The 51,272-nt window shown below is 62.8% G+C and carries 43 protein-coding genes and 2 pseudogenes (1 of these 45 only partly in view); 29 read left to right on the top strand and 16 right to left on the bottom strand.

Annotation, left to right across the window (positions count from 1 at the left end; genetic code table 11):
* Positions 1-226 (bottom strand): annotated as a pseudogene (locus tag GSQ88_RS35135) (hypothetical protein); the annotation flags it as partial.
* A 203-nt stretch (positions 227-429) separates the two neighbouring features.
* On the opposite strand from GSQ88_RS35135, the pseudogene GSQ88_RS02525 reads away from it, so the two are divergent.
* The 4 genes and pseudogenes from GSQ88_RS02525 to GSQ88_RS02510 all read left to right on the top strand — a co-directional run.
* Positions 430-561: pseudogene (locus tag GSQ88_RS02525) on the top strand (DNA-binding response regulator); the annotation flags it as partial.
* 205 nt (positions 562-766) lie between these two features.
* Complete coding sequence (locus GSQ88_RS02520; protein WP_159005803.1) at positions 767-1,378, top strand: sigma-70 family RNA polymerase sigma factor; 612 nt, start codon at positions 767-769, stop codon at positions 1,376-1,378.
* A 330-nt stretch (positions 1,379-1,708) separates the two neighbouring features.
* Positions 1,709-2,302, top strand: a complete 594-nt coding sequence (locus GSQ88_RS02515) for a L,D-transpeptidase (RefSeq protein WP_159005802.1) — start codon at positions 1,709-1,711, stop codon at positions 2,300-2,302.
* A 66-nt stretch (positions 2,303-2,368) separates the two neighbouring features.
* Positions 2,369-3,406, top strand: a complete 1,038-nt coding sequence (locus GSQ88_RS02510; RefSeq protein ID WP_159005801.1) for an amino acid ABC transporter substrate-binding protein — start codon at positions 2,369-2,371, stop codon at positions 3,404-3,406.
* Between the two features lie 83 nt (positions 3,407-3,489).
* Here GSQ88_RS02510 and GSQ88_RS02505 read toward each other — a convergent pair whose 3' ends face one another.
* Positions 3,490-4,629 (bottom strand): acyl-CoA dehydrogenase family protein, encoded by a 1,140-nt coding sequence (locus GSQ88_RS02505; protein WP_159005800.1) that lies wholly within the window; start codon positions 4,627-4,629, stop codon positions 3,490-3,492.
* 158 nt (positions 4,630-4,787) lie between these two features.
* Entirely contained in the window at positions 4,788-5,972 is a 1,185-nt protein-coding gene (locus GSQ88_RS02500) for an acyl-CoA dehydrogenase family protein (protein WP_159005799.1), read from the bottom strand.
* Between the two features lie 221 nt (positions 5,973-6,193).
* Here GSQ88_RS02500 and GSQ88_RS02495 point away from each other — a divergent pair, with 221 nt between their 5' ends.
* Both GSQ88_RS02495 and GSQ88_RS02490 read left to right on the top strand, forming a co-directional pair.
* Positions 6,194-6,739 carry a carboxymuconolactone decarboxylase family protein gene (locus GSQ88_RS02495; protein ID WP_159005798.1) on the top strand — a complete coding sequence of 182 codons (546 nt, stop codon included), beginning with the start codon at positions 6,194-6,196 and terminating at the stop codon, positions 6,737-6,739.
* A gap of 54 nt (positions 6,740-6,793) precedes the next feature.
* Positions 6,794-7,288, top strand: coding sequence for a VOC family protein (locus GSQ88_RS02490; RefSeq protein ID WP_159005797.1), 495 nt, complete (start codon positions 6,794-6,796; stop codon positions 7,286-7,288).
* Between the two features lie 118 nt (positions 7,289-7,406).
* Here the strand turns inward: GSQ88_RS02490 and GSQ88_RS02485 are convergent, their stop codons facing one another.
* The 4 genes from GSQ88_RS02485 to GSQ88_RS02470 all read right to left on the bottom strand — a co-directional run bounded on the left by GSQ88_RS02485 (position 7,407) and on the right by GSQ88_RS02470 (position 11,293).
* Positions 7,407-8,699: an MFS transporter gene (locus GSQ88_RS02485; protein ID WP_174247898.1), complete on the bottom strand. Its 1,293-nt coding sequence runs from the start codon at positions 8,697-8,699 to the stop codon at positions 7,407-7,409.
* A 139-nt stretch (positions 8,700-8,838) separates the two neighbouring features.
* A complete protein-coding gene (locus GSQ88_RS02480) occupies positions 8,839-9,198 on the bottom strand; it encodes a nuclear transport factor 2 family protein (RefSeq protein ID WP_159005795.1) in 360 nt (119 codons plus the stop codon).
* A gap of 53 nt (positions 9,199-9,251) precedes the next feature.
* Positions 9,252-10,496, bottom strand: a complete 1,245-nt coding sequence (locus GSQ88_RS02475; RefSeq protein WP_159005794.1) for an MFS transporter — start codon at positions 10,494-10,496, stop codon at positions 9,252-9,254.
* 113 nt (positions 10,497-10,609) lie between these two features.
* Complete coding sequence (locus tag GSQ88_RS02470) at positions 10,610-11,293, bottom strand: DUF938 domain-containing protein (protein ID WP_159005793.1); 684 nt, start codon at positions 11,291-11,293, stop codon at positions 10,610-10,612.
* Between the two features lie 222 nt (positions 11,294-11,515).
* Between GSQ88_RS02470 and soxX the strand changes: the two genes are divergently transcribed.
* From soxX to GSQ88_RS02410, 12 genes are all read left to right on the top strand, one after another.
* Positions 11,516-11,848: a sulfur oxidation c-type cytochrome SoxX gene (gene soxX / locus GSQ88_RS02465; protein ID WP_502706682.1), complete on the top strand. Its 333-nt coding sequence runs from the start codon at positions 11,516-11,518 to the stop codon at positions 11,846-11,848.
* Between the two features lie 47 nt (positions 11,849-11,895).
* Positions 11,896-12,399 (top strand): thiosulfate oxidation carrier protein SoxY, encoded by a 504-nt coding sequence (gene soxY / locus GSQ88_RS02460; RefSeq protein ID WP_159005792.1) that lies wholly within the window; start codon positions 11,896-11,898, stop codon positions 12,397-12,399.
* Positions 12,400-12,484: 85 nt separating this feature from the next.
* The gene (gene soxZ / locus GSQ88_RS02455) at positions 12,485-12,796 is read left to right on the top strand and encodes a thiosulfate oxidation carrier complex protein SoxZ (RefSeq protein WP_159005791.1); all 312 of its coding nucleotides are present in this window, start codon (positions 12,485-12,487) and stop codon (positions 12,794-12,796) included.
* A gap of 32 nt (positions 12,797-12,828) precedes the next feature.
* Positions 12,829-13,695, top strand: a complete 867-nt coding sequence (gene soxA / locus GSQ88_RS02450; protein ID WP_159005790.1) for a sulfur oxidation c-type cytochrome SoxA — start codon at positions 12,829-12,831, stop codon at positions 13,693-13,695.
* 74 nt (positions 13,696-13,769) lie between these two features.
* Positions 13,770-14,051 carry a hypothetical protein gene (locus GSQ88_RS02445; protein ID WP_159005928.1) on the top strand — a complete coding sequence of 94 codons (282 nt, stop codon included), beginning with the start codon at positions 13,770-13,772 and terminating at the stop codon, positions 14,049-14,051.
* 28 nt (positions 14,052-14,079) lie between these two features.
* Positions 14,080-15,831 (top strand): thiosulfohydrolase SoxB, encoded by a 1,752-nt coding sequence (gene soxB / locus GSQ88_RS02440; RefSeq protein WP_159005789.1) that lies wholly within the window; start codon positions 14,080-14,082, stop codon positions 15,829-15,831.
* 50 nt (positions 15,832-15,881) lie between these two features.
* Positions 15,882-16,313, top strand: a complete 432-nt coding sequence (locus GSQ88_RS02435; protein WP_246735045.1) for a DsrE family protein — start codon at positions 15,882-15,884, stop codon at positions 16,311-16,313.
* Between the two features lie 12 nt (positions 16,314-16,325).
* Positions 16,326-16,781, top strand: a complete 456-nt coding sequence (locus GSQ88_RS02430) for a DsrE family protein (RefSeq protein ID WP_159005787.1) — start codon at positions 16,326-16,328, stop codon at positions 16,779-16,781.
* A 29-nt stretch (positions 16,782-16,810) separates the two neighbouring features.
* Positions 16,811-17,296, top strand: a complete 486-nt coding sequence (locus tag GSQ88_RS02425; protein WP_502706681.1) for a GlcG/HbpS family heme-binding protein — start codon at positions 16,811-16,813, stop codon at positions 17,294-17,296.
* A gap of 84 nt (positions 17,297-17,380) precedes the next feature.
* Positions 17,381-18,421, top strand: coding sequence for an MBL fold metallo-hydrolase (locus GSQ88_RS02420; protein ID WP_159005786.1), 1,041 nt, complete (start codon positions 17,381-17,383; stop codon positions 18,419-18,421).
* Between the two features lie 200 nt (positions 18,422-18,621).
* Positions 18,622-18,852 carry a hypothetical protein gene (locus tag GSQ88_RS02415; protein ID WP_246735033.1) on the top strand — a complete coding sequence of 77 codons (231 nt, stop codon included), beginning with the start codon at positions 18,622-18,624 and terminating at the stop codon, positions 18,850-18,852.
* On the top strand, positions 18,849-19,115 hold the full coding sequence (locus GSQ88_RS02410; protein WP_246735032.1) for a hypothetical protein: 267 nt from the start codon (positions 18,849-18,851) through the stop codon (positions 19,113-19,115). The genes GSQ88_RS02415 and GSQ88_RS02410 overlap by 4 nt, the downstream gene beginning before the upstream one ends.
* 306 nt (positions 19,116-19,421) lie before the next feature.
* On the opposite strand, the gene GSQ88_RS02405 is transcribed toward GSQ88_RS02410, so the two are convergent.
* Positions 19,422-19,664, bottom strand: coding sequence for a hypothetical protein (locus GSQ88_RS02405; protein ID WP_159005785.1), 243 nt, complete (start codon positions 19,662-19,664; stop codon positions 19,422-19,424).
* 168 nt (positions 19,665-19,832) lie between these two features.
* Here GSQ88_RS02405 and GSQ88_RS34875 point away from each other — a divergent pair, with 168 nt between their 5' ends.
* Entirely contained in the window at positions 19,833-20,000 is a 168-nt protein-coding gene (locus GSQ88_RS34875; protein WP_174247897.1) for a hypothetical protein, read from the top strand.
* Positions 20,001-20,104: 104 nt separating this feature from the next.
* Here GSQ88_RS34875 and GSQ88_RS02400 read toward each other — a convergent pair whose 3' ends face one another.
* Positions 20,105-21,421: an ATP-grasp domain-containing protein gene (locus tag GSQ88_RS02400; RefSeq protein WP_159005784.1), complete on the bottom strand. Its 1,317-nt coding sequence runs from the start codon at positions 21,419-21,421 to the stop codon at positions 20,105-20,107.
* 211 nt (positions 21,422-21,632) lie between these two features.
* Here GSQ88_RS02400 and GSQ88_RS02395 point away from each other — a divergent pair, with 211 nt between their 5' ends.
* The 4 genes from GSQ88_RS02395 (at position 21,633) to GSQ88_RS02380 (ending at position 32,840) form a co-directional block, all read left to right on the top strand.
* Positions 21,633-22,886, top strand: coding sequence for an MFS transporter (locus tag GSQ88_RS02395; protein ID WP_159005783.1), 1,254 nt, complete (start codon positions 21,633-21,635; stop codon positions 22,884-22,886).
* 113 nt (positions 22,887-22,999) lie between these two features.
* A complete protein-coding gene (locus GSQ88_RS02390; RefSeq protein WP_159005782.1) occupies positions 23,000-24,736 on the top strand; it encodes an N-acyl-D-amino-acid deacylase family protein in 1,737 nt (578 codons plus the stop codon).
* Between the two features lie 300 nt (positions 24,737-25,036).
* Positions 25,037-31,315 (top strand): HAMP domain-containing protein, encoded by a 6,279-nt coding sequence (locus tag GSQ88_RS02385; RefSeq protein WP_159005781.1) that lies wholly within the window; start codon positions 25,037-25,039, stop codon positions 31,313-31,315.
* 16 nt (positions 31,316-31,331) lie between these two features.
* Entirely contained in the window at positions 31,332-32,840 is a 1,509-nt protein-coding gene (locus GSQ88_RS02380) for an HWE histidine kinase domain-containing protein (RefSeq protein WP_159005924.1), read from the top strand.
* Here the strand turns inward: GSQ88_RS02380 and GSQ88_RS02375 are convergent.
* Both GSQ88_RS02375 and GSQ88_RS02370 read right to left on the bottom strand, forming a co-directional pair.
* On the bottom strand, positions 32,832-34,232 hold the full coding sequence (locus GSQ88_RS02375) for an MFS transporter (RefSeq protein ID WP_159005780.1): 1,401 nt from the start codon (positions 34,230-34,232) through the stop codon (positions 32,832-32,834). The genes GSQ88_RS02380 and GSQ88_RS02375 overlap by 9 nt on opposite strands.
* A 159-nt stretch (positions 34,233-34,391) precedes the next feature.
* Positions 34,392-35,678 carry an MFS transporter gene (locus GSQ88_RS02370; protein ID WP_159005779.1) on the bottom strand — a complete coding sequence of 429 codons (1,287 nt, stop codon included), beginning with the start codon at positions 35,676-35,678 and terminating at the stop codon, positions 34,392-34,394.
* A 284-nt stretch (positions 35,679-35,962) separates the two neighbouring features.
* On the opposite strand from GSQ88_RS02370, the gene GSQ88_RS02365 reads away from it, so the two are divergent.
* Genes GSQ88_RS02365 through GSQ88_RS02345 form a run of 5 tightly spaced genes read left to right on the top strand, consistent with a single transcriptional unit; the run spans position 35,963 to position 41,382 of the window.
* Positions 35,963-36,727, top strand: a complete 765-nt coding sequence (locus GSQ88_RS02365) for a class I SAM-dependent methyltransferase (protein ID WP_159005778.1) — start codon at positions 35,963-35,965, stop codon at positions 36,725-36,727.
* Between the two features lie 19 nt (positions 36,728-36,746).
* Entirely contained in the window at positions 36,747-37,421 is a 675-nt protein-coding gene (locus tag GSQ88_RS02360) for an ABC transporter ATP-binding protein (RefSeq protein ID WP_246735031.1), read from the top strand.
* Positions 37,418-39,877: an ABC transporter permease gene (locus tag GSQ88_RS02355; protein ID WP_159005777.1), complete on the top strand. Its 2,460-nt coding sequence runs from the start codon at positions 37,418-37,420 to the stop codon at positions 39,875-39,877. The genes GSQ88_RS02360 and GSQ88_RS02355 overlap by 4 nt, the downstream gene beginning before the upstream one ends.
* Entirely contained in the window at positions 39,867-40,955 is a 1,089-nt protein-coding gene (locus GSQ88_RS02350; RefSeq protein ID WP_159005776.1) for a lipocalin-like domain-containing protein, read from the top strand. Before GSQ88_RS02355 ends, GSQ88_RS02350 begins: the two co-directional genes overlap by 11 nt.
* Positions 40,956-40,989: 34 nt before the next feature.
* Complete coding sequence (locus GSQ88_RS02345; RefSeq protein WP_159005775.1) at positions 40,990-41,382, top strand: MAPEG family protein; 393 nt, start codon at positions 40,990-40,992, stop codon at positions 41,380-41,382.
* A 238-nt stretch (positions 41,383-41,620) separates the two neighbouring features.
* Here the strand turns inward: GSQ88_RS02345 and GSQ88_RS02340 are convergent, their stop codons facing one another.
* The 3 genes from GSQ88_RS02340 to GSQ88_RS02330 form a co-directional block, all read right to left on the bottom strand.
* The gene (locus GSQ88_RS02340; RefSeq protein ID WP_159005774.1) at positions 41,621-42,811 is read right to left on the bottom strand and encodes an ABC transporter substrate-binding protein; all 1,191 of its coding nucleotides are present in this window, start codon (positions 42,809-42,811) and stop codon (positions 41,621-41,623) included.
* An 85-nt stretch (positions 42,812-42,896) separates the two neighbouring features.
* Complete coding sequence (locus GSQ88_RS02335) at positions 42,897-46,061, bottom strand: efflux RND transporter permease subunit (protein WP_159005773.1); 3,165 nt, start codon at positions 46,059-46,061, stop codon at positions 42,897-42,899.
* Positions 46,058-47,221, bottom strand: a complete 1,164-nt coding sequence (locus GSQ88_RS02330) for an efflux RND transporter periplasmic adaptor subunit (protein ID WP_502706680.1) — start codon at positions 47,219-47,221, stop codon at positions 46,058-46,060. Before GSQ88_RS02330 ends, GSQ88_RS02335 begins: the two co-directional genes overlap by 4 nt.
* Positions 47,222-47,672: 451 nt before the next feature.
* On the opposite strand from GSQ88_RS02330, the gene GSQ88_RS02325 reads away from it, so the two are divergent.
* Positions 47,673-49,448: an acyl-CoA dehydrogenase family protein gene (locus GSQ88_RS02325; RefSeq protein WP_159005772.1), complete on the top strand. Its 1,776-nt coding sequence runs from the start codon at positions 47,673-47,675 to the stop codon at positions 49,446-49,448.
* Between the two features lie 41 nt (positions 49,449-49,489).
* Here the strand turns inward: GSQ88_RS02325 and GSQ88_RS02320 are convergent, their stop codons facing one another.
* Entirely contained in the window at positions 49,490-51,160 is a 1,671-nt protein-coding gene (locus GSQ88_RS02320) for a sulfatase-like hydrolase/transferase (RefSeq protein ID WP_159005771.1), read from the bottom strand.
* Positions 51,161-51,265: 105 nt separating this feature from the next.
* On the bottom strand, positions 51,266-51,272 hold the final stretch of the coding sequence (locus tag GSQ88_RS02315; RefSeq protein WP_159005770.1) for a LacI family DNA-binding transcriptional regulator. 944 nt of this gene lie beyond the right edge of the window; only the last 7 of its 951 coding nucleotides appear in the window; its start codon lies beyond the right edge, outside the window; the stop codon is at positions 51,266-51,268.

Raw genomic sequence — 51,272 nt, 5'->3', positions numbered from 1 at the left:
CGGGGAGCGGTGGACGCGGATGCGCTTTTGACGAACGGCGCGTGAGGCGGACGGTTAAGTCGTGTGGTCCTGATGCCCCGATGCCGGCATCAAGTTCGCGAGAAGCAAGCTTCTTGCGGGCAACGGTGACAACAAAGCATGGTCTCGCCGGGGAGAGCACGAAATAGACCGTTAAAACCATTGCGCAGGGAAGGCCGGACTGCTTCCGCTGAACCTGTATGCTCATGTGCGTTTTCTACTCTGCTCTTGCACATGAGACCGCGGGTGCAGCGCGCACCCGGTCTTCCCTGCGCCCTCTCTTGAGGGTCGCCTGCGCCTTCCGTTTGGAAGGCGGGACGTTGTTGGCAAAACTCGTGCGCAAGGCGCGGCGAGATCGCGAAGTCGTACGTGCTGTTTGACATGTAAATCCGGGCGTCGTGCGTTGAGGGTGATCGCGCCGTCGATCTGCGAATCATGCGAATCCGCCGGGAGATCGAGCCCGACCCCGCCAAGCCCGCCGTGATCCCCGCGCGCCGAAAGCGCATACGCGGCAGAACGGCATTCGTTCCGCAATCCGAATGAGCCAAATTTCGCCACCCCCGTGGCTTTACGATCATTGAAATCATTCACTTTTTTGTTCGAATTGTTTCATAGACCCCGCCGCGACGAAACAATTCTCCTGCCCACGAAACCATTTTCCGGTTTTGGCGCAGACATCCCGAAACGTTGGCTGACTATCAATTTTACCAACGAGGCGCCGTTAAGCGGCGATCACTGGGAGCCTGTCATGCCAAACGTTGTTGCCATCAACGCCGCTGCCCGCCAGGGCATCATCGCCGCCCAGGCCACCTCCGACGAAATGCTGCTCGAAAGCATTGCCGGTGGCGGCCGTACCGCCATGCACATCCTGTATTGCCGGCACAATGTGCGGGTCTATCGCTTCATCCTGCGCATCGTGCGCGACACCACGATGGCGGAAGATCTGGTCAGCCAGGTTTTCCTCGACGTCTGGCGTACCGCGCGCCGCTTCGAAGGCCGTTCCCAGGTCTCCACCTGGCTGTTGTCGATCGCCCGCTTCAAGGCCTTGACCGCGCTGCGCCAGCGCCGCCACGAGGACATCGACCAGGACGACGTGCTCGAAATCGCCGATCAGGCCGATACGCCGGAAGCCTCGCTGGACCGCACCAACACCAGCGCCATCCTGCGCGCCTGCGTCGCCAAGCTGTCGCCGGCGCATCGCGAGATCATCAACCTGGTTTATTACCACGAGAAATCGGTCGAAGAGGCCGGTGAGATCATTGGAATTCCCCAGAGCACGGTCAAGACCCGGATGTTCTATGCCCGCAAGCAACTCGCCGAACTGCTCAAGGGAGCCGGCGTCGACAGCCTCGCGGCATGACATCAATTTCTGGATGCCACGAAACACATGAAACAATTCGCGACATCACCCGGAAAAACATCGCCTCTATACCGGTAACATCGAATTTGCCTCTCTAACCGACCACGCTTCGACCGATCGTCTTCTTCCGACCATTCTCTTCCGACCATTCTCTTCCTCCCAAGACTTCCACGACCCGGACGGGATGCCCCCTTCCGGGTCGCTCTGTATTTGCGGGGCTGTTTGATCGCCCGCTTTGCTTGCCATCGCGCCGGTGGTGCGATTTGATGGCTTTAGTGATTTGGCAAAACGATGGTACATAGCCGACCGGGGCGAACAGGAGAGCTTTGCATGATCAAATTCAGGCAACTGATCTGGATCACGATCGCCAGTATCGGCCTCGCGCTTTCGGTCGCGCCGGGTTTCGCCCAGCAGCCGGATCGCGGCGATGAGCCGGGGATGATCCCGGATGATTCGGTGGAACTGGCGCCCGAATACCAGAAGCAGATGGTCTATTACCGCTCCACCGAACCGGCAGGCACCATCATCATCTCGACCGCGGAGCGGCATCTGTATCTGATCCAGGGCAACGGCCGCGCCTTGCGCTACGGCATCGGCGTCGGCCGCGACGGCTTTCAATGGCAGGGAATGGTGAGCATTACCAAAAAAGCGGAATGGCCGGACTGGACGCCGCCGCCGGAGATGATCGCGCGCCAGCCCTATCTGCCGCGGTTCATGGCGGGCGGTCCCGGTAACCCGCTCGGCGCCCGCGCGATGTATCTCGGCGCCACGGTCTATCGCATCCACGGCACCAACCAGCCGGACACCATCGGCACAGCGATCTCCTCCGGCTGCTTCCGGCTGGTCAATGCCGACGTCGCCGACCTCTATGGCCGCGTGCCGGTCGGCACCAAGGTCATCATTCGCCAGAAGCCCGAGCTGTAATCGCCGCGCTGCTTGGACACCCCTGCACACCCGATCCATTTCCCTCCATCGATTGCGAGATAAATCATGCGGACATTTCGAGGCGGCCTCCTGATCGGGCTGGTGGTCGCAGCCGCCGTCGCGGCCGCCGCGATCACCTACGAGCGATACGATACCAAGACCCTCAAGCGGACGGTCCGGCGCGGTGAAGTGCTGTGCGGCGTCAATACCGGGCTGCCCGGCTTCTCGATTCCCGACGACAAGGGCAACTGGAGCGGCTTCGACGTCGATTTCTGCCGCGCGGTCGCAGCGGCCATCTTCGACGATCCGAAGAAGGCCAAATTCATTCCACTCGATGCCAATGAGCGCTTCAAGGAATTGCAGAACCGGAAGGTCGATATTCTCTCCCGCAACTCGACCTGGAGCATGTCGCGCGAGACCAATTACGACCTCTATTTCCCGGCCGTGGCCTATTATGACGGCGAAGGATTCATGCTGCCCCGCGCCAAAAATATCGATTCCGCGCTGGCGCTCGACGGCAGCAAGGTCTGCGTGCAGGACAACACCACGACCAAGCTCAACCTTTCGGATTATTTCCGCGCCAATAACATGAAATACCAGGAGATGAAGTTCGAGAAGCTGGACGATGTCGTCAAGGCCTATGACACCGGCAAATGCGACGTCCTCACCGCCGACGCCTCCCAGCTTTATGCGCTGCGGCTCAATCTTGCGAAGCCCGGCGACCATGTCATCCTGCCCGATATCATCTCCAAGGAACCGCTGGCGCCGGTGGTGCGCGAACGGGACGACGACTGGATGCTGATCGTGAAGTGGACGCTGTACGCGATGATCAACGCCGAAGAGCTCGGCATTACCTCGCAGAATATCGACGAAGCGCTGAAGTCGAAAAAGCCCGACGTGATGCGGCTGGTCGGCACCGAGGGCACCTACGGCGAAGACCTCGGCCTGACCAAGGATTGGGCCGTCCGCATCATTCGCCACGTCGGCAATTACGGCGAGGTCTATGAGCGCAATGTCGGCAGCGGATCGAAACTCGGCATTCCCCGCGGGCTCAACCAGCTCTGGAACGCCGGCGGCATCCAGTACGCGCCGCCGATAAGGTAGGCAAATCAGCTCGGACGTCATCCTGAGGAGCGGCGTCTTCGCCGCGTCTCGAAGGATGTTGTTCCGCGCAGTGGCGCAGCCCCTCAATAACTCTTCATCCGCGCCAACTGATCGGCGTGGAAATTGGCGTCGCCGAACAATTCCTGACAGACCCGCGCGCGCTTCATGAAGAAGCCGATGTCGAACTGGTCGGTCATGCCCATGCCGCCGTGCATCTGCACGCCTTCCTGCACCGCCAGCGTCGCGGTTGAACCGGCGCGCGCTTTTGCAACCGCGACCGCAGCACCCGCCTGCTCGAAATCGCCATCGAGCGTCTGCAACGCCCTCAGCACCGCCGCGCGGGTGATCTCGATCTCGATATAGAGCTGCGCGGCGCGGTGCTGCAGCGCCTGGAATTCGCCGATCAGCTTTCCGAACTGCTTGCGCTCCTTCAGATAGGAGACGGTGCGGCCGAACACTTCTTCGCTGAGCCCGACCATTTCCGACGCCACCGCGCCGCGGCCAATATTAAGCACGCCTTCGAGCAAGCCGACGCCCTGATCGACTTCGCCGAGCACGCCGTCCGCGTCGACCTCGACATTGTCGAACACGATTCGGGCGGCGTTATGCGAATCGACCATCGCGGTGCGCTCGGTCGCCACGCCCTTTGACTTGGGATCGACCAGGAACAGCGTCAGGCCGTCGCGCTCGCCGGCGCCGCCTGCGGTGCGCGCCGCGACGATCACGAGATCCGCGGTGTGGCCGTCGACCACGAAGGCCTTGTTGCCATTCAGTCGAAAACCGTTGCCGGAGCGAACCGCCTGCATGCTGGTTTGCAGCGGACGATGTTTTGCGCCCTCGTCGATCGCGAGCGCGGCCAGCAGCGAGCCGTCGGATATCTTCGGCAGATAGTGCGATTTCTGCACATCGCTGCCGCCGCGCGACAGCGCCGACGCCGCCACGACCGCGGTCGACAGAAACGGCGACGGCATCAAATTGCGGCCGATTTCTTCCATCACCACGCCGGCTTCGACACAGCCGAGCCCACTGCCGCCGAACGCTTCCGGCACCAGCAGTCCGGAAAATCCCATCTCGGCAAAGGCCCGCCACAGCTCGCGGGAAAATCCCGTGGCGTCCTTGCCGTCGCGAAGCTGCCGCAGATGCGACACCGGCGCCTTGTCGCTGATCAGGCCACGCGCGCTGTCGCGCAGCATCGATTGTTCTTCGGTGAGGACGAGAGGCATGGATGAATCCCGGATGTTAGAACCAAAATTTTAATTTCGTCATTCCGGGATACGCCTCTTGGCGTAGGCCCGGAATCCATACTCCCTGTCGTGGTTATGGATTCCGGGCTCGCGCTACGCGCGCCCCGGAATGACGGGTGTTTGCGACCGACGGCCCTTCAAGCCCCCGGCAGATCGAGAATCCGTTTTGCCACGATGCCGAGCATCACCTCGGAAGTGCCGCCTTCGATCGAATTGGCCTTGGTGCGCAGCCAGGCGCGCGGGCGGGCGCCGCCCTTCGAGCGTTCGCTCTCCCACTCCAGGGCATCGATGCCGCCGGCCGACATCAGGATCTCGTAGCGGCGTTTGTTCAACTCAGTGCCGTAATATTTCATCGCCGACGAAAAAGCCGGATGCGACTGGCCTGCCTTGGCCAGATCGACCGCGCGCTCGGCGGCGGCCGACAGCGCCGCCTCGTCGATCTCGAAGCTCGCGATCTGACCGCGCAGCATCGAATCCTCCAGCCGGCCCTGCGCATCGGTGCCGACGGAGTCGGCGGCGATCTGCCCCAGCGGGCGGCCGACGCCGCGTTCGCCCATGCCGGAGATCATCGCGCGTTCGTGTTGCAGCAGATATTTGGCAACATCCCAACCGCGGTTGACGGTGCCGACCACATGGGACTTGGGCACCCGCACATTGTCGAAGAAGGTTTCGCAGAACGGCGATCGTCCCGAGATCAACAGGATCGGCTTGGTCGAGACGCCCTTCGAAGTCATGTCGAACAGGATGAAGCTGATGCCATCATGCTTCTTGGCCGAAGCATCGGTCCGTACCAGGCAGAAGATCCAGTCCGCGTAGTTCGCGTACGACGTCCAGATCTTCTGGCCGGTGATGACGAAGTCGTCGCCGTCGCTTTCGGCGCGGGTCTGCAGTGAGGCGAGATCCGATCCGGCGTTCGGCTCGGAATAGCCCTGGCACCAGCGGATCAGGCCGGCCGCGATCTTCGGCAGATGCTCTTTCTTCTGCGCGTCGGTGCCGTATTTCAGCAATGCCGGCCCGAGCATGGAAATGCCGAACGACGTCAGCGGCTGCCGCGCGCCGATCGCCGCCATTTCCTGACGCATGATTTTTGTCTGCTCGGCATCGAGGCCGCCGCCGCCATATTCCGTGGGCCAGTGCGGCACCGTCCAGCCTTTGTCGCGCATCCGTTCGAACCAGACGCGCTGCGGCTCCGAGGAGAATTTGGTGGTGCGGCCGCCCCAGAAGGTGTCTTCCTCCGAATTCATCGGACGCCGCATCTCCGGCGGGCAATTGGCCTCGAGCCAGGCGCGGGTGTCGCGGCGGAATTGATCGTGATCGGTCATTGGCGCGTTCCATCCAGATTATTTGAAAAGACCTTAGCCGTCGCCTTGCGGAATTCAATATGTCTCTGGCTCGCCCATGCGGTGGCGGATGTGGTCAGGAGGGCCGATCGGGTATATTCGCGTAAGTCTAGAGCTTATTGTTTGAGCATGATCTTTTCGGAAAACCGGTTTCCACTTTTCCGGATCATGCTCTAGCGATTGAAAAACAAGAGGAAACGGACATGCGCCTGAAACTGCTTTCGCCTGGCGAAATGAACGAGGACCAGAAACAAACCTATGACGAATCGATCGCCGGCAAGCGCGGCGCGCCGCCGGCCCCGATGATGGCCTGGCTCAACAGCCCGGAAATGGCGCGTCACGCCACCCGTCTCGGCGGCATGCTGCGGTTCGACACAACTTTTCCGGCCAAGCTGTCCGAGATCGCGATCCTGGTCACCGCGCGGCACTGGACCTCGCATTACGAATGGTTCGCCCATAAGCGGTTGGCGCTGAAGGGCGGCATGGACCCCAAAATCATCGATGCCATCCGCGACCGCCGCACGCCTGAGTTCGATGACCCCAAGGGCAAGATCATTTACGAAGTCAGCAAGTCGCTGCATGAAGGCCACGGCGTGTCGAAGCCGCTTTACGACGAAGCCGTCAGACTGGTCGGCGAGCGCGGCATCACCGAGATCATCGGCCTGTGCGGCTATTACACCATGGTCTCGATGACGCTGAACACGTTCGAATTCGGCCTGCCCGAGGGCGAGGTGTCCGATCTTGCGTGATGAATGAACGCTGCATAGACCGCAGCGAACGCATTCAACCCATTTGGAGAGAGCATGCTCGGAAATCCGCCCATCGTCGCCGGCACCCGCATCGGGCATGTTCACCTCAAGGTCGCCGATCTCGACCGGGCGCTCGGATTTTATTGCGGCGTGCTGGGATTCGAGCTGATGCAGCGCATCGGCTCCAGCGCGGCCTTCATCTCGGCCGGCGGCTATCACCATCATATCGGACTCAATACCTGGGAAAGCAAAGGCGGCCACCCGCCGCCGCCCGGCACCACCGGACTGTTTCACACCGCGATTCTGTATCCGACGCGGCCGGCGCTGGCGGACGCGCTGCATCGCGTGGTTGAGGCCGGCATTCAACTCGACGGCGCCAGCGACCATGGCGTCAGCGAAGCGCTGTATTTGCGCGACCCCGACGAGAACGGCGTCGAGCTCTATTGGGACCGGCCAAGCGAGCAATGGCCGCGCCAACCGGACGGATCGCTGTCGATGTTCACGCGGCGGCTGGATCTTGAGGATTTGTTGCGGCAGCGGGAAAGCTGACCTGCACAACAACTCAACCGTCATCCTGAGGAGCGGCGTCTTCGCCGCGTCTCGAAGGATGGCCGCACGCACGGCGCTGAACACCATCCTTCGAGGCGCGTCGAAGACGACGCGCACCTCAGGATGACGGTGCCGTTGTAGCAGCGGATGAGACTTTACCTGTATGCCCCCGCACCATGATCAGCGCCGCCGCGGTCAGTTCCAGCCCGATGCATCCGTACAGCGGCAGCGAATAGCTTCCGGAGATATCGCGCAGCAGGCCGATCACGCCGGGGCCGAAGGCGTAGGTGACCTGGTTGATCGCGGTGATCAGGCTGACCAACACGCCGAACGAACGGGAATCGAATTCGCGCTGCACGATCAGCGACGGCAGCGTGATCAGATTGCCGACCGAGAAACCAAATAGCCCGCAGGCCACGACCAGCACGATCTCGTTGTGGGAGTTGATGATGATGGCGAGCGCCACGGCCTGGCTCATAAACGAGATCGCCGAGGCCAGCCGTTGATTGAGCCGGTCGATCACGGTCGAAAACAACACGCGCCCGACCACCGCCATCGCGGTCAACAGCGCCACCGCGGTCGCAGCACCACTTCGGCCGATCACCGGATCGAGGAATGCGATCAGGTGCACGATGAATCCGACTTGCGCGAACAGCACCAGTGCGAACGCGATCGAGACCGTCAGGAAAGCGAGGTCGCGGAACGCCTGCGCGCGGATGCGCGTTGCCGACGGCGCATCGGTCGCGGCCGGCCCGGCTGTGACGCTGCCACGGCGCGGCGGTTGTCCGACAAAGATCAGGATGATCGGCACCATCAGCACCAGCATCACGGCCGCCGCCGCGATCAGCGCGCCGGAGAAGCCAAACGCCTCGATCGCGGCGACCAAGAGCGGCACGCCGATGATGCCGCCAAAACTCGCGCCGTTCAGCGCCAGGCTGATCGCCATGCCGCGCTTGTGGTCGAACCAGAGGCCGAGCGTATTGGTGATCATGCCGAGGCTGGTGCCGGCCCAGCCGAGGGATAGCACGGCATCGGCGGCAAAGAGTTGCCAGGGTTCGCGGGCCAGGCCGATCGCGACGGCCGCCGCCGCCATCGCGCAGACGCCCGCCAGCAGGCAATTGCGCGGCCCGAAGCTTCGGATCGCTTCGCTGACAAACACCACCAGCAGCGCGCCGAACAGATAGAAAAAGGTGGTGCCGCTGGCGATCAGCGACGCCGGCCAGCCGTGCAGCCGATGCAGCTCGGCGACATAGACGCTTTGGCCGTAAAAGCCGAGGCCCCAGCCGAAGGTCGCCACCAGGAAGCAGACCGCAACGATCCGCCAGCCCTCATAGCGGATCGAGGTTTCGTCGACGGCGATGTGGTTTGAGGCGTCCAAGGGTATCTCTTCGTTGGTCTCTTTGTCCGTCATGGCCGGGCTTGACCCGGCCATCCAACTGCTTGCCTTCGGCATGGATCAAGACGTGGATGGCCGGGTCAAGCCCGGCCATGACGACTATTTGTATATCTAGCAGATCAACCCGAAGGAGACTTCGATGCCCGCCGAAGTATCATTCCGGCGCGGTCGGATCGTAGAAAAATCGCTCGCGAAAAATCCGGTCACCGCGCCACTGCTGCAGCGCGACTTCTTCGCGCCGGCGCACCTTGCCGGATTTATCGGTAAGCTTGAAAATCCATTGGATCGCGACGCGGTCGCCTTCGACCACCGACGACACCGCCTCGGAATAGACATCCGTCATCTGCGCGAGAACGCTGCGCTCGCGCGCGACCAGCCCGTCGCGGCCGACGCGCGGCGGAGCTTCGTTCTCCTGCATGCTGGCATCCTCGGTGTAATAACGCTCAATGGCGCCGGCGTGATCTCCGGATACGACCACCGCAATGAATTCGTCGAGACGGGCTCGTGACGGCATAAAACCTCCCATGCGTTTACGCTCGCTTATATAGTCGAGCGCAGCCGTCCGGGTCAGATGCTCGGGTCGGGAATTTGGTCCACGGCGCGCAGGCTTGCCCGGCGCCGGGCGAACGATGCCAGCATCAATACCGCGAGTCCCAAAAAGACCGGCGGAAACACCACCAGATTGACCGCGGACCAGCCGTAATTCGCCAGCAACTGGCCGGACGAGAACGATCCCACTGCCATCATTCCGAACACCAGGAAGTCGTTGAAGGCCTGCACCTTGTTGCGCTCCTGCGGCCGATGCGTCTCCAGCACCAGCGCGGATGCCCCGACAAAGGCAAAATTCCAGCCGATGCCGAGCACGATCAGCGTGGCCCAGAAGTGCAGCGCGGTGATGCCCGACAGGCCGATGGTCGCCGCAGCCGTTTCCAGCAGCAGGCCGGCCGCCACAATCCGCCGCGCTCCGAAGCGCGCGATCAGCGAGCCGGTAAAAAAGCTCGGCCCGTACATCGCCACGATATGCCACTGAATGCCGAAATTCGAATCGCTGACCGAGAGGCCGCACATTTTCATCGCCAGCGGCGCCGAGGTCATCACCAGATTCATCATCGGATAGGCGATGATGCCGCACAGTGCCGCGGCGATGAACCGCGGCTGCCGCACGATCTCGAGCAGCGGCCGTCCGCCGTGAAGATCCGCCGGCGCCGGCTTCGGCGCGTCGATGCCGGAGAGCACCGCCATCGCCACCAAGGCGACGATCGCCTGCACCACGAAGCTGAAGGCGAACAAATAAGGCGGCCAGATATTCATGGTCCATTGCACGAGCTGCGGACCCAGCACGCCGGCGAACACGCCGCCGGCCATCACCCACGACACGGCCTTGGGGCGGTATTCCGCGCTGGCGCCGTCGGCGGCGGCGAACCGGTAGGATTGCGACACCGCGCCGTACAATCCGCCCAGGAAGGTGGCGCCGCAAAACAGCGGAAACGACGCATGCAAAATGGCGAACGCGCCGAGCAGGCCGGTCAGCACGCCGCAGCCGGTGCCGATGATGAAGGCGACGCGGCGGCCATACGCCCGGGAAATCGCACCGGTCGGCAGCGTGCCGGCGGCAAGCCCGACCACGTACATCGACAGCGGCACCGTCGCGAGCGAGATATCCGGCGCCAAGGTCGCGCCGACAATCGAGCCGGTGGCGAAAATCACCGCCGAGTTGGCGCCGGTCAACGCCTGCGCCGCCGCCAGACGCAGCACGTTGGATCGCGCCCGCGCGTCGTTCGATATCTCGTCGGTTGCCGTCACGCCGCTCATTGGATTTGGTATTTCCGTGCTTCCGCCCGTCGGGATCTATTGATTCCCGGCACTATGGCGAGATGCCGGCATGCGATCAACCGACACAAACGGGCGCACGCTATGCGCCGGCGTCACGCTTTTTTGGATCGCTCGAACGCCAGAATCAGGTTGTTGGCGGGCATTTCGACGGTCTGCGTCAGTACCAGGCCTGCGCCATCCGCAAGCTTTTCGACATCGGCGATATCGCGCACGCCCCACTCGGCGTCATGTTCGCGCAGACTGGTGTCGAACACCGCATTGCTGAGCGCGGTGTGCTTGCCATCGCGCTTGAACGGACCGTAGAGAAACAGCCGCCCGTCGGCGCGCAGATAGCGCCCCGCCCCTTCAAACAGCCCCTCGGCAACGCGCCACGGCGCGATGTGGATCACGTTGGCGCAGAAGGCCGCCAGCAATGGACCGGGGCCGCTTCCGTCATGCAGCTCGGGGCACCAGGCCGGGTCGGACAGATCGATCTGCAATGCGGTGCGGATATTCGGCAATGCGGCCTGCGCCCGCCACGCCTCGATACTTCTCAGATGCTGCGCATTGGTATCGCTCGGCCACCACATGATATCAGGCGAATGGCGGGCGAAAGTGACCACGTGCTGTCCGGTGCCGCTGCCGACCTCGACCACGTCACCGGATTTGCCGGCCAGGAATTTCCCCAGCACCGCCCAAATCGCCTGATGGTTACGGTGAAACGCCGCGGCATCGAGCCGGCCGTCGGGCTCGACCCGCCGGCCGTCTTTACCGAATTCCACCACAAATTCCGCCACGCCACGCTCCCGGGTAATTAATGGCCAAAATAGCCGGTTTACCTCGACGGCGCGATCCTATTGTGTCCACGTGTTGTCTAACTTGGGCCGGTGGCAATTCGGCACCCGGCCGCCTATAATCCGGTGAAATAATCGAGAAGCTTGCGGGAAGCGCCCTTGACCGAGATTTGTTCGACGAAGCCCGCCGAGATTTCTTCGACGAAGTCCGCCTGGGCGCTGGCGTTGCTGATCGGCGCAGCCGCCTTCGCAAGCCCCGCTTGCGCGCAATCCCAAGCAACCGGCGCCAGTGCAGCCGAGGGTCAGAAGATCGCGTTCGATCGCGGCAAGGGCAATTGCCTGACCTGCCATGTGATCCAGGGCGGCGACCTCCCCGGCAGCATCGGCCCGGAGCTGAAGGACATCAAAAGCAGATATCCCGACCGTAACGATCTGGTCGCGATCCTCAACGACGAGACCAAACGCAATCCGCAAACCGTCATGCCTCCGTTCGGACGAAACCGGATTTTGACCGAGCAGGAGATCAACGCGGTGGTGGATTTCCTGCAGACCTTGTGATGACGCCACGCGCGTCTTGATAGAAAGACTTCTTGGGGGACTTTTAGATGACGACCACGGATGATGAATTCTCGGGGTATTCGGCCAGCCGGCGGCTGATCCTGAAAGGCGTCGGTCTCGTCGCGCTGACAGGCCTCGGCATTTTGCCGTTCGGCCCGATGCCGGCGCTCGCCGCAGCCAACGACAAATGGCCGGAAGACGCCTTCAAGCAAAAGGGCCAGGCCGAAGCCATCAAGTCGCTGTACGGCAAGACCGCCGAACCCTCCGACCAGGTCAAGCTCGACGCCCCCGAGATCGCGGAGAACGGCGCGGTGGTTCCGATTTCGGTTACCACGACATTGACCGACGTGACCTCGATCTCTTTTCTGGTCGCTGACAATCCGAACGCATTGGCGGCGTCCTACCAGATTTTACCGGGCACGCTGCCGAGCGTGGCCAACCGCCTCAAAATGGCCAAGACCAGCAACGTCACCGCGATCGTCGAAGCCGGCGGCAAGCTCTACAGCGCCACCAAGGAAGTCAAAGTCACCGTCGGCGGCTGCGGCGGTTAACCAGATATCTAATACGCATGATCCGGAAAAGTGGATACCGGTTTTCCGATAAGATTATGCGTCAATTGTAACGAGGAACATTCCGATGGCATCGACCATTCGCGTGCGCGCCACTGCAACCGGCGACACCACCGAAGTCCAGGCGCTGATCCAGCACCCGATGGATTCAGGCTTCGTGAAAGACGCCCAGGGGCAGATCATTCCGCCGCATTTCATCCAGCAATTGACGTTCGAATGTAACGGCAAGGCCGTGTTCGTCGCGGACTGGGGAACGGCGGTTTCCAAGGACCCTTACGTCAAGTTCAGCTTCAAGGGCGGCAACAAGGGCGACGACCTCAAAATCAGTTGGATCGACAACAAGGGCGCCTCGGACACCACCACGGCCAAGATATCGTAAAGATTTCATAAGATGATAGCGCGTGAGCTGACATGAAGGTCCGATCGGCAATCTCCCTGGCCTCAGTGGCGCTCGCGCTGGCTGCGCTGACGCTTGCGGCGGCACCGCCTGCCTCGGCCGCCAATGCGATCGACCCCGCCGCCGACGCGCGGGCGTTCCAGAAATTCTTCACGACCAAATTCCCCAAGCTGAAGCTGGAGGATTTCGTCAACGGCCCCTACTCGCTGAATGAAGACATGCATCGGCAGTGGGTCGAGAAGGAGGAATTCCCGCCTTACGAATTCTCGCTCGACATGGGCAAAGAGATGTTCGCCCAGCCGTTCAAGAACGGCAAGAGCTACGCCGATTGCTTTGCGAACGGCGGCATCGGCATCCGCCAGAACTATCCGTATTTCGACGACAAGGAAGGCAAGGTCGTCACGCTCGAGCTGGCGTTGAACCGCTGCCGCCAAGCCAATGGCGAGGCGCCGTTCTCCTATGTAAAGGACGAGATGGCCGCGCTGACCGGCTACATGGCGTTCACCTCGCGCGGCAAGCCGTTCGACATCAAGATCCCGAACGATCCGCGCGCGCTGGAGGCCTTCGAGACCGGCAAGCAATATTTCTATACCCGCCGCGGCCAGCTCAATTTCTCCTGTGCAAGCTGCCATGTGCAAAATCCGGGCGAGCGGATTCGCGCCGAGATCCTCGCGCCCGCGCTCGGGATTCTCAATGCGATGCCTATTTACCGCTCCGAATGGGGCGGCATGGGCACGATCAGCCGGCGCTTCATCACCTGCAACGTCCAGACCCGCGGCGTGCCGCTCGATCCGCAATCCGACGAATACCGCGATCTCGAATATTATTTGTCCTATGTCAGTAACGGACTGCCGATCTCCGGTCCGGGAGCGCGGCCATGAAAATGACCATGCGCCTGACGGGAAGCAACAGGCCGATCGCGCGGCTGGTGCTGGCGACGACGCTATTGACCACGATGCTGCAGATAACGCGCGCGAGCTCCGCGCAGGCAGCGGCTTCCGTGGATGAGTTCAAGGCGGCCTATGCCGTCGCCGAGGCCGCCAACACGCAGGCGGGCGCGCTGCGCAACCAGTGGACGGCGACCGCGAGCACGTTGGCTGACGCCAAAAAAGCCGCAGATGCCGGCAATTTTGATGCCGCGGTAGCCCTGTCGAAGGAAGCCGAGGCGCTGGCGAAAGCGTCGATTTTCCAGGGCACCAGCGAAAAACAAGCCTGGAAGGCGCAGGAAATACGCTGAGCCAATTTAGGAGGCGCGGAGATATCGCATGACCATCCGTCGCCGGGATTTCCTCAAACTCGCGGGCACGGCCACGTTGCTGCCGGGGCTGTCACGGACCGCACGCGGCGGCGAAAACGCGGGCGTTTACGATCTCGAGCGCTTCGGCAACGCGCGCATCCTGCACATGACCGATACCCATGCGCAGTTGCAGCCGATGTATTTTCGCGAGCCGAGCGTCAATCTCGGGATCGGGGCGATGGCCGGCAAGCCGCCACATCTGGTCGGCCGCGCCTTTCTCAATCGGTTTGGCATCAACCCGGACAGCGCCGATGCCTACGCCTTCACGTTTCTCGATTTCGAGAAGTCCGCGGGCCGCTTCGGCAAGCTTGGCGGCTTCGCGCATCTCAAGACGCTGATCGACCGCCTGCGCAGCGACGCCGGCGCCGGGCGCGCGCTGCTGCTGGATGGCGGCGATCTGTGGCAGGGCACCGGCCAGGCCAATGCCACGCAGGGCGCCGACATGGTGCAGGCCGCCAACCTGCTCGGCATCGAGGCGATGACCGGGCACTGGGAATTCACCTACGGCGAAGCGGCGTTGCGCGGCAATCTGGCACGCTTCAAGGGTGAATTCCTGGCGCAGAATGTGTTCCTGACCGAAGAGGCCGCGTTCAACGACGCCAAGGCGTTCGATGCCGCATCGGGCCGCGCTTTCAAGCCGGCCACCATCAAGGAATTCGGCGGGCATCGCGTCGCGGTGATCGGCCAGGCGTTTCCCTATGTGCCGATCGCGCATCCGAAGCGGTTCACGCCGGACTGGACCTTCGGCATTCGCGACGACGAATTGCAAAAGCTGGTCGATGGCCTGCGCAGCAACGACAAGGTCGATGCGGTGGTGCTGTTGTCGCACAACGGCATGGATGTCGATCTCAAGCTCGCTGGCCGCGTGCGCGGCATCGACGTCATTCTCGGCGGCCATACCCATGATGCTGTTCCGCAACCGATATCCGTCAGCAATGCCGGCGGCGTCACGCTGGTGACCAACGCGGGCTCCAACGGAAAATTCCTGGGCGTGCTCGATCTCGAACTGGCCAAAGGCAAGGTCAGCGATGTGCGCTACCGGCTGCTGCCGGTATTCTCCGAGCTGCTGAAGCCGGATGCCGAGATGCAGGCGCTGATCGACCGATCGCGCGAACCCTATGCGACGCCGGATGCCGAGAAGATCACGACCGCCGACCGCCTGCTCTATCGCCGCGGCAATTTCAGCGGCACGATGGATCAAATGATCTGCGATGCGCTGCGCGGCGAGCTCAATGCCGAGATCGCGCTGTCGCCGGGTTTTCGCTGGGGCACCAGCGTGCTGGCGGGCCAGCCGGTGACGATGCAGGATGTGCTGGCGGAAACCGCGATCACCTATCCCGAAACCTACGTCCAGAGCATGACCGGCAGCCAGCTCAAGGATATCCTCGAGGACGTCTGCGACAATCTCTTCAATGCCGATCCCTATTACCAGCAAGGCGGCGACATGGTTCGCGTCGGCGGCATGAGCTATACCTGTTCGCCCAATGAAGCGGTCGGCCACCGCATCTCCGAGCTGAAGCTCGACAATGGCCGCATTATCGAAGCCGGCAAGCCCTACAAGGTGGCGGGATGGGCGTCGGTCAACGCGCAAAAGGGAACCCCGGTGTGGGATGTCGTTGCCAGCCATCTGCGTTCCGGGAAAAAAGCAGGTGACCAGCGCGGCGCCGACATCACGCTGAAGGGCGTCGACGACAATCCGGGCATCGCGGGACAGGGATGAGAGCTTTGCCAATCCATTGGAGATCGCTGGTCCGCGCCTTTGCCAACGCGATGATGATCGCGATCGCGCTGGCGAGTGCCGCGCCCGCCGTCGGCGCCGAACCGGCGCCGCTGCCGGACAAGCCGTTCGCCGAACACCGAATTGTGCTGCAGCTTTCCGACAACGATCCGAAGAAACAAAGCCTCGTGATCAGCGTCGCCTATAATCTCTTAAAACTCTACGATCCCGACAAGGTCGCGATCGAGGTGGTGGCGTTCGGTCCTGGCATCGACTTGCTGTTTCCGGACAATGCCAATCGCCAACGGATCGAGAGCCTGGTCGCGCAGGGCGTCAAGTTCGACATCTGCCTCAATACCGTGGATACGATCGAGCGCGACACCGGCAAGCGGCCGCAATATATCCCGGCAGCGACCCCGGTTCAGGTCGGCGTCGGGCAGATCCTGTCGCTGACAGAAAACGGATATACTCTGGTCCGACCCTAAGGAGTTCGCGTCATGTATAGTTTCGTTCGTTGTCTGGCCGCCGCCACCCTGATGTCGATCGCGTTCACCTCCGGCAGTCCGGCCGCCGATGCCAAGCCGCATCACATCGCGATCCAGATCGATCAGAACGACCCGCAGCTGATGAATCTGGTGCTCGGCAACGCCAACAACGTGATCGAATATTATCGATCCAAGAACGAAGAGGTCGATATCGACATCGTCGCCTACGGCCCGGGCCTGCATATGCTGCGCGCCGACACCTCGCCGGTGCAGGATCGCGTCAAGCGTCTCAAGGACATGGTCTTCCCCGGCAGGATCCAGTTTTCGGCCTGCAACAACACCAGGCAGGGCATGGAGAAGGCGGAAGGCCACCCGATTGCGCTGCTGCCCGATGCCACCGTCGTGCCCTCCGGCGTCGTGCATTTGAGCGAATTGCAGGAACAGGGCTGGAGTTATGTGCGGCCGTGAGCAGAGCTCGGGCGATGCGCGTTCTGGCGATGACCACAGCGGCGATGCTGGCGCTGGGCGCTCCGGCCGCCATCGCGGGCGACGACGCGCTGGTGGTCTACAAGTCGCTTTCGCCGGAGGTCGCGCTGGAGGCGGCGCAGGCCGCCCTCAAGCAATGCCGCGCCGACGGTTTCCAGGTCGCGGTCGCCGTGGTCGACCGTTTTGGTCAGGCCCAGGTGATGCTGCGGGACCGTTTTGCCGGATTGCCGGCGGCCGAGACCGCGACCAGCAAGGCCTACACCGCGCTGAGTTTCCATAAAGACACCAGCGATCTGGCGAAATCGGTCCGCTCCGGGCAGATGGACGCAGGGCTGGCCCAACTGCCCCACATCGCGATGCTGGCCGGCGGCCTCGTGATCGAAGCCGCCGGCACACTCCTCGGCGGCATCGGCGTCTCCGGCGCACCCGGCGGCGACAAGGACGAGGCCTGCGCCAAAGCGGGGCTGGAGGCGATCCGGGATAGGATCGATTTCTGAAAAGGCGCTAGATTGTAGAAGATATCTACTGCTTGTCCGGCGAAAATCAGTTATTATTTGCTGGCAAAGCGGATACAGCCAGCCATGATCTTTCGCCAGCTGTTCGACAGCGTCTCGGGAACCTACAGCTATTTGCTCGCCAGCCGGCCCGGCGGCGAGGCGCTGATCCTCGATCCCGTGCTGGAGAAGGCCGACCGCTATTGCCAGTTGCTGCGCGAGCTCGACCTGAAGCTGGTCAAGGCCGTCGATACCCATCTCCACGCCGACCACGTCACCGGGCTCGGCGAGCTGCGCGACCGTACCCATTGCGTCACCATCATGGGCGAGCAGAGCAAGGCCGACGTGGTGGCGATGCGGGTGGCCGACGGCGACAAGGTGACGATCGAGGGTCTTTGCCTCGACGTGATGTACACGCCCGGCCACACCGACGATTCCTACTCTTATCTGATGGGCGATCGGGTCTTCACCGGCGACACACTGCTGATCCGCGGCACCGGCCGAACCGATTTCCAGAATGGCAGCGCGCGGTCGCAATACGATTCGATCTTCAACCGGCTGCTCAAATTACCCGACGAGACGATGGTGTTCCCGGCCCATGACTACAAGGGCGATACCGTCTCCACCATCGGCGAGGAGAAGCGCTACAATCCGCGGCTGCAAGTGCGCTCGATCGACGAGTATGTCGCGCTGATGGGCAATCTCAATCTGCCGAATCCGAAACTGATGGACGTCGTGGTGCCGGCCAACATGCATGTCGGCCTGCATCAGGACGATCTTGCCAAACAGGGACTGGCGCTAACGGCCCGCGATGCCATCGAGAGCCTCGGCCGGCCCGAAGTGCTGCTGGTCGACCTTCGCGAGAATGGTGAACGCGCCAGACACGGCACGCTGTCGGGCGCGCTTCACGCGCCCTATCCGGGCGTTGGCGAAAGCCTGGCGCCGGGCGGCATGTTGCGCGAGGTGGCGGCGGCGACCGGACGCCGCATCGTGTTCTTCTGTGCCTTCGGCGAACGGTCCGCGATGGCGGTTGCCGCCGCCAAGGACGCCGGCCTCGCCAATACCGCGCACATCGCCGGCGGCATCGACGCCTGGAAGAAGGCCGGCGGACCGGTGCTGACAGGTTGACTTTTCGGTCCACAAACCGCACTTGACCAGCATTCACCACGAATTCGATCTCATTGAGAAATCGTGGTTTTTCGGCAAATACGCCGAAAACAGGGCCCCTTTTACCGTCCGAGGCGTGGTAGTATCGCCGATACCGGTCGCGCCCCCCAAAAATACGCGCAAAATACGCGCGCGCGCCCCCGCTAATTCGAGGCATACCGATGGATGACGAACCGAAAAGCCCTGCCGAGATGAAGGAAATCCGGCTGAACCGGAAGATCGCCCAGGATGCCGAAGGCATCAAGGCGATGGCCGATATTGCCGCCGCCGATATCGCGATACGGAAGCGGACCGCGGATCTGCGCGCGCAGCGCTTGGCCCGGGAAGCGGCCGAGCGCGACAAGCCGGTCGAACCCAAGGCGAAAGCCAAAAAGAAGAAGACCGCCAAATGACAAAAGCAGATCGCGACGCACGCAACAACAAGGCCGGCGGAACCGCCAAGAGCAACATGCTCGATCGCGATGTCGCCACCAAGGCGGTGCTCGACAACATGGCAAGGCTGAAGGCGTTGCGGCTCGCACGCGAAGCCGCAGCCCCTCCGCAAGCTCCTGCCGCGCCGAAGAAGGCGCGGGCCAATTCGAAAAAATCGGCGGAAAAAGCCCCGGCGTTAGGCGAGTGGCTGGCCGGGCAACAGAGCGGCGGACGCAGGACTTAAAGCTTTCCCGTTCCGATGGAATCGGAACGGGGCTGTAAAGCAGGATGAGATTGGATTGAGCCGGGGTTATCGGCGCGCTTCCCTTCACCTCTCCCGTTGGGAGAGGTCGATTTGCGAAGCAAATCGGGTAAGGGCTCTTATGTCAAACAAGAGGCTGTAACCCCTCACCCGGCGCTACGCGCCGACCTCTCCCAACGGGAGAGGTGAAGGGAAATCGCCCCCGGTTCAATCAGCAATCGTCGCGCTCTAGTCTTTTGTTCGACGCGTTTTCTTCACGCGAACGGCAGCCACCGAGCCCCCGGAAAATTACGCCGGCAACGGCCACTCGATCATCGATCGCGTCTTGGTCGCGGCGTCGTAGACCTGTACCTGAAGCATCTGGAATTGATTCTTCAACGCCATGCCGGCTTCCTCGGCCGCCTCGACGGTGGCGTGGTGCGATTTGAAATGGCCATCCACGACCAGCGAGTAGCCGTCGGTCGGCGCTTTATCGGCGCGGATGATTCGGCGCGGTGACTGTTCTTCGGCTTCGATCTTAGGCTTCTTCATCAATAGCTCCTTGTTGCGCCTCCTTTACACGGATCGCCGGAAAAAGGCAGGAAAGTTTGTTCGACAGTGGATAATATGCCCGGCAAAACACGGTGAGATTGAGGTCGCCGGCTATTCGCTTCAACGTTTGGGGCCCGGCTTTGATCCATCCGAACGAGGGAGAATGATATGGGCGGAATCGGCAAGAAGGATGACCCTCCCAAAACCAAAGGCAAATCCAAGGAAGCACCGCCCATCCCGATCGAGGACCATAACATTGAGGACGATGACATCGAGGATGGCGACATCGCCACGCCGAAGCGCGATCGCGACGGCAACGATGACGAGCCGCTATGACGCCTAGAGCCTTTTCCGTTCCGATGGAATCGGAACGGGGCTCTAGTCTTTTGTTTGACGCGTTTTCTTCACGCGAACCGGTGCCCACTTCGCTCGAAAACGCTCTAGCCGGGGAAATCTTGGCGCGCGATGATCGCGATACTGTCGAGATCGAGCAAATGCGCGCCCCAGCCTTTGTTCGCCAGCGTGGCGCCCCAGCGCGGCTGCACCAATAGCGCAAGCGCCACCATCGCCAGCGGTACCAGGCTGACCCAGTCGAGCCGCGCCGGCGTCAACTCCTCGGTGCTATCGGCATAAGCGCCACGGCGCGCCGCGAGTTGCCAGCACGTGCGCGCAATGTGTTTTCGGTCACCGCCCCGCGACGCGCATCCGAGCAGCGCTTGCATCGCAAGATGCGTCCGCACGCCGTCGCGGCTGTGTTGGGACGCTTGCGGTATTTCGCCTTGCGATATCGCAAGCAACAGCCCGACGAGGTCGACGCCGGCGAGATAGGCGCTCATCGGTTCGACCAGCCGCGGATTGCAATCGATCAACAATGGTGTCGCGGCATCGGCCAGCACATAATCTACCGACAATGCGCCGTGCCAGCCGAGATGCTCGCCGATCGCCGCGACATGGGCGCGCACATCGGCGCGGCTCTCGCTTTGCTTGATCGCCTCGCCGCCACCGGCGCCGGCGGCGATTTGCCGGTAGCCGTGAAAGCCAAGCAGCTGGCCTCGACAAAATACCGCCTGCGCCTTGCCGGTGATGCCGTTGACAAAATCCTGCACCAGCACTTCGTCGGCGAACGTTCGGTTGGCGCCGAAACCTTGCACGCCGAGACCTTGCACGCTCAAATCTTGCCCGCTCAAACCTTGCGCGCGGAGATCGCGCATCACGGCTTCGAGATCGTCGGCATTGCGCACAAACCAGATGCCGCGGCTCGCCGTCCCCACCGATGTCTTGACCACCGAGGGAAATCGCATCGCGACGCGAAGCTCAGCCTCGGATTTCACGATTTGTGTCGGCGGCTGCGGCAATCGCAGTTGATCGAGCAACCGGCTGAAGCCTGCCTTGTTGTGCGCGACGCGATAGCTCTCGAAAGCCGGCAGCGCGATCCCCGTGCGACCCGAGAGCCGTTGACCTACTCGCGCGAACAAAAACCCCTGTTCGTGAACCGGTAACAGCACGTCGAAATGCTGCGCTGCGAGCAACCGTTCGACGAAGCCGAGAAACCCCGCGGGATCCTGGCGCAACCCCGGACAGCGATGAAATCTCGATAAGAATCGCGAGAACCGTGCAAGGCAAACCCGGCTGGGATCGCAGACCTCGACGCGATGCCCGGACAATCCCAAAATCGTGATCGCCTCCCGCGCCGAGGTGCTGTTTCCCTCGGAAACGAGCACCCGGAGCGACTTCGGAACACGCGCGGCGACGGCCATGGCCGATATCATTGCCAATTCGGGCCGCGTTGTCTCGCCAATTTTCTCGCGGATTCGCTTGCAAGCTTCCTGCGAATTCGCTCCTGTTTTGCCGTTCCGGCCCGGTTCGCCGGGGCAGCCATGCGCCCGCATTCATGGACAAATAACCGGTCCAGCGGATAGTTTCCGCCTGCCTTGCCGGGCCGCATTTCAAACGGGGTATCAATTCAAGATGGTCGACGTTCTGGCCGCACCGCAACACGCAAAAGCCGCAAAAGCTGAGAGTCCGGCGCGCACGCTCGCCGCGATTTCGACCGCGCATTGGGTCAGCCATTTCCACATGTTCGTGCTGCCGATGCTGTTTCCTTTCCTCAAGGAAAAACTCGGCGTCGGCTATATCGACCTTGGCTTCGCACTCACCGTCTTTGCCGTGATCTCCGGCCTGACCCAGGCGCCGATCGGCTATCTGGCCGATCATATCGGCGCCCGCAAGATCCTGCTGATGGGGCTGACGCTGGGCGGCTTCGCGCTGATCATGCTCGGCCTGCATTTGAGCTATCCCTGGCTGATCGCCAGCGCCGTGCTGCTCGGGCTCGCCAACAGCGTTTATCATCCGGCCGACTATGCGATCCTTTCGGCTCACATGGACGAAGCGCGGATGGGCCGTGCCTTCTCGATCCATACCTTTGCCGGCTTCTTCGGCGGCGCGGTCGCGCCCGCCGTGATGGCCGCGCTGGTTGCCACGATCGGCGGCCATGGCGCGCTGATCGTGGCCGGTGCGATCGGCCCGATCGTGGCGTTGTTGCTGATCGTTGTCGGCATCCCCGATGCAGGCGCCGCGCAGCGCGACGCCAATGGCACGACGACGTCGCGACAAAGTGTCGTCACACCTGCCTTGATGGTACTGACGGTGTTTTTCCTGCTGCTCAGCCTGTCCAGCGCCGGCATCAACAATTTCGGCGTCGTCGCCCTGATCAGCGGCTATGGCGTGTCATTTTCGACCGCCAATATCGCGCTGACCGCATTTCTCGGCGGCAGCGCGGTCGGCGTGCTCGCCGGCGGCTTCCTCGCCGATCGTACCCAGCGCCACGGTCAGGTCGCCGCGGCCTGTTTTGCAATCAACGCCGGCCTCGTACTGGTGATCGCGCTGGTCGGAATGCCCTGGCTGTTGCTGACGCTGGCGATGGGACTGGCCGGCTTCCTCGGCGGCGTGATCGCGCCGTCGCGGGATATGCTGGTGCGCAACGCCGCACCTCCCGGTGCGGCCGGCCGGGCCTTCGGCATCGTCTCCACGGGCTTCAATGTCGGCGGCATCATCAGCCCGTTGTTGTTCGGCTGGATCATGGATCAGAACATGCCGCATTGGGTGTTCGGCGCTTCCGTGGTGTTCATGATCCTGACGGTCGTGCTCGGGCTCGTCACCGATCGCGGCCCGCAGGAAAGCCCTGCGGGTTCCGGCGCGGGGCTGATGCCTTCCCAAAGCTGATGCGTTAAGGCTGAAGCATCAAGCTGATGCATTCCTGAACATCGCCCGGGACGGTTGACAGCATCGGGGGACGCCCGATGATGCGGCCATAAAATCAACCCGGGATGAACGCCATGACCAGCACTCCAGACCTCGTGATCCGCGGTGGCAGCATCGCCGATGGCCTCGGCGGCGAATTGTTCGAGGCCGACGTCGCAATCACCAATGGCCGTATCATCGAGGTCGGCAAGGTCGCAGGCAAAGGCAAGGAAGAGATCGACGCCCGGGGCAAACTGGTGACGCCGGGCTTTGTCGACGTTCACACCCATTACGACGGCCAGGTCGCCTGGAGCCACGACATCACGCCTTCGTCGCAGAACGGCGTCACCACCGCCATCATGGGCAATTGCGGCGTTGGCTTCGCGCCCTGCCGACCGAGCGACCACCAGCGCCTGATTCAATTGATGGAAGGCGTCGAGGATATCCCCGAGCCGGTACTGAGCGCCGGCATTCCGTGGGCGTGGGAGAGTTTTCCGGATTACATGAACTGGCTGTCGAAGCGCGATTTCGACATCGACATCGGCGCGCAACTGCCGCATGCGGCACTTCGGGTCTATGTGATGGGCGAGCGTGGCGCGCGCCGCGACCCCTCGACACCGGAGGACAACAAGGCGATGGCGGCACTTGCCGGCGACGCCGTCCGCGCCGGCGCGCTGGGTTTTTCGACCTCGCGCACCCTGAACCATCGCACCTCGACCGGCGACTTCACGCCGACCTTGAAGGCGGGCGAGGACGAACTGACGGCGATCGCGGGCGCGATGCACGGCGTCGGCCGCAGCGTGCTGCAATTCGTGCTCGATCTCTCCACCCTCGACGAAGACCTGCCGATGCTGCTGCGGGTGGCGGAGAACACCCGGATCCCGGTTTCGTTCTCGATCACGCAAAACGACAAGGCGCCGCAGCGCTGGCGCCAGACGCTCGACACCATCCGCGATGCTTCGGCGCGCGGGCTGTCGATCACGGCGCAGATCGCCGCCCGCCCGGTCGGACTGATGCTTGGGCTGGAATTGTCGCGCAATCCGTTCCAGACCCATCCAAGCTACAAGGCGATCTCCCATCTGCCACTGAAGGAGCGGCTGGCAGCGCTGCGGCAGCCCGAACTGCGGGCCGCTATCCTGAATGAACACGCCACCGCGACCGACGATCCGCTGTTCTTCCGGCCCAACTACGACAAGATGTATCTGCTCGGCAATCCGCCGGACTACGAACAGCCGCCGGAAAATACCCTGGGCGCGCAGGCCAAGCGTCAGGGCCAGCAAGCCGAAGCGCTGGCCTACGACGCCATGCTGACCGACGAAGGCCGCGGCATGCTCTATGTGCCGTTCCTGAATTATTCCGACGGCAATCTCGATGCGACGCGCGAGATGCTGCGCGATCCGAACTCGGTGCCGGGATTGAGCGACGGCGGCGCGCATTGCGGCATCATCTGCGATGCGAGCTTCCCGACCTATCTGCTGACGCACTGGACCAGGGACCGCAGCCGCGGCGAAAAGCTGTCGATCCCCTTCGTGGTGGCGGCGCAGTCGCGCAAGACCGCGCTGTCGGTCGGGTTGTACGATCGCGGCGTGATCGCACCCGGCTACAAGGCCGACATCAACGTCATCGATTACGACAGGCTGCATCTGCATCCGCCGAAAGTTCATTACGACCTTCCGGTGGGCGGCCGTCGGCTGCTGCAACAGGTCGATGGCTATGATGCCACCATCGTCTCCGGCGTGGTGACGCAACGCGGCGGCACCGCCACCGGATCACACCCGGGCCGGTTGGTACGTGGCGCGCAAGGCAGCCTGCAACTGGATGCGGCACAATAGGCCGAGCCGGATTCTGCGCCTTGCAAATGTCCGCTTCGGCTTCGGAGCGGGCATTTTTATTGGAGCTGGAATGAACCCCGTGGCGACACCGAACCATCTCGCCCGGCGCTCCCGAAGACCGCCCGCGATTTTTTTGCACAACCGGGGAACACCAGGGAACCTTGGGAATTAGTTTGTCCGGGCTGATTTCGGTGGGATCCATTTTTGGAACCGGTCGCATTTCCCGCTTGCTTTGAGTTTTTTCGATGCCTCTTATCAGGCGTGCATTGAGATTCGGCCGAGTTTTCCAGAGGAAAGCCCATGAGCGACCTGGTTCCCGACGCACCTTCAACCGCCCGTCGCGTCGCGAAAAACAATCCTGCCCCGAACGGAAAATCTGATCCCCTGCAAGACCTGCTGCACGCCCTGCAAGCGATGCGAAGCGGGGATTTTTCGGTGCGGATGACCGGCGATCATCTCGGGATCGAGGGCAAGATCGCCGACACCTTCAACGAAATCGTCGCTGCGAACCAGCGGATGGCGCAGCAACTGGAACGGGTCGGCCAAGTCGTCGGCCGTGAAGGCAAAACCCGGCAGCGCGTGAAGTTCGATCTGGCCAGCGGCTCATGGGCGGACATGGAAGGTTCCGTCAACACCCTGATCGACGACCTGTTGTGGCCGACCCGCGAGGTGACCCGCGCAGTGGCCGCCGTGGCGCAGGGCGACCTGCTGCAAACCGTGCAACTGGACGTCGATGGCCGCCCGCTGGGCGGCGAATTTCTTCAGTCGGCCAATATCGTCAACACCATGATCAAGCAGCTCAGCGTGTTCACCTCGGAGGTGACGCGCGTCGCCCGCGAGGTCGGCACCGAAGGCAAGCTCGGCGGTCAGGCCCAGGTTCCCGAAGTGACGGGGGTCTGGAAAGACCTGACCGAAAGCGTGAACTCGATGGCCAATAACCTCACCGGCCAGGTTCGAAACATCGCCGAGGTCACCATCGCGGTTGCCAATGGCGATCTGTCCAAGAAGATCACGGTCGACGTGCGCGGTGAGATCCTGCAGCTCAAGGAAGCCATCAACACCATGGTGGACCAGTTGCGCTCGTTTGCGTCCGAAGTGACGCGGGTGGCGCGCGAGGTCGGCACCGACGGCAAACTCGGCGGCCAGGCGATCGTGCCTGGCGTCGCCGGCACCTGGAAGGATCTGACCGACTCGGTGAACGCGATGTGCGGCAATTTGACCGCGCAGGTTCGCAACATCGCCAACGTGACGACGGCGGTCGCCCGCGGCGACCTGTCGCGAAAAATCACGGTCGACGTCCGCGGCGAAATTCTCGAACTGAAAGACACCATCAATACGATGGTCGACCAGCTCAATTCGTTCGCCTCGGAAGTGACGCGCGTCGCGCGCGAGGTCGGAACCGAGGGAAAACTCGGCGGTCAGGCCCAGGTCCCGGGTGTTGCCGGCACCTGGAAGGACCTCACCGACAACGTCAACTTCATGGCCTCCAACCTCACCGCACAGGTGCGCAATATCGCCGACGTCGCCACCGCGATCGCGGGCGGCGACCTCTCCAAGAAGATCACGGTGAACGTATCAGGGGAAATCCTTCAATTGAAGGAAACCCTCAACACCATGGTCGACCAGCTCAACGCCTTTGCCGGCGAAGTCACGCGCGTCGCGCGCGAGGTCGGCACCGACGGAAGATTGGGCGGACAGGCCAACGTGCTCGGTGTCGCCGGCACCTGGAAGGATCTGACCGAGAGCGTCAACTCGATGGCGTCGAACCTGACCGCGCAGGTTCGAAACATCGCCGAAGTGACCACCGCGGTCGCCAATGGCGACCTGTCGAAAAAGATCACGGTGGACGTGCGTGGCGAAATCCTCGAGCTGAAAGACACCATCAACACGATGGTCGACCAGCTCAATGCGTTCGCCGGCGAAGTGACGCGCGTCGCGCGCGAAGTCGGTACCGAAGGCAAGCTCGGCGGTCAGGCCAACGTGCGCGGCGTCGCCGGCACCTGGAAGGACCTCACCGACAACGTCAACTCGATGGCCGGCAACCTGACCGGCCAGGTCCGCAACATCGCCGAAGTCGCCACCGCCGTCGCGAAAGGCGACTTGTCGAAGAAGATTACCGTGAACGTATCAGGCGAAATCCTTCAATTGAAGGAAACCCTCAATACCATGGTGGATCAGCTCAATGCGTTTGCCGGCGAGGTGACGCGGGTCGCGCGCGAAGTCGGCACCGACGGCAAGCTGGGCGGTCAGGCCGAAGTGCCCGGCGTCGCCGGCACCTGGAAAGACCTCACCGACAGCGTCAATTCGATGGCCGGCAATCTGACCGCGCAGGTCCGCAACATCGCCGAAGTTGCCACCGCGATCGCCGGCGGCGACCTGTCGCGCAAGATCACCGTGGACGTGCGCGGCGAAATCCTTCAGTTGAAGGAAACGCTCAACACCATGGTGGATCAGCTCAACCGGTTCGCCGGCGAGGTGACGCGCGTCGCGCGCGAGGTCGGCACCGAAGGGCGTCTGGGCGGCCAGGCCAACGTGCCCGGCGTCGCCGGCACCTGGAAGGACCTCACCGACAACGTCAACTCGATGGCCGGCAATTTGACCGGCCAGGTCCGTAACATCGCCGAAGTGACCACCGCGGTCGCCAAGGGCGATTTGTCGAAAAAGATCACGGTCGACGTCAAAGGCGAAATCCTCGAACTGAAGAATACCGTCAACACCATGGTCGATCAGTTGAACGCCTTTGCTTCCGAAGTGACGCGCGTCGCGCGCGAGGTCGGCACCGAAGGCAAGCTCGGCGGCCAGGCCCAGGTGCCCGAAGTCGCCGGCACCTGGAAAGACCTCACCGACAACGTCAACTTCATGGCCTCGAACCTCACCGCCCAGGTTCGCAACATCGCCGAAGTGGCGACCGCGATCGCCGGCGGCGACCTGTCGAAGAAGATCACGGTCGACGTGCGCGGCGAGATTCTGCTGCTCAAGGACACCCTGAACACGATGGTCGAGCAGTTGCGCTCGTTCGCGGCCGAAGTGACCCGCGTCGCGCGCGAAGTCGGCACCGAGGGCAGGCTCGGCGGCCAGGCCGTGGTGCCCGGCGTCGGCGGCACCTGGAAAGACCTCACCGACAACGTCAATCTGCTGGCCGCCAACCTCACGACGCAAGTCCGCAACATCGCCGAAGTGACCACCGCGGTGGCGCGCGGCGACCTGTCGCGCAAGATCACGGTCGACGTCAAGGGTGAGATCCTCGAACTCAAGAACACCATCAACACGATGGTCGACCAGTTGAACGCGTTCGCGGGCGAAGTCACCCGCGTGGCGCGCGAGGTCGGTACCGAGGGCAAGCTCGGCGGCCAGGCGCAGGTGCCCGGCGTCGCCGGCACCTGGAAGGATCTCACCGATACCGTGAACTTCATGGCGGCCAACCTGACCGAACAGGTGCGCGGCATCGTCAAAGTCGTGACCGCGGTTGCCAACGGCGATTTGAAGCAGGACCTGACGGTGAAATCGAAGGGCGAAGTCGCGGCGCTCGCCGATACCATCAACAACATGACCGAGACCCTGGCGACATTCGCCGATCAGGTCACCAGCGTGGCGCGCGAAGTCGGCGTGGAAGGCCGACTCGGCGGTCAGGCCAACGTGCCGGGCGCCGCCGGCACCTGGAAGGACCTCACCGGCAACGTCAACCTGCTGGCCGCCAATTTGACCTCGCAGGTGCGCGCGATCGCCGAAGTCGCGACCGCCGTCACCAAAGGCGACCTCACCCGCTCCATTCAGGTCGATGCGCGCGGCGAAGTCGCCGAGCTCAAAGACAACATCAACACCATGATCGGCAATCTGCGCCTGACCACGGACGTGAACTCGGAGCAAGACTGGCTGAAAACCAATTTGGCCAAATTCACCAACATGCTGCAGGGCCAGCGCGACCTGACGACCGTGGGCCGGCTGCTTCTGACCGAACTGACCCCGCTGGTAAACGCGCATATGGGCGTCATTTACCGCGTCGAGAATGAAGACAATCCGCAATTGCGCCTGCTGTCGTCCTATGCGGGCAATGGCGCCAACCCGCATCCGCAATTCGTACAATTTGGCGAAGGCCTGATTGGGCAAAGCGCGATGGACCGGCGCCAGCGGCTGGTGTCGGACATCCCGACCGACGCGATCCCGATCAACTCCGCGCTGCTGCGCGTCGCCCCCCGGAATCTGGTGGTGCTGCCGGTGCTGTTCGAGAACCAGGTCAAGGCCGTCATTGAGCTGTCCTCCGTGGGTTCGTTCACGACCTCGCAAATGACGTTCCTCGAACAGCTCACCGACAGCATCGGCATCGTGCTCAACAGCATCGAGGCCACCATGCAGACCGAGGGTCTGCTGAAGCAATCGCAGCAGCTCGCCGGCGAATTGCAGACCCAGCAAAAGGAACTGCAACAGACCAACGAACAGCTGGAGCAGAAGGCGCAGCAGCTCGCCGAGCGCAACGTCGAGGTGGAAAGAAAGAACCAGGAGATCGAACAGGCCCGGCGCGCGCTCGAGGAAAAGGCAACCGAGCTGTCGCTGACGTCGAAATACAAATCCGAATTCCTCGCCAACATGTCGCATGAGCTGCGCACGCCGCTCAACAGCATCCTCATTCTGGGCCAGCAGCTCACGGAAAATCCGGACGGCAATTTGTCGGGCAAACAGGTCGAATTCGCCCGAACCATTCACGGCGCGGGCACCGACCTGTTGAACCTGATCAGCGACATTCTCGATTTGTCGAAGATCGAATCCGGCACCGTCACGGTCGATGCGGAAGAAATCCTGACATCGAGCCTGCTCGATACGGTTGGACGGCCGTTCCGCCACGAGGCGGAAAATCGCCACCTGTCGTTCGAGGTCGAGGTCGACGGCAACCTCGCCCGCAGCATGGTAACGGACTCCAAGCGCCTGCAGCAGGTGTTGAAAAACCTGTTGTCGAACGCGTTCAAGTTCACCGCGGAGGGTGGTGTCCGAATGAACGTCGCGGCGGCCGTTGGCGGCTGGAGCGCAGAGCACCCGATTTTGAATCACGCTGCCGCCGTCGTTGCTTTTGAGGTGACCGACACCGGCATCGGCATCCCGCTGGAGAAGCAGCGGCTGATCTTCGAGGCGTTTCAGCAGGCCGATGCCGGCACCAGCCGGAAATATGGCGGCACCGGCCTTGGCCTTGCCATCAGCCGCGAACTTGCAAGCCTGCTCGGCGGTGAAATCCATTTGCGCAGCACCCCCGGCAAGGGCAGCACCTTCACGCTCTATTTGCCGCTGAAATATTCCGGCCCGACGGTGGCGCCGCGTATCCCGACGCCCTATGCAACGGCGCCCGCGCTACAGGCCGCGGCGCAGGAGCGGATCATCGAACAACTGCCGGACGACCGGCTCAATCTCGAGCCGGGCGACACGATTCTGCTGATCGTCGAAGACGACCCGCATTATGCGCGCGTGCTGATCGATCTTGCCCGCGACACGGGCTTCAAGGTGCTGGTCGCGGCGCGGGGCGCGGAAGCGCTCGACCTTGCCAAGCAGTTCCAGCCGACCGCGGTCTCGCTCGACGTCTTCCTGCCGGACATGCTGGGCTGGACCGTGTTGAGCCAGCTCAAACACAATCCGTTGACCCGACACATTCCGGTCCAGATCATCACGCTGGATGAAGACCGTCAGCACGCGCTGGCACGGGGCGCCTTTTCCTTCGTCAACAAGCCGACCACGACCGAAGGCGTCAGCGCGGCGCTGTCCCAGATCAAGGAATACACCAAGCCGCGACGCAAGCGCCTGCTGATCGTCGAAGACAATGCCGCGGAACAAATGAGCATCCGGGAACTGCTCGATCACAAGGATATCGAGATCATCGCCACCGATACCGGGGCCGAAGCGCTATCTGTGCTGCGCAGCAGTCCGTGCGATTGCGTGGTGCTGGATTTGCGGCTGCCGGACATGAGCGGCTTCGAGGTTCTCAACCAGATCCGCAACGACGAGGCGCTGTCCAATGTTCCCGTCGTGGTGTTCACCGGGCGGGAACTCTCGGCCGAGGAGGACGCGGAACTCCACACCATGGCCCGAAGCATCGTGGTCAAGGGCGTGGAATCGCCGGAACGGCTGCTCGACGAGACGTCGCTGTTTTTGCATCGTGTGATCACAGAATTGCCAACCGAGAAGCAGCGAATGCTGGAGAAGCTCAACAGTTCCGATGAGGATCTGGTGGGCAGGACGGCGCTCCTGGTCGACGACGATGCCCGCAACATCTTCGCGCTGAGCAGCGTGCTGGAGCGGCGTGGCATGAAGGTGTTGACCGCCACGACCGGCAGTGAGGCTATCGCGCTTGTGGAAACCAGCCCTGAGATTGCGATCGTGCTGATGGATATCATGATGCCGCAAATGGACGGATACCAGACCATGGGCGTCATTCGCCAGAATCCCTCGTTCAGCCGGCTGCCGATCATTGCGTTGACGGCGAAGGCGATGAAGGGGGATCGCGAGAAATGCCTCGAGGCCGGCGCCTCCGATTACCTGGCGAAGCCCGTCAACACCGAGCAATTACTCCTCGCCATCCGCATGTGGCTGCACCGCTGACCGGGTCGCGCAGATGATGGACCATGAAAAAGTAAACATTCTTCTGGTCGACGATCAGCCGGCCAAGCTGTTGGCCTATGAAGTCATTCTCAAGGAGCTCGGCGAGAACCTCGTCGCGGCGACTTCGGGCCGGCAAGCGCTGGAATATCTGCTCAAGAACGAAGTCGCCGTGATCCTGATGGACGTCTGCATGCCGGAGCTCGACGGCTTCGAGCTCGCCGCCATGATCCGCGAGCATCCGCGCTTCCAGAAGACCGCGATGATCTTCATTTCGGCGATCCAGGTCAGCGATATCGATCGGCTCAGAGGTTACGAGATGGGCGCCGTCGATTATGTGCCGGTGCCGGTGATTCCGGAGGTGCTGCGCGCCAAGATCCACGTCTTCGTCGAACTGTACCGCAAGACCCGGCAACTGGAACGGCTCAATGCCGAACTCGAACACCGGGTGCGCGCCCGCACATCGGAGCTCGAGGAATCCACCGCCCGGCTGGTCGAAAGCGAGCAGCGCCGCAGCATGGCCATCGCCGCCGGAAAAATGGGATCGTGGGATTGGGATTGGGTCAACGGTGACTGGATGTGGGATGAAGGCCAGTACCAAATCTGCGGCGTCGACCCGAAGCAGTTTCAGGTGACGTCGGAAAATATCCAGAACCTGCTGCATCCCCAGGACGCCAACCAATTGCGCCGGGCCTTCGCCCAGTTCGCAAAAGGCGCGACATCGTATGAGACCGAATTCCGGTTCGTGCGACCGGATGGCGAGCTTCGCTGGTGCGTTGGAACGGCCGCGGCGACGATCGACAAAAACGGCCGGGTGGTCCGCGTCAGCGGCGTCACCGTCGACATCACCGAACGCAAGCGCGCGGAAGAGCGCCAGAATCTTCTGACCCGCGAAGTCGATCACCGGGCGAAAAATGCGCTGGCGCTGGCGCAATCGATCGTCCGGCTGACACGGGCCCAGGACATCACCGCCTATGTCCGCGCGGTCGAGGGACGGATCAGCGCACTGGCGCGGATTCATACCATCCTTTCGCTGTCGAGTTGGCAGGGCGCGAAAATCAAACGGCTGGTCGACGGGGAACTCTCGCCCTATTCAGCCGGAGGCCAGATCAAGGTCCGGGGTTCCGAGATTCAGCTAGAGCCCGCCACGGCGCAGACGCTGGCGCTGGCCTTTCATGAACTCGTGACCAATTCGGTCAAATATGGCGCGCTCTCGGTCGAGCAAGGCCGGGTATCGGTCCGATGGGAGCTACAGGACGACGATGTGCTGACCTTGGTCTGGGAAGAAACCGGCGGCCCTGAGGTTCACAAGCCGGCGGCGCGGGGATTTGGCACCAGAAGCGTCATCGCCAGCATCGAGTCGCAGCTTGGCGGACAAGCGCTGTTCGATTGGCGTTCCGAGGGATTGATTTGCCGGCTGCTGGTGCCGGTCACGCCGCAAGCCATTGAATCCGAACTGAGCGAACAGCCGACGCCGCTGGTCGCCAACGGAACACGGCCGTTCGCTGCGCCGATGCGCTCATTGTGACACTTGTTCGAGCTCGAGGTCACGCGTGCGCGGTCCCCAGACTCCGATCGACACCACGACGATGGTCATCGCCACCGCGATCAGGCTGAACACGCCCTTGGTGCCCGCGGTTTGCAGGAAGAAGCCGATGATGAAGCTCGCGAACACCGCGCTGATCCGGCTGAGCGAGTAGGTGAAGCCGACCGCCCGCGCGCGCACGCGGGTCGGGAACAATTCGCTCTGGTAGTTGTGGAACGAGTACGACAGCACGTTGTTCGACAGCGTGATCAGCACGCCGAAAAAGATCAGCGGCGCCATCGAACTCTGAAATGCGAACAGCATTCCGAATACCCCGATGCAGCAGGCCGCACCGATCAACTGCCATTTTCGTTCGCATCGATCGGCAAAGCCGATCGCCAATAGCGGCCCGAACGGGTTCGCGATCGCGATGATGAACGAATAAAGCAGGCTGGCGCCGAGATTGATGCCGGCCTGTTGCGCGATCAGCGTCGGCACCCAGGCCGCGAAGCCATAGAAGCCGAAGGTCTGAAAGAACTGGAACACCATCAACATGATGGTGCGGCTGCGATAGCGCGGTTCGAAGATCTCGCCGAGGCGCCCCGTTGGCTCGGCTTTCTCCACCGCGTGATTTCCCGGTATCGGCAGCGCCGCGCCGCTGAGGTCGGCAAGCACCTTGGTTTCGATCGATGCGGTGATCGCCTCCGCCTCATCGAACCGTCCCTGATTGATCAGCCATCGCGGGCTCTCCGGCACGGCACGGCGAATGAACCAGACGAACAGCGCCCCGACCGAACCGAGCATGACGACCCAGCGCCAGCCATCGATGCCCCAGGGACTGATCGGCACCAGGAGATAGGCGACCAGCGCCACCACCGGAACCGCCGAGAACATCACACCCTGATTGAAGGCGAACGCCCGGCCTCGCATCGATTTGGGCACCAGCTCGGACAAATAAGTGTCGATCGTAACCAGTTCGACGCCGATGCCGATTCCCGCGATCAACCGCCACAGGCTGACCCCAAGACCGGTGTGCTGGAAAGCCATCACGAATGTCGCCGCGCAATACCACAGCATCGAATAGGTGAATATCGCACGCCGCCCGTATTTATCGGCCGCGTAGCCGAACACGAAGGTGCCGATGAAAAGGCCGGTGAAGGTCGCCGCGACAAACAGAGCCGGCCCGGCGAATATGCTGACGGACACGTTGGCGAGCAGCCCCGCTTTCATCAGGCCGGGGACGACATAGGCCGTCATGAACAGATCGTAGAGCTCGAACATGCCTCCGAGCGAGAGTAGCGCGATGAGCTTCCACACATGCCGCGTGCCGGGCAATCGATCCAGCCGCGCCAGGATGGCGGCCGCACGAGCCCCGTCGGATTGCTCCGTGCCCATCGTCTCTCTCCCTGCTTTATTATCGCCGGCAAAACTTGCCCGCGTCGGTTTCCCGCGAGCATGCCGATTATTCCGATATTAGCAAGACGCGCACCGTGATCCGCCACAGCATGCCAGTCCCCCCGCAGGCGCAGGGAGCAGGGCCTTAACGATGCATGATCAGGCTTTGGCCGCGCCGGCGAATTTCGGTTGCGCCGGCTGTGCCGTCAAGCGCGCGCGTTCGGTGTTGGGCCACAGTAACAGCAGGCCGAGCAGTCCCGACGCGATCATGACCACGGCGTTGATGGTGAAGCCCGTCATGTAGCCGTCGAGCAGGCCGCTCGCGCGCTGAATCACGCTCCCCATCACCTGCGGCGCCACGATTCCGGACAGCGTATAGATCGCACCATAGATCGCGATCACGGCGCCGCGCTGCGATACCGGCGTGAACTCGCCGAGCATCGGCGCGCACACCACATAGATCGACCCGCACAATCCGGACCCGACCACGAGCAGCGCGATCATCAGTCCGCCCGGCGCAACATGCGGCAGCGTGGCGAGAATCAAGCCGCCGACAACGAGGGGCACCGAGCCAACCACGCCGCGTGCGACACGGGTGGTGAAGCCGCGCGCCATCATGGCTTGCGAAATCCAGCCCGTGAGCATCACGACGATGGCGCCGAACACCCAGGGCAGGATCGAAATCCAGCCTGCATCCGTTTGCGAAAAGCCAAGGCCCTTGACGATGAAGGGCGTGAACCAGGTGAGGCCGAGCGACAGCGCCCAATAGGCCCCGAATGTCGCGACACAGCAGCCGACGAAGGTACGCGAGGTCAGAAGCTGGAAATAGGGAATCCGCGGTTCGGCCGCGGCCATCGCCGTGGTTTGAACCAGCGGCCCTTCCTTGCCCCAAACCAGCCACGCCACGACCCACATCAGGCCGACGACGCCGAGCGCGCCGAAGGCGTAGTGCCAGCTATGATTGACGATCACCCAGTTCAGCGCCGGGACCGCGAGAATCACGCCAAATGCCGAGCCTTGCGAGAGCACGGCGGTGGGCAGCGCCCGCTTTTCGTCGGGAAACCATTTGTAAATCGCATGCACCGCGACCGCGGCGGCAGGCCCTTCGCCGGCGCCGAGGATGATGCGGCAGATCAGCAGCGTGCCGAAACTGATGGTGCCCAGCATCGGAAATTGCGCCAGCGCCCACACCACCGCCAACACCAGCAACACCCAGCGCGTCTCGATCCGGTTGACGATGAAGCCGACAATGATGGCCGAGATCGAAAACAGGAAAAAGAACGAGGAACCGAGCAGCCCGAACTGTTCCGGTTCGAGTTTCAGTTCGGTCATGATCGGGACGCCGGCAAGGCCGACCACGATCTTGTCCGCGAAATTCACCAGCATGTACAGGAACAGGAGGAACGTGATTCCCCAGGCGCCTTTGGGCGTCGGTTGCGCGGCCATGATTGCTCCCCCGTCGTTCTCGCTTGCCCCGTTGGTCGGGCTCATCCGATGCTACCCGTGGCGTCACAGGTATGGCAACCCGCCATTTTGAACCGGTCCCCGCGACCGGCGTGTGTGCGCTGCAACTGAAACTCCGCTCTCGAAATGTTTCGCCCTCGAAATGCCGCCGGATGCCGCCTTGAAAGCGCCCAACACCGATCACGATCGCGTCGCCGTCACGACAGAGACCGTGATATCGCGCTACGGTCTTGGTATGTTGCATCGCCAATTAAGGGATTTTGGGAATGACCAGGTTGATCCATCGCCGGATGCCCGCTGCCGGCCTGCTTGCCATTCTCTCGGTGATCGCGGCCTGGGGCGTGACCCCGACGATGGCGCAGGACGCCCCTGACTATGCCGCGATCGTCGCATCGCCCGACCGCAGCGATGCCGACCGCCAGACCGATCAGCGCCGCGCGCCGGTCAAGATGCTCGCCTTCACCGGGGCCCGGCCGGGAATGAAGGTATTCGATATGGAGGCCGGGGCCGGCTACAGCACCGAGCTGTTGGCGCGCGCGGTGGCGCCCGGTGGCGTCGTCTACGCCCAGGACTCCGCCGCCGTCATGGAGCACGTCAAGGACAAATTCGACATCCGCGCGCAAAGTCCCGCGATGAAGAATGTCGTGCATGTGATCCGAAATTTCGACGATCCGATCCCGCCCGATGTCAGCGGGCTCGACCTGATCACGTTTTTCTTCGCCTACCACGACACCACCTACATGCCGGTCGATCGCGCTGAGATGGACCGCAAGATGTTCGCGACGCTGAAGCCCGGAGGCTTGCTGGTGATCGCCGATCATTCCGCGCGTCCGGGCGATGGCGCCAATGTCGGCAAGACGCTGCACCGGATCGAGGAAAGCACGCTGCGTCAGGAGGTCGAGGCGGCCGGCTTCAAGCTGGTGTCCGAGGCTGACTTCCTGCGCAACCCGAAGGATCCGCGCGACGCTGCGACGTTTCATCCGCAGATCCCGAACGACGAGTTCGTGCTGAAATTCCAGAAGCCGTCTTGAGGCATCGTTCGCGCACCGCATGACAAGCGACCGTCAGATCGTGTTGAGCGTTCGGGAGCTCACGAAAGCCTATCGTTCCGCTGGAGAGCGGGTCGAGGTGCTGCGTGGCGTGAACCTGGACATATCAGCGGGTGAGCGCGTCGCGCTGACCGGGGAATCCGGCAGCGGCAAGAGCACGCTGCTGCATCTGATCGCGGGCCTCGATCGCGCCGACGGCGGCAAGATTACGCTGGACGGCGCAGCCGTCGGCGATCTCACCGATTCCGGCAGGGCCGCCTTGCGGCGCGACCGGCTCGGCCTAGTGTTTCAGCAGTTCAATTTGATCCCGAGCCTGAATGTCGAAGACAACCTCGCCTTTCAGGCCCGCATCGCCGGCCGTCATGATGCGGCCTGGCATGCCGAGCTGGTGAAGCGGCTGGGGCTCAGCACACTGCTGAAGCGCTATCCCGAGCAATTGTCCGGCGGCCAGCAGCAGCGGGTTGCGATCGGCCGCGCGCTGGCGACAAAGCCGCTGCTGGTGCTCGCCGACGAGCCCACCGGCAACCTCGACGAGGCGACCGCCGACGACGTGCTCGCGCTCACGCGCGATCTCGTCAGCCGAACCGGCTGCGGCTTCCTGATGGTGACCCACAGCGCGCGCCTCGCCGCCACGCTCGACCGCCGCATCAATCTCAGCGCCGGACTAATCGCATGAGGGTGATCTGGATTCTCGCGACCCTGTTGAGCCATTGGCGGCGGCATCCGATGCAGCTGGCCACCCTGCTGATCGGGCTGGTTTCCGCGACCGCGTTGTGGAGCGGCGTGCAGGCGCTGAACCAGCAGGCGCGCCTGAGCTACGACCGCGCCGCCGCCACATTCGGCGGCGCGCGAACATCGACGCTGGTCGCTCGCGATGGCGCGAGCTTCCCGCAGCAGCTTTTTGTCGATCTGCGGCGGGCCGGCTGGCCGGTATCGCCGGTGCTGGAAGGCCGTCTTCAGGTCGGCGGACGGTCGTTCCGGCTGCTCGGCATCGAACCGATTACGCTGCCCATCGAGGTCGGCAATGCGCCCGCCATCGGCAAAGCCGATCTGCAATCCTTCATCGCGCCACCCGGGCAAACGCTGGTGGCGCCGGAAACGCTTGCCGAACTCGACCAGCCGGAAGGCGCCGCACCGATCTCGAGCGGCGGCGCAACGCTGCCGCCGCTGCACGCGCAGCCGCAGATGGTGCCGGGCGTGCTGGTGGTCGACATCGGCATCGCACAAGGGCTGCTCAACCGCCCCGATCAGATCTCCCGCCTGTTGATCGGCAAACCGAGAGGCCCGCATCCACCGCTTGAAGCCGTCACCGGCGACAAGCTCCGTCTGGTCGCGGCTGATTCCGAGAGCGACCTCGAACGTCTGACCGACAGCTTTCATCTCAATCTGACGGCGTTCGGGCTGCTGTCGTTCTTTGTCGGGCTGTTCATCGTCAACTCGGCCATCGGCCTGGCGTTCGAACAACGCCTGCCGATGCTGCGGACGCTGCGTGCCTGCGGGGTGTCCGCTCGTTTGCTCAATGCCGTGCTGGTGCTCGAACTGGTAACGTTGGCGCTGGTCGCGGGCCTCATAGGCCTGGTCTGCGGCTATCTGATCGCGGCTTTGCTGCTGCCCGATGTCGCCGCCAGCCTGCGCGGCCTTTACGGCGCGGAGATTCCCGGAGAGCTGACGCTCAAACCCGCCTGGTGGTTTGCCGGCATCGCGATCAGCATCATCGGCGCGCTGGCGGCGGCGACCGCAAGCCTGCTCAAAGCGATCCGTCTTCCGGTGCTGGCCGCGGCGCAACCTTATGCCTGGCAACAGGCCCAGCACCGCTGGCTGATGCTTCAAGCCGGGCTCGCGCTGGTCGTGCTGACCGCCGCCGGCTGTTTCCTGTGGTTCGGCGATTCGCTGCTGTCGGGGTTCGCCGTGCTGGCGGCGTTGCTGCTCGGCGCGGCGCTGCTACTGCCGGCGATGCTGGAATTGGTATTGTCTGTCGGCCAGCGCAGCGCCCGCCGGGCCATCACAGTGTGGTTCTGGGCCGATAGCCGTCAGCAGCTTTCTGGATTGTCGCTGGCGTTGATGGCGCTGTTGCTCGCGCTGGCGGTCAATGTCGGCGTCGGCACCATGGTCGAAACCTTCAGCCGGACCTTCATCACATGGCTCGACGGCAGGCTTTCGGCGGATATCTACATCAACGCCCCTGACAATGCGCAGGCGACCGACATCAAGACGTGGCTGCGCCAGCGGCCCGAGGTGCAGGCGATCTTGCCCGGCGGCCGCACCGAGGCGCAGCTCGATGGCGCACCGATCGAAATCGTCGGTCTTCCCGATCACGCCACCTATCGCGATCATTGGCCGTTGCTTCAATCGACCGCCAACGCCTGGGTTCGGCTGCGTCCCGGCGATGCCGGCTTTGTCAGCGAACAATTGGCCCGCCGCCTGAACCTGGGGCTCGGTGACCACATCGAGGTGCCGGCGCCAGGCGGCAAGTGGACGCTCGAGATCGTCGGCATCTATGCTGATTACGGCAACCCGAAGGGCCAGATCACCGTCAATATCGCCGCGCTGCTGCGGCGCTTTCCCGCCATTCCGCAAACGCGTTTTGGCTTGCGCGTCGCGCCGCCGGAGATTCCGGCGCTGATGTCGGCGCTGCAAAGCAAATTTGGCCTCGACGCCCGCAATCTGCTGGACCAGGCCACGCTGAAAGCCGAATCGAGACGGATCTTCAACCGGACCTTTGCGGTGACCGCGGCGCTGAACGCCTTCACCCTTGGTGTCGCCGGCATTGCATTGTTGACCAGCCTGCTGACGCTCGGCAATTCACGCCTGCCGCATCTGGCCCCGCTGTGGGCGATCGGAATCACAAGGCGGCGGCTGGCGGCGATCGAACTGTTGAAGACCCTGTCGGTGGCGCTGATCACGACCCTGCTGGCGCTGCCGCTGGGTCTTCTGGTGGCGTGGTGCCTGATCGCGGTGGTGAATGTCAAAGCGTTCGGCTGGCGGCTGCCGTTTCATGTGTTCCCGCTGCAATTGATCAAACTTGTCGCTGTCGCGATGCTGGCGGCGCTGGCGGCGGCCCTGGTCCCGGCGTTAAAACTGGCGCGCATGCAGCCCGCCAGCCTGATCAAGATTTTCGCCGATGAACGATAGGTTCGGGGTCACCCGCCGGGCCTTCGCAGGCGCCGTCATCGCCGCCGGCCTCGGCGGCAGGCTGGCGCGGGCGCAGGGCTTTGCCGGGCTCGGCGCGGACGGCAAGGGATTTACGCCGGCCACGCCGGGCAAGGTTTTTTCGTTTCCGGCCGACCACGGTCCGCACCCGGATTTCCGCATCGAATGGTGGTACGTGACGGCCAATCTGGTCGACAGGAGCGGCGCGGCGTTCGGCGTGCAGTGGACCCTGTTTCGTCAGGCCATGAAGCCAGGCGGGCAACCGCAAGGCTGGGCCAGTCAGCAAATATGGATGGGCCATGCCGCGGTCACGACAGCGGAGCTTCATCGCTTTAGCGAAACCTTTGCGCGCGGCGGCGTCGGGCAGGCCGGCGTCGATGCCACGCCGTTCCACGGTTGGATCGATTCATGGAACATGCGCGGGCTTGCGCCGATCAACGACATGAATATCGCGCCACTCGAACTCAATGCTTCGGGCGCCGATTTCAGCTACGCCTTGCGGCTCGACGCCAACCAGCCGCTGGTGCTGGAAGGCGATGCCGGCTACAGCCGGAAATCGGAGCGCGAGCAAGCCTCCTATTATTATAGCCAACCGTTCTTTGCGGTGTCCGGCCGCGTCACCCTCGACGACAAGCCGATCGAGGTCATCGGAATGGCCTGGATGGACCGGGAGTGGAGCAGCCAGCCGCTGGCCTCCGATCAAACCGGATGGGATTGGCTCGCGCTGCATCTGAACTCCGGCGAGAAGCTGATGCTATACCGGCTGCGTCAAACCGATGGTCGCGATTACCGCACCGGCAACTGGATCAGCCCCGACGGCAGGAGCGAACAGATATCGACCGCCGACATCAAGATGACGCCGACTGCCTTTACGCCGATCGAGGCGCGCAAACTGCCGACGGCATGGCGCATCGAGATTCCCACGCGCGGCCTCAGCATCGAGACCACGGCGCTTAATCCGCTGTCCTGGATGGGAACGAGCTTTTCCTATTGGGAAGGACCGATCAGCTTCACCGGCAGCCATGCCGGAGTTGGCTATCTCGAGATGACCGGCTATTGAAGCGTTTCGAGTTTTAACGAGGGGGCTTCCATCGATGTTTCACTTCACTGCTATCGTCACCTGCGTGGCCATTCTGTTTTACTACTTCACAAGCATGATGGTCGGCAACGCCCGCCGGAAATTCGGCATCAAGGCGCCCGCCGTGTCAGGCAATCCTGATTTCGAGCGGGCGTTCCGGGTGCAGATGAACACGCTGGAATGGCTACCGATTTTCCTGCCCTCGCTCTGGCTGTTCGCGATCTATATCAGCGACGAATGGGCGGCGGTGCTTGGCCTGATCTGGATTCTCGGTCGCATCCTCTATTTGACCGGCTATTCGCAAGCCGCGGAAAAACGCGGCATGGGATTTACGATTCAGGCGCTGGCAGCTACCGCCCTGTGGCTGGGCGCGCTGGGCGCACCGATCTGGCGGCTGGTTCATGGGTGAGGAATGAAACTCGCGGTCGTCGTCCGGCCTTCCAGCCTGCAAAGTATCTCGGCCGTCATCCTGAGGTGCGAGCTCTTGCGAGCCTCGAAGGATGGCTGCGAGCACTGAGCTGAACAATATCCTTCGAGGCTCGCCGAAGACGGCGAGCACCTCAGGATGACGGTTCCGGTGTGTCCCGGCGCCTTACGCGCAATTGCGCGCTAGGCCGGGATGACGAACTTGAGCGACACGCCCCCACTCACTTCGTCAGCGGACACCCACTATCCTTGGCCGAGGGAAACGCCTTGTCGCCCGGCACCACGGCGAGTTGCTTGTAGTAATCCCAGGGCTTCCTCGACTCCGACGGCTTCTTGACCTCGAACAGATAGAGGTCGTGCACCATGCGGCCGTTTTCCTGCACCTTGCCTTGCGCAAAGGCATCGTCGACCGGCAATTCCTTCAGCTTTTTCGCGACCGCGTCGGAATCCTTGGTGCCCGCGGCCTTGACCGCCTTGAGATATTGCAGTGTCGCGGAATAAGTGCCGGCATGGATCATGCTCGGCATCCGGCCGGTGCGCGCCATGAAACGTTCGCCGAAGGCGCGTGATTTGTCATCGCGATCCCAATAAAAGCCTTCGGTGAGAACGAGGCCCTGGGCTGCCTGCAACCCGAGGCCGTTCACTTCGGCGAGCGTCATCAACAGGCCGGCCAGCTTCTGGCCGCCATTGACGATGCCGAATTCCGCAGCCTGCTTGATCGAGTTCGTGGTATCGAGCCCGGCATTGGCCAGTCCGATCACCTTGGCTTTCGAACTCTGCGCCTGCAACAGGAACGAGGAGAAATCCGACGAGTTCAGGGGGATGCGCACCGAGCCGAGCACCTTGCCGCCGCTCGCCGTGACGATCTCGCTGGTGTCTTTTTCAAGCGCATAGCCGAACGCGTAGTCGGCGGTCAGGAAGAACCAGCTATCGCCACCCGCCTTGACCAGCGCGCCACCGGTACCGACCGCGAGCGCGTGGGTATCGAACGCCCAATGGAATCCGTAAGGCGTGCAGGCGTCGCCGGTGATGCGGGAGGTCGCCGCACCCACCACGATGTCGATCTTCTTCTTGTCCTTCGAAAGCTCCTGGACCGCCAGCGCCACCGACGAGGTCGTCAGTTCGGTGATCATGTCGACGTTCTCGACATCATACCAGCGCCGCGCGATGGAGGTAGCGAGGTCAGGCTTGTTCTGATGATCGGCGGTGACCATCTCGATTTTTTGGCCGAGCACGCTGCCGCCGAAATCCTCGATCGCCATTCGCGCCGCCTCGACGGAATATTTGCCGCCGTAATCGGCGTAGACGCCGGACTGATCGTTGAGAATGCCGATCTTGACGCCCTGCGCGGAGACCGGCGCCGCGATCAAGAGACTGCCGATCGCGGCCGCCGCCAACCCTATCGATTTCATCGCTCATCTCCCCACAAAGGCTGATCTGTTGCGGCCGGAATAATTGTGTCGGCGCGGCGGGCGCACCGCTGCCGATGGCACGATATCAGACTGCGGTCGGAGTTTCACGAGGCGGCCGCGGGTCTGCGAGGCCGCGAACCACCATGTAGAAGATCGGCGTAAAGACGAGCCCGAACAGGGTGACGCCCAGCATGCCGAAGAACACGGCAACACCGACCGCCTGGCGCATTTCCGAGCCCGAGCCGCTGGAGACCACCAGCGGCAACACGCCGAGAATGAAGGCGAACGACGTCATCAGGATCGGCCGCAGCCGCAACCGGCAGGCTTCGATCACGGCCTCCAGCCGCTCCTTGCCCTCGGCCTCGATGTCGCGTGCGAATTCCACGATCAGGATCGCATTCTTCGCGGCCAACCCCACCAGCACCACGAAGCCGATTTGCGTGAGGATATTGACGTCCTGTCCCATGATGCGCACACCGATGGTGGCGGCGAACAGGCACATCGGCACGATCAGGATGATCGCGAACGGCAACGTCCAGCTGCCATATTGCGCGGCCAGCACCAGATAGACGAACAGCACGCAAATCGGGAACACCAGCAGGCCGGCACTGCCGCCATTGACCTGCTGATAGGACAAATCCGTCCAGTCATACGAGAAGCCGCTCGGCAGCGTCTCGTTCGCGAGCTGCCTCATGGCGCTGATGACGGTCGCCGAGCTGACGCCGGGCCTGCCCTCGCCCTGTAGTTCGGACGCCGGATAGAGATTGTAGCGCGCCACGCGATCGGGACCGGCGATGTCCTTGAAATCCACCACGCTGCCGAGCATCACCATGTCGCCATTTGCGTTGCGGGTGCGCAACCGCGACAGGTCTGCACGGTCTTTCCGGAACGGCAGGTCGGCCTGGGCGGTGACATGATAGGTGCGGCCGAACAGATTGAAGTCGTTGACATAGGCCGAGCCGAAATAGGTCTCGATGGTGTCGGTGATGTTGGCAATGGGAACGCCGAGCTTCTGCGCCTTGATGCGGTCGATGTCGACGAACACCTGCGGCGTGTTGGCCGAGAATGGCGAGAACACAGTCGGAGCGAGCAGCAACGGCGACTTGCGCGCCGCGGCGACAAGTTCGTCGGTTGCGGCCGCGAGCAGGTCGGGCCCACGTCCCTGCCGGTCCTGGACGCGCATGGTGAAGCCGCCGCCGGTACCGATGCCGGGGATCGACGGCGGCGGGATGACGATGATGAACGCGCCCTCGATGGCCGAGAGCCGCTTGCGCAGGTCGTTGGTGATCACGGTTGCGGTCAGGCCCTTCTTGAGCCGCACCTCCGGCTCGTCGAACACCGGAAACAGCGCGGCCGAGTTGCTCGCCTGGGTCCGGGTCGCCCCGGATAGCCCTGCGAATACCGCGACGCGAACGATGCCGGGCGTGTCGAGCGCCATGCTTTCGATCCTGCGGACCACTTCGGTGGTGCGCGCCAGCGAGGCGGCGCCGGGCAATTGCGCGGAGATGATGACGTAGCCGCGATCCTGCGCCGGGATGTAACCTTGCGGCGTCGTAGCGAGCAGCCACCCGGCGCTGCCTATCAGCACGACATAGATCAGCAACATCACCACGCGGTGCCGGATCACGAAACCCGCCGCGCTGCCGTAACCATGGGACAGCCGATCGAAGCCGCGGTTGAAGATGCCGGTGAACCAATCCCAGGCGCGGCCGATCACGTTCCACGCGGCCGGTGGCCGCCTGTCGTGATGGGCGACGAGAATCTGCGAGGCCAGCGCCGGCGACAGCGTCAGCGAGCAGAAGCAGGAGATCGCGGTCGCCACCGCGATGGTAATCGCGAATTGCTGGAAGAACTGTCCGGAGATGCCGCCCAGGAACGCCGTCGGCACGAACACCGCGCACAGCGTCAGCGCGATCGAGACCAGCGCGCCGCCGACCTCCTCCATGGTCTTCAGCGCGGCATCCCGCCGGCTCAAGCCAAGTCCAAGATGGCGTTCGACATTCTCGACCACCACGATGGCGTCGTCGACGACGATGCCGACCGCCAGCACGAGGCCGAACAGCGTCAGATTGTTGAGACCGAAACCGAACGCCGACATCGCCGCAAAGGTGCCGACCAACGACACCGGGATCGCCACGATCGGAATGATGGCCGGGCGCCAGCCCTGCAAGAACACCAGCACCACGATCACGACCAGGATCATCGCCTCATAGATGGTCTTGATCAGTTCGTGGATCGACTGCGCGATGAACTCGGTCGGATTGTAGCCGATGTTGTAGTCGAGCCCCTTCGGGAAGCTCGCCTTCAGCTTCACCATGGTGTCTTCGATGCCCTTGGCGGTGGCGAGCGCGTTCGACCCCGGACGCTGCGTCACCAGCATGGCGACGGCGGTCTTGCGGAGCAGGAAGCTGTTGGTGGAATAGTCTAGCGCGCCGAGCTCGACCCGCGCCACGTCGCGCAGCCGCACGGTGCGGCCGTCTTCGCTCGCCTTGACGACGATGTCCTCGAACTGGGCGGGGTCCTTCAAGCGCCCGGTGAAGGTGAGATTCGGCTGGAAGGCGCGGTCGGCGATCGGCGGGCTTGCGAACTGGCCGCCGGTGATCTGCAGGTTCTGGGCGCGGATCGCCGCGATCACATCGGCCGCGGTCAGGCCGAGATGCGCGATCTTGTCCGGATCGAGCCACAGCCGCATCGAATAGTCGCGCGCGCCGAAGATCTGGATGTCGCCGATGCCGTCAACCCGCAGCAGCTCGTCGCGGACCTGCAAGAGCGCGTAGTTGGAGATGTAGAGCTGGTCGAACGTGTCGTCCGGCGACAGCATGAACACGACCATCAGGATGTCGGGCGAGTTCTTTTTCGTGACGACGCCGTTGCGCTGCACTTCGTCGGGCAGCTGAGGCTGCGCGATCGCGACGCGATTCTGGACCAGCACCTGCGCCTTGTCGAGATCGGTGCCGAGTTTGAAGGTGATGGTGATGGTGAGCTGGCCGTTCGAGGTGGCCTGGCTGTAGATATACAGCATGTCCTCGACGCCGTTGATCTGCTGCTCGATGGGAGCTGCGACGGTGTCCGAGATGGTCTGCGCCGAGGCGCCCGGATATTGCGCGGTCACCACCACGGTCGGCGGCACCACCTGCGGATACTCGGCGATCGGCAACGTCGTGTAAGCGATCGCGCCCACGATCAGCAGTACGATCGACAGCACCATCGCCAGAATGGGCTGGTTGACGGAAAGACGTCCGAGGTTCATGGCTTGCCGCCGCCGCTCGCCGCCATGTGCGGGCTGACCTTGGCGCCGACGCGGGCGCGCTGGATGCCGTCGACGATGACCTTGTCGTCCGGCTCCAGGCCCTCCTTGATAACCCTGAGGCCGTCATCGAGCGGACCCAGCACGACCGCGCGAGCCTCGACGGTGTCGTCGTTCTTGACCACGAACACGATCTTGCGCGATTGGTCGGTAGCAATCGCCGTGTCCGGCAACAGCAGCGCTTCATAGGGCGAGCTTGCGATCAGCCGGACGCGGCCGAACTGGCCGGGCAGGATCGACAGATCATGGTTTGCAATCACCGCGCGGCTGCGCAACGTGCCGGTAGAGACGTCCAGCCGATTATCGATGAAATCCATGTGGCCGTCATGCGATGGCTTGGTCTCCCCGGTCAGTGCCACCTCGACCGGATTGGCGGTATCGCGTGAACTTGGCCGCTTGCCCTCGAACCAGAGCTTGTTGTTCTTCAGATAAGTCGCCTCGTCCACGTCGAAATAGATGTAGATCGGGTCCAGCGAGACGATCGTGGTGAGCAGGGTCGAGGTGCCATTGTCGCTACCGCTCACAAGATTGCCGACACTGACGAGATGGCGGCTGACCCGCCCTACGAGCGGCGCCACCACATGCGTGAACTCGACGTTGAGCTGGGCTGCCTTCAGCGCGCCTTCGGCGACGGTCTCGGCGGCATGCGCAGCCTGCAGAGCCTGGCGACGTTGGTCGACGACCTGTTCGGAGACCGCACTGGTCTGGACCAGGCTCAACCCGCGATCGAGCTCGCGCTTGGCGAGTTCCGCCTTGGCTCGCGCGTCCGCAAGCTGGCCATCTGCCTGGGTCGAGACGGCTTCGAACGGACGCGGGTCGATGATGTAGAGCAGGTCGCCGGTGTGAACCATGTCGCCGTCCTTGAACTCGACATTGGTGACAAAGCCGCCGACCCGGGCGCGGACCTGCACTTCCTCGACCGCCTCGAAGCGGCCGGTGAACTCATCCCAATCGGTGACGGTGCGCTTGACCGGCTGGGCGACGGTGACCGGCGGCGCGGCAGCGGCCTGCGGCGCCGGCTTTTCGCTGCAGCCCGCCAGGCCGACCGCGAGGAGAACGGCCAAAGATCCGAGGCCGCGGCGTGAAGCGAGCCTGAACGTGATCGTGTGAGCCAACTTCCTTGATGTCACACTCTTTGATGTCAGAGCGGCGCCCAATGCTATCTCCTCCGCAATCATCAAACCGGCCGCCGCCCCAGCGGCTGGACCAAGGTGAGATCAAAGGCCAGACTATCTGCCCGGATCAAGCAAAATATTTTATTAGTTCGAGCGCTGCGTTTCACACTATGCTCGTACAGGCCAGCGCGGCCGGCCTTCGCGGTCTCGAAATGGACGATTCATGCTGCGCCGCCTGAGCTGTCGATTCATGGTTTATCGATCCCGCGGCTATTTAACCGCATGTCATGGCCCGGCGATTGCGCGCAGCCGCAGCGTCGCGGCTCAATCATGTTGCAGGTGACGGCGGGAAGGCGATATTCAACAGGCACTACGGTCGTGATGCGTCTTGCAAGGGGACGTATCACGGACCGCCCGGAGATCTGAAACGAGGTCAGTCATGCACGCACCTCACGCTGCAAAATCGCTCGGCACCGCCACGGCGCAAGGCCCCGATCATCTCGCGCTCGACTGCTCAGGTGAAAATTTCTACGCCATCGACCGCGGCCTGCGCGACCTGATCCGGCTTTATCTTGCGCCGGGTGATTTCGCTCGGCTGGAGCCGCATTTCCATCGCCTCGGCGAATTGGCCGGCGGCCGGCTCGATCAGCTGGCGCGGGCCGCCGACAAGCATCCGCCGGTGCTGAATCCGCGCGATCGCTTCGGTCGCGACGAAGACTGGATCGACTATCATTCGTCCTATCGCGAGATGGAGCATATCGCGTTCGGGGATTTTCAGTTCCACGCCATGAGCCACCGCGCCGGGGCGCTCGGCATGGATCGTCCGCTGCCGGCGGTCGCCAAATACGCGCTGCAATATCTGTTCGTGCAGGCCGAGTTCGGGCTGATGTGCCCGATCAGCGTCACCGACACCTCGATCCATCTGATCCGAAAATTCGCCAGCACCGAGCTGAAGGAATATCTGCTGCCGAAGATGCTGTCGGACGATCCCGCGACGCTGTGGAAGGGCACCCAGTTCATGACCGAACGGGCCGGCGGTTCCGATGTCGGCGCGATCGAGACGATCGCCCGCCACCAGGACGGCGAATGGCGGCTCTATGGCGATAAATGGTTCTGCTCGCATGCCGATGCCGACATCGCCTTGATGCTGGCGCGGCCCGAAGGCGCGGCCGCCGGAACCAAGGGGCTTGCGCTGTTCGCGCTGCCCCGGCGCTTGAAGGACGGAAGCCGCAACGCCTATCGCGTCGTTCGGCTCAAGGACAAGCTCGGCACCCGTTCGATGGCGAGCGGCGAGATTCTGCTGGAAGGTGCGGTGGCCTATCTGGTCGGCGATGTCGACGCTGGGCTGAAACAGATGATGGAACAGGTCAATTTGTCACGGCTTTCGCACGGCGTGCGCGCCGCCGCGATGATGCGGCGCTGCGTCAACGAGGCCATGGTCTGTGCGCGGACACGTTCGGCGTTCGGCCACGGCATTATCGACTATCCCCTGCTCCGCCGCCAGCTTGTGAAAATCATGGTACCGACGGAGCAGGCGCTCTCGATGTTCCTGTTCGCCGCGCACGCGATGGATCGCGCCAATGCCGGTTCAAAGCAAGCCGAGAGCCTGTTGCGCATCCTGACGCCGCTGTTGAAATTCCGCGCCTGCCGCGACAACATTCCGGTCGCCACCGGCGCGATGGAAGTGCGTGGCGGCAACGGCTACATCGAGGAATGGGTCAATGCCCGGCTGGTCCGCGACGCCCATATCGGCGTGCTCTGGGAGGGCACCAGCAACATCAACGCGCTCGATATCATCACGCGCGCGGTCGGCAAGATGCACGCGCACAAGGCACTGCAGACCGAGCTTACAAAACTGTTGCATGAGGCGACCGCGATCCCGGCGGCATTCCGCGATCGGTTACAGCAGGCGCTAGCCCGGACGCTGGACTTTGCCGAACGTGTCGCGGCCGAACCCGCGCTGGAAGATCGCGCGCGGCAGGCGGCAAGCGCGCTGTACCACGTCACCAGCGCCATCCTCATGACCTCCGAGGCGGCCCAGCCGGACACCGATGCACGCCGGGCGTTGGTTGCGCGGATGATCCTCGATCATCGCTTGAGCGCGCGAGATCCGCTGGACGATCACGAAGCAAAATGGGAGCACGCGGCGACGGACATCTTGTTGTCGGAGCGCAACGTTTCGATCGACGAGATCGCGGGACTTCTTGGAAACTGAACTGCACCGAGCGAAAAAACGGAACGGACTATTCGTCGGTCCTAGCGGCCACGCTGAACGCTCGACGCCATGTCGATCATCCCCAGATCCACAAGCGTACGGTGGAATCGGCGTTTTCGCTCGGAGGGCGACGCAAAGTAGGTCTCCCGGCAATGGTCCAGCAGGCTGGCGCGGGTGGCAAATATCGGATCGAGCGGCAGGCCCGCTTGCTGCAGGGCGACAGTCCCGAGAAAAGCGATATCGAGGTCCGTGCCCGACGAGGGAACAAAGCGATCCGCGATATTCAGGGTCTCCATGGCATAAAATGTGCGGAACGCGCGCCGCTCATCGCTTGGTAGCTTGAGCTGCCGATCGATCTGCCCCGTCAATACCGGTTGATGATCCCCATAGTGCACAATGAGCATCGGCCGCTCGGGAAAATTAGTGGCCAGCTCAGACTTGAGCCTTTTCCAGGTCGAGGCCGTCTCCGCCAGTCTGGCGTAGTATTCGGCATAGTGCGGATCGGGCAGGCTCGATGCGGCAAAGGCGCGTTCGCTCTCGAACTGTCCCGGCGCCACCAGCCTTCGGCTGTGAGGGCCATGGTTGAAGTTGGTCAGCGCGTACAGAAAACGAGGCGCCGGGTCGTTGGCCATATCCTTGGTATGCGCCGCCAGCGCTGCCTCCAGAAAAAATGCATCGGAATTTGTGGTCTCGAATTGGCGAACATCGAACGGAGGAGGAAAATCGTCCGCGAAGATGCGTTCGTTAATGCCAATCGAACGATAAAACTGATCGTAGTCGAGGAAACTGCGACGGCAGCTCGACGTCAGCATGGTCCTGTAGCCGAGCGCGGCCAACGAATGCGGAAGGCTGTTGTGGAACCGGCCCGCGCCCTGCTTGAAGAGGTAATAGGCACTCGAACCGAAGCTTGCACTTGAAAGCCCGGTCAGCAGGCTGAATTCGGATTGCCACGAACCTCCGCCAAAAATGTCGACGTTGAGGGTGCCATGCAGGCCTTGGCTTGGCGATAGAAACTCCTCGACCATGGGATCGACAGGCAGTCCGAAAATACGGGGATCGAAGATCGATTCGTGCTGGATGATGATGATGTCGGGATAGTCGATGGTGCGGGCCGGTACGGCCGCCAGCAACGGTAACGGATCATTCGAGATATCACTCAGAGCCAACCCGCCGAATTGCCGCCAGCAATACGGGTCGATCAGCGAGGCCATGAAGCTCGAGTAAAAGCACCGCCGCTGAGCCGCGATGCGTTGGAACGAAACCGTGCCGCCGCTGATCCTGTGGGCTGCCGCAACCAAAGCCAATGCAAGACCAAACAGGAAGACGCGGGCTCCCGGCTCAACCACCGATCCGGCCCCATAGGTCAGGGCCGCGATGGCAGCCAACGCAAACGCGGCAATTCCAGCCACGACGGCGAGCACCGCACGCGGGTACTGCACGATAAAGAACGGAACCGTACCCGCGAACACCAGGGGCAGATCAGTCACGATCAGCTTAAGCGCGCTGTGATTATATTTGATCGTTGATGCCGCAGTGATGGCCGCGGCCAGCACGCTGGCCAGCAGGATCGCACGATCCAAATCGGCAACCACCAACAAGAATACGGCCGCGCTGCAACATAACGCCGCGAGCGCGAACAGCAGGTGCTCGACGCTGCGTTCCGCCAGCACGATGACACCGATGGCCGCCAACGATATCAGGGTCAGAAGCATGGAGCTAAAGCGCCTCAGTCGAGTGGGCGAATCCAGCAACTGCTACATCATTGAAACTGGCAAGGACAGAAGTGGTTTCAAGCCGAACGGCGCGTGAGTCTGCCTTCAACCG

It is taken from the genome of Bradyrhizobium sp. S69 (assembly GCF_009766005.1).
In the GTDB taxonomy this organism is placed as follows: Bacteria; Pseudomonadota; Alphaproteobacteria; order Rhizobiales; family Xanthobacteraceae; genus Bradyrhizobium.
Note: the sequence above shows the minus strand (reverse complement) of the source record. Positions and strands in the feature narration are given on the sequence as shown.

What these genes read in the sequence shown, in the direction of transcription:
- soxA (WP_159005790.1), top strand. Translation starts at nt 12,829, where the DNA reads ATGAAGGTCCGATCGGCAATCTCCCTGGCCTCAGTGGCGCTCGCGCTG.
- GSQ88_RS02445 (WP_159005928.1), top strand. Translation starts at nt 13,770, where the DNA reads ATGCTGCAGATAACGCGCGCGAGCTCCGCGCAGGCAGCGGCTTCCGTG.
- GSQ88_RS02345 (WP_159005775.1), top strand. Translation starts at nt 40,990, where the DNA reads ATGTTTCACTTCACTGCTATCGTCACCTGCGTGGCCATTCTGTTTTAC.
- GSQ88_RS02350 (WP_159005776.1), top strand. Translation starts at nt 39,867, where the DNA reads ATGAACGATAGGTTCGGGGTCACCCGCCGGGCCTTCGCAGGCGCCGTC.
- GSQ88_RS02375 (WP_159005780.1), bottom strand. Translation starts at nt 34,232, where the DNA reads ATGGGCACGGAGCAATCCGACGGGGCTCGTGCGGCCGCCATCCTGGCG.
- GSQ88_RS02430 (WP_159005787.1), top strand. Translation starts at nt 16,326, where the DNA reads ATGTATAGTTTCGTTCGTTGTCTGGCCGCCGCCACCCTGATGTCGATC.
- GSQ88_RS02320 (WP_159005771.1), bottom strand. Translation starts at nt 51,160, where the DNA reads ATGCTTCTGACCCTGATATCGTTGGCGGCCATCGGTGTCATCGTGCTG.
- GSQ88_RS34875 (WP_174247897.1), top strand. Translation starts at nt 19,833, where the DNA reads ATGGGCGGAATCGGCAAGAAGGATGACCCTCCCAAAACCAAAGGCAAA.
- GSQ88_RS02380 (WP_159005924.1), top strand. Translation starts at nt 31,332, where the DNA reads ATGGACCATGAAAAAGTAAACATTCTTCTGGTCGACGATCAGCCGGCC.
- GSQ88_RS02405 (WP_159005785.1), bottom strand. Translation starts at nt 19,664, where the DNA reads ATGAAGAAGCCTAAGATCGAAGCCGAAGAACAGTCACCGCGCCGAATC.
- GSQ88_RS02360 (WP_246735031.1), top strand. Translation starts at nt 36,747, where the DNA reads ATGACAAGCGACCGTCAGATCGTGTTGAGCGTTCGGGAGCTCACGAAA.
- soxY (WP_159005792.1), top strand. Translation starts at nt 11,896, where the DNA reads ATGACGACCACGGATGATGAATTCTCGGGGTATTCGGCCAGCCGGCGG.
- GSQ88_RS02370 (WP_159005779.1), bottom strand. Translation starts at nt 35,678, where the DNA reads ATGGCCGCGCAACCGACGCCCAAAGGCGCCTGGGGAATCACGTTCCTC.
- GSQ88_RS02355 (WP_159005777.1), top strand. Translation starts at nt 37,418, where the DNA reads ATGAGGGTGATCTGGATTCTCGCGACCCTGTTGAGCCATTGGCGGCGG.
- GSQ88_RS02505 (WP_159005800.1), bottom strand. Translation starts at nt 4,629, where the DNA reads ATGCCTCTCGTCCTCACCGAAGAACAATCGATGCTGCGCGACAGCGCG.
- GSQ88_RS02365 (WP_159005778.1), top strand. Translation starts at nt 35,963, where the DNA reads ATGACCAGGTTGATCCATCGCCGGATGCCCGCTGCCGGCCTGCTTGCC.
- soxZ (WP_159005791.1), top strand. Translation starts at nt 12,485, where the DNA reads ATGGCATCGACCATTCGCGTGCGCGCCACTGCAACCGGCGACACCACC.
- GSQ88_RS02400 (WP_159005784.1), bottom strand. Translation starts at nt 21,421, where the DNA reads ATGGCCGTCGCCGCGCGTGTTCCGAAGTCGCTCCGGGTGCTCGTTTCC.
- GSQ88_RS02510 (WP_159005801.1), top strand. Translation starts at nt 2,369, where the DNA reads ATGCGGACATTTCGAGGCGGCCTCCTGATCGGGCTGGTGGTCGCAGCC.
- GSQ88_RS02385 (WP_159005781.1), top strand. Translation starts at nt 25,037, where the DNA reads ATGAGCGACCTGGTTCCCGACGCACCTTCAACCGCCCGTCGCGTCGCG.
- soxB (WP_159005789.1), top strand. Translation starts at nt 14,080, where the DNA reads ATGACCATCCGTCGCCGGGATTTCCTCAAACTCGCGGGCACGGCCACG.
- GSQ88_RS02420 (WP_159005786.1), top strand. Translation starts at nt 17,381, where the DNA reads ATGATCTTTCGCCAGCTGTTCGACAGCGTCTCGGGAACCTACAGCTAT.
- GSQ88_RS02325 (WP_159005772.1), top strand. Translation starts at nt 47,673, where the DNA reads ATGCACGCACCTCACGCTGCAAAATCGCTCGGCACCGCCACGGCGCAA.
- GSQ88_RS02410 (WP_246735032.1), top strand. Translation starts at nt 18,849, where the DNA reads ATGACAAAAGCAGATCGCGACGCACGCAACAACAAGGCCGGCGGAACC.
- GSQ88_RS02520 (WP_159005803.1), top strand. Translation starts at nt 767, where the DNA reads ATGCCAAACGTTGTTGCCATCAACGCCGCTGCCCGCCAGGGCATCATC.
- GSQ88_RS02500 (WP_159005799.1), bottom strand. Translation starts at nt 5,972, where the DNA reads ATGACCGATCACGATCAATTCCGCCGCGACACCCGCGCCTGGCTCGAG.
- GSQ88_RS02335 (WP_159005773.1), bottom strand. Translation starts at nt 46,061, where the DNA reads ATGAACCTCGGACGTCTTTCCGTCAACCAGCCCATTCTGGCGATGGTG.
- GSQ88_RS02415 (WP_246735033.1), top strand. Translation starts at nt 18,622, where the DNA reads ATGGATGACGAACCGAAAAGCCCTGCCGAGATGAAGGAAATCCGGCTG.
- GSQ88_RS02425 (WP_502706681.1), top strand. Translation starts at nt 16,811, where the DNA reads ATGACCACAGCGGCGATGCTGGCGCTGGGCGCTCCGGCCGCCATCGCG.
- GSQ88_RS02340 (WP_159005774.1), bottom strand. Translation starts at nt 42,811, where the DNA reads ATGAAATCGATAGGGTTGGCGGCGGCCGCGATCGGCAGTCTCTTGATC.
- GSQ88_RS02495 (WP_159005798.1), top strand. Translation starts at nt 6,194, where the DNA reads ATGCGCCTGAAACTGCTTTCGCCTGGCGAAATGAACGAGGACCAGAAA.
- GSQ88_RS02435 (WP_246735045.1), top strand. Translation starts at nt 15,882, where the DNA reads ATGATGATCGCGATCGCGCTGGCGAGTGCCGCGCCCGCCGTCGGCGCC.
- GSQ88_RS02395 (WP_159005783.1), top strand. Translation starts at nt 21,633, where the DNA reads ATGGTCGACGTTCTGGCCGCACCGCAACACGCAAAAGCCGCAAAAGCT.
- GSQ88_RS02515 (WP_159005802.1), top strand. Translation starts at nt 1,709, where the DNA reads ATGATCAAATTCAGGCAACTGATCTGGATCACGATCGCCAGTATCGGC.
- GSQ88_RS02490 (WP_159005797.1), top strand. Translation starts at nt 6,794, where the DNA reads ATGCTCGGAAATCCGCCCATCGTCGCCGGCACCCGCATCGGGCATGTT.
- GSQ88_RS02485 (WP_174247898.1), bottom strand. Translation starts at nt 8,699, where the DNA reads ATGACGGACAAAGAGACCAACGAAGAGATACCCTTGGACGCCTCAAAC.
- GSQ88_RS02480 (WP_159005795.1), bottom strand. Translation starts at nt 9,198, where the DNA reads ATGCCGTCACGAGCCCGTCTCGACGAATTCATTGCGGTGGTCGTATCC.
- GSQ88_RS02390 (WP_159005782.1), top strand. Translation starts at nt 23,000, where the DNA reads ATGACCAGCACTCCAGACCTCGTGATCCGCGGTGGCAGCATCGCCGAT.
- GSQ88_RS02475 (WP_159005794.1), bottom strand. Translation starts at nt 10,496, where the DNA reads ATGAGCGGCGTGACGGCAACCGACGAGATATCGAACGACGCGCGGGCG.